This window comes from Paenibacillus sp. J31R98, from assembly GCF_056269245.1.
Genome location: NZ_JBWDNO010000002.1, coordinates 1 through 57,671 on the forward strand (window position 1 = coordinate 1; position 57,671 = coordinate 57,671).

Consider the following 57,671-nt stretch of genomic DNA (forward strand, 5'->3'; position numbering starts at 1 on the left):
TCCCGAAGGACAAGATCCGCTCGACTTGCATGTATTAGGCACGCCGCCAGCGTTCGTCCTGAGCCAGGATCAAACTCTCCATAAAAGTGATCCGAAGATCATTTATGAATTTGCTTGTTAGCTCATTCAAAAAACTAGCTTGTTTTAAGACCTTTAACAGGTCGCTCATTGTTCAGTTTTCAAGGAACAAATTTCGTCGTATTTCTTGTCCCAGTCTTGCGACCGGAATTAGAATATATCACACATCGAAACTCAATTGCAAGCTTTATTTTTCAACTTGTTTTGCGTTTCGTGCACCGCGCTTTTCCTTACGTCTCAGCGGCAGAACATTAGATTACTACAATAACCACATACAAGTCTAGTGTTAAAATATTCCTGAACTCTGACCGATCATAGTCCCCCGCAGTACTTGTCCTGCAAAAATAGAAAAGCTGCCCGAGTTTCCTCGGACAGCTTTCTGACGGTGATCGATCGATTAGAGTTGCTTCAAGTTCACAAAACACATCGGTTGGAACACTTGGGCACTGCGTTAACTCCCGTCTTTCAACGAAAAGCTAAGCAGCACATGTGACCTGCTCTGCGACACGTCGCCTCGCTTCCATGTAGTTAGGTGATTAACTAAAACCCTCTTGTAGCTCTTGCACCATTCGGTTCAATGGAACCACACCTCTCTTTGCACCGTCGAATATATCTTGTACAGAAAACGGACTTCTTATTCAAGTGTTTTGAGTTTTCGTAAAGAAGGGAACCAAACCATCCATAACCCTGCGACAATGATGGTGCCGATCCCGCCAATTAACGTTGCATTCACAGCTCCGACCAAACCCGCAAGCGTGCCCGACTCAAACTCGCCGAGCTGATTCGACGTACCGATGAACAACGAATTGACCGCATTGACGCGGCCGCGCATCTCATCCGGCGTTTGGAGCTGAACAAGTGAAGAACGAATGACGACGCTAATAACGTCCGAAGCACCGATCATGAGCAGCGCGAACAGCGATAAGACCAGATTCGTCGAGACGGCGAATAGCATCGTCGCCAAACCGAATATGGCAAGCGCGCCGAACAGAATCGGTCCGAGCGCTTTCTTGAGCGGATAATACACGAGGGCAATCGACATGATGAGCGCCCCCACCGCTGGTGCTGTACGCATGAGTCCCAGCCCGACAGCGCCGGTTCGTAAAATATCTTCAGCAAAGATCGGCAATAGCGCCGTAGCGCCGCCGAGCAGTACGGCGAACAGGTCAAGCGATATGGTGCCCAAAATAATCGGATGACGTCTCACAAAGACCAGCCCAGAGAAGAATGATTGAAGCGTAAGCGGAGCCGGCGTTCTAATACCGCGTTCCATACGAATAAGAACGGTCAGAATCGCGCCTGCGAGCAACGCCACCGACGCTGTCCCATACACATAAACAGGACCTACAGCGACGAGAATGCCGCCAAGCGTCGGTCCTAAGATTTGCGACGTTTGACCGGCTGAAGTCGTCCATGCGATTGCTTTCTGCATAAGCTCCTTTGGCACCAACATCGGCAATAAAGCGGATGACGATGGTCCTTCGAACGCTCGGCATGCGCCAAGTATCATCGCCGCTACGAGGATCTCCTCGCGTCCCAGCCAGCCCGCAAGATTGGCGATGAGCAGCAGTACTGCTATTCCGCTCTGGATGAGCTGAACAAGAAAAACGATGATGCGGCGGTCAAAGCGATCCGCGATTTGGCCGACGATCAGCGTAAGAAGCAGCATCGGAAGGAACTGAGCAAGGCCGACAAGGCCGAGACTGTATGCGTCATGTGTCAGGTCGTACATTTGCCATCCGATTGCGACGGACAGCATTTGGAATGAGGTGGATGAGAACGTGCGTCCGATCCAAAACTTATGGAACGATGATTGCTTTAATGATGGTTCCGATATTTGCTGCATGTTGCACGGGTCACTTCCTATCTCGTAATTGCTTTTCTACGGCATCGACTTGCGGTTCAATGCTATCCCACCGGTTCATGCAATGGTACAGAATCATCTCAAGATCATTGGCTCTCTGCTCCGGATTCATATTCCTCACAAGCAAATTAAGCAGCCAATTCGTCAAATTGCGAAGATGATGCTGATAGCAGTAGAACCGTAGCACGCCGGTGTTCACCTGAACCTCGCGGCCCATCTGCTTCTCGTATGAGGATATATAAATACCAAACTCATCCCCGATATATCCTCGGATATCAAATTCGATCGGCGCAATTATGACGGATTCCCAGTCGACTAGATAAAGGCTTCCGTTGTCGCCACGAATTAAGTTGCCGCCCCACATGTCCCCATGACAGAGCACCATCTCCCGGTCGTCCTCAAGGGACTTTGCCTGCAGGTCGATAAGCAACTTAACCATTCCGCTGATCCGCTCTCTCTGTGGCAGCAAATTTGCTTGTAGCTCAAGGACAATAGGATCTCCATCTCCAACTCCGTCGACTTCGCTTCGGTGTTCCAGCATTACCAGGCACTGCTCCAAATCAGGAACGAAGGATAAATCGAACGTTTCCGAAGGAAGCGCGAACAGCTCGTGATTCAAGGTTGGCATAATGCCATGGACCCGCGCAGCTAGCTGAGCAATCGTGCTGATCGTCTCCGGCGAGAATGGATAGGCATCTGCGAGCGTCTCTCCGGCGATGTAGTTAAACAACACAATGGTACATTCCTCTACCGTAATCCAGTAGTCGCCGCTGAGCGTGCGAATCGGCCATGTTAGCTGATCAAATTGACCCTCATGCTGCAATTGCCAAAGCAGAGGCAAGTAATAGCTGAGTTTGTCCGCTCCACTCTTCTGACGATCGTTATTATGGTCGAAAAGCTTGACGTAATACCGATGCCCGCCATTGCACTGTAGAAAATAAGAATAAGCAGCATCCCCCACCGGAATAAACGGCATGGCTTCTGCCTGGATGCCATACGCGTCGCTTAGCTTTGCGAGCACCAGCGCCTCGTCAATCTCGAATTTGACCTTCATTCTGTTTAGCCTCCTCCAAAGCAAAAAATCCGCGTTAGCCGCGGATTTCTGTAGCCAGTTTATAACTGTACCTGCATCGTCCCTAACCCGCGGAAAAGCATGTTCGGACGCCATTTGGGATATTCGTCCTTGAAGCGCATTTCTGGAAAACGCTGCATGAACACGGACAGCGCAATCTCGCCTTCCATGCGCGCCAGCGGCGCACCGAGGCAGAAATGAGCTCCCGTAGCAAAAGCGAGATGGCGGTTCGGAGACCGCTCAATGAGGAACCGATCCGGCTCCTGAAACTGTGCCGGGTCGCGATTCGCTGCGCCAAGCATAACAGTGACAAAATGCCCCTGCTTAATGGTTTGGCCACCGATCATATAATCAGCGGAAGCAAGACGAGAAGTCTGCTGCACAGGCCCTTCATAGCGAAGCCCTTCCTCAACAGCAGATGCGGTCAGAGCCGGCTGACTGCGTAGGAGCGCATGCTGCTCTGGATGGTCTAGCAATGCTAGCATCATATTGCTGATCAAGTTGACTGTCGTCTCATGCCCGGCTACAAGCAGCAGTACACATGTCGCGATAAGCTCCTGCTCCGTCAAGGCATCGGCTTGCTCCTTCGCATGAACTAAATCGCTGATCATATCTTCCTTCGGCGCCTTCTTACGCTCGGCGATCAGCTCACGGAAGTAAACGGAAATCTCCTCAGCTGCCCCAATCGCTTGCTGCGCGAAATCCGGCGGTTGTTCGCCGCCTTCCAATATGCGCGCGAAAGTATGCGACCAGCCTTGAAACAGCTCCCGATCTTCCGGCGGAACGCCAAGCATCTCCGCGATGACGATAACCGGCAGCGGGAATGCAAAGGCCGAGATGAGCTCCGCTTCGTTGCCTTCCGCCATCTGGTCGGCAAGGTGCTCGGCGATATTACGGATATTCTGCCTGAGCCTCTCCATCGCGCGAGGTGTGAAGGCTGGGCTGACGAGCCCCCTTAATCGGGTATGTACAGGTGCATCACGGAGCAGCATCCAGTTATCGAGCAGATCGTTGACCGGCTTCCATTCGTTCACCACTTGCTGCGGCGGCTCTTCATACAGGCCGGGCATCGCATTCTTATGCTCGCGGACAAATACCGGATCCTTCAATATTCGATTGACGTCTTCATATCTTGAAATTATCCAGAAGCCGCTCTCTTCAACGAAGTGAACTGGCTCATGCTCAAGCAAATAGGAATAGAACGGATACGGATTGCGGTGCGCCGACTCGGAATACCGCCGAAACCAGGAAGCGATATCAGGCTTCTCGGTGGATGACGATTGCGAATGTGAATGCGTAGACACAGTAACCACACCTTTTCGTTTGATCAGTCTGTCATTACTTCGTCATCAATGAGCCATTTCCTGCCATACCCGGTATCGGTATCCTAATGCTCGATGATCTCAATATCCATGCTATAGAGCAGAGAGATTGCCTCCGGCAGCGTAAACTTCGCTTTCATAATCCGATTAACGCTCGGATCTATCGCATAATTCGTTGCATGCGACAAGTCTGCGCCAGTCAGATTCGTCTCGCTAAACAAGCTTTCCGAGAAATTGGTATGGGTCAGCTTCGACTCCTGCAAATTCGTCTGACGGAAATCGACATTCCGAGCGGTACAGTCTTTCATCTCGCTCTTCGGCAGCGTTAGCCCAATGAACGTGGAATGATTCAGCACACATTCATCGAATCTCAGCGTTCCGGGCACGACGATCCGCGACCAAGAGGCTTCGGTCCAATCGACGCCAACCAGCTTGCATTGCTTGAATGACGCTTGCGAGATCGAGCTATCGAGCAGCTTGACCAAGCTGAGATCGCAGGAAGTAAACGCACAATCCGAGAACTTGCATTCATCAAACACCGTTTCGTTGAAATCGCATTTTGTAAACGTGCAATCATAAAATTTGACGCCGATTAGTTCTTCCTTAGAAAACGTCAATTCCGCAAAATGTTCGTTATAGTACTCTTTTTCATGGAACATCTGTATCCACCTACTTCAATTTGGTATAGATCAATTTGCGTAGAATCGCCGTCTCCTTCACAGGGATCGAGAATCCTCGCGAGCTGTCGGACACATTGACGAGCAGGCCAGTACTGCCTTCATCACGATCAATATTAAGCACATACCGATTCTTAACTCCGTCACTAAATTGTACATTCATGTAGAAATACACGTCATAATCAAGATCTCCCATGATTTCCTTCGCTTTGCCGGACGCATCGAGAAAGATCTCAATATCTTCGGGACGCGTGAATTTCATATCGGCTAACTGCCTCTTCTCGTGCTGAACGCATAAGTTGGCACACTCGAGCGTAATGCTCACGATATCGTGCTTACCATTGCCAATCAATGGATCTGAGGATTCGCTTCCCGATCCCGACTTACAACTAACAACCGTGCACAGCAAGACTAAGATTACTATAACATGGTAAAGACCCTTCTTCATCCAGATAATCTCCTCCCTGTGCCTCTGAAAATGGATACGCAGCATCTCCCCATTTGTTGCGAGCCAAATCCCGAAGCTCACCCAGGTGAAGGCTTTATGCAGCACTCTCGAATCGGGTATCACAGACCAAAAAAGAGCAAAGGCGTCTTCAGCCCCTGCTCTTCACAATCGTTCAACTATTCGGTTACTGGCTCCAAATCGCACTCTTGCAGCTTCAGCAGCTTCGACTTATGCTTCCACTTGTAGCCGAGCCAGATCACAAGGAACAGCGGAATCCCGATGTAGGATGCTAGCACGAACATCCAGTCGATCTTGCCGTCTGAATACGCGCTGATGCTCTGTCCGATGATGACGATCATACACATGATGCCTGCCAAAATCGGTCCGAACGGGAACCACAGCGAGCGATAAGGCAGATCTGCAATGCTGCGGCCTTGCGCGACATACGCCTTACGGAAACGGTAATGGCTGATTGCAATACCGAGCCAAGCGATGAAGCCCGACATACCGGATGCGTTCAGCAGCCAGATATACACCTGACCATCCCCGAAGAAGGACGCGAGGAACGCAAGCATGCCGATTGCTGCGGTTGCAAGCAGCGCATACACGGGAATGCCGTGTCTGTTAAGCTTGGCGAACAGCTTCGGCGCCTTGCCTTCTTTCGCTAGCACCCAAAGCATCCGTGTCGAAGCATACATGCCCGAGTTTCCTGCGGAGAGAACCGAACTCAGAATGACTGCATTCATCACGGAAGCGGCAACGCTAAGACCCGCTTTCTCGAAGATGATCGTGAACGGGCTTGCCGCAACGCTGCCGTCTGCAAGCGTATCAGTTGTGAACGGAATGAGCATTCCTACAACGAAGATGGCCAGGATGTAGAACAGCAGAATCCGCCAGAACACGCTGCGGATGGCGCGCGGAACACTCTCGCGGGGATTCTCGGATTCACCTGCCGCGATACCGACAAGCTCCGTTCCTTGGAACGAGAAGCCGGCCGCCATACAAACGCCGAGCACGGCCAGCCAGCCGCCTGAGATCGGAGCGTCGCCGGCTGTAAAGTTGCTGAAGCCTACTGCGTCTCCGCGCCAGATGCCTACGATCATAAGCAAGCCGATGCCGATGAACACGATAACAGTGACGATCTTGATCATTGCAAACCAATACTCGGATTCGCCATAGCTTTTGACCGACAATAGATTAAGTCCGACCATGAGCGCCAGGAACAGCGCACTCCATAAGAAGGATGGGCTGTCCGGCAGCCAGAACTTAATGATGAGCGTTGCGGCAGACAATTCTGCGGCGATCGTAATCGCCCAGTTATACCAATAGTTCCAGCCGAGGGCGAAACCGAAGGATGGATCTACGAATCTCGTTGCATACGTGCTGAATGTTCCCGATACCGGCATATAGGTAGCCATTTCGCCCAAGCTTGTAACGAGGAAATAGACCATGATTCCAATAACGAGATAAGCTAGCAGTGCTCCTCCGGGTCCGGCTGAGTGAATGGCTCCGCCGCTTGCCAGGAACAGTCCTGTTCCAATCGATCCGCCGAGGGAAATCATCGTCATATGGCGTGATTTCAAGCCTCTGCGCAGTTTGTTCTCTATCAATTTCGATACGCTCCCTTTACTGAATATCCCTGAAAATAAACACAAAAAAGCTGCCTTCTTCAAACACAAGAAAGGCAGCTTAAACGTACCTCTATGATCCTGTTCCAAGATAGCTCAACATGTTATCCCTGGTAAGGATAGCATGACAGTTCCGTTCCTTTCGGAAACGGCCCCAGCAGGCACGCCCAGTATGACGCGCAGCTTCGGCGATGTTGCCTTTTCACCCGGAATCAACAGTCTTTACTGGACTTCCCCCGAATGTACTCTTCAACATCGCGACCTCTACCTCATCACATGAATCATGAGGCATTTGTATTTAATTTTCACAACAGGTTTCAATATTAAAGAGCCTCGTCCTAAAAAGCAATGGTAAATTGTTCCGAACTAGCGCGAATAGGCTACTCTAAATCACCGCCGCGGTAGGCCTTCTCGTGGTATTTGGTAATGAATTTGAACAGCGATCGCCCATCATCATCCGGCTTGAAAGACGAATCTAACGGCAAATACATCGCATGAAACGTCTCTGGCACCCAGATATACGGATGTACATAGCTTGTCAGCTGAAAGCCCGTCTTTAGCCAGAATTGGATGCGCTCCGCATTCTCCTCCGTCTGCTCTGCTTCGACCTCGATGATGATCGCATGGCAGGACTCCGAGCCGGCTGCCCACTCGCTGATCGCTTCAACGCAATGTCGGCCAAGCCCGCTTCCTCTGCGACTTGCACGTACTGCAAGATAATCAAGCACAAGCACGTGCGCATGACGATCGATAGACGTCAACGCCATCGCAATGACTTCGCCCGCTTCGCTCCATGTATGCAGCTCACTTAGCTTACGCTCGAACATGCGGCGTATAACCCCTACACTCTTGCCTCTATGTTCAGGGAATGCTTCCCTGTAAACAGGCTCTACCTCTCGCCAGAAGCTCTCATCCCACTTCGATGTTACTTGATAGTCCATCGACATCTTACAGGTGGGCGATCAGTTTCTGCACGAATTGCTCCAAATACCGCTGGTCCAGCTCATCGAACCGGTTCAGTTCAGGACTGTCGATGTCCAGTACACCGAGCAGCTCACCGTCTTTGATGATCGGAATGACGATCTCGGATTGCGAAGCTGCGTCACACGCAATATGGCCCGGGAACTCATGAACGTTCTCGACGCGAACCGTTTCTCTTGTGCTTGCCGCCTTGCCGCAGACTCCGCGAGAGAACGGGATGCGTACGCATGCAGGCAGCCCTTGGAACGGTCCAAGGACTAGCTCCCCGCCGCGGTTGATATAGAAACCAACCCAGTTGATGCGATCTAGAAACTGATTCAGCAATGCGGATGCATTGGAGAGATTCGCGATTTGATCGGCTTCCCCTTCAAGCAGCGCTCCGAGCTGGCTGATGACTAATTCGTAATTTTGTTCACGTGATTCTGTATATGCCTCTGTATGAAACATGTTGGATGCTCCTTTACTTGCTTGATAGGAATGGATGAAGAAAGTCTCTATATTGTATATCAGCTGGATGAGCCATTCAAATTGATGCTGCTGGAAGATGAATAAATTCACCGTGCAATATCTAACTAAATTCCCATCCTAGTGCAAGTTCCTGCAGATCATCATTGCCGATACGAATCGTCTTCTGCTCGGTAATACGGCCACCCTGTGCCAGGTAGAACGTTAAGGACGGATTGTCAGCGAGCACCCATAACATCATCCCGGAACAACCGGTTTGCCGTAGAAATTCCATGACACTGTGAAATAGCTCTTTGCCTATGCCCTTACGTTGCTCCTGTTGAATCAAATAAATGGCATATAGCTCCCCGTCAGAGTCCTGTTGTTCTTCACGACATCGTCCACCGCTTGCAAACCCGACTATACGGCCGTCGTCCGCTTCTGCGACGAAGATACAACCCAGCTCGTTCATGTTGTTGAAATTCCACTGCCAGTTTCGAAGCCGCTGCTCCACAGACAAGCTGTCCAAATAATCATCGGCAACAATCCCCCGATATGTTGTCTGCCAGCTCTGCACGTGAACGGCCGCAATTTGCTCCGCATCAGCTATTGTCGCTGCTCTTACCAACATTTGCACCCCACCGCCTTCTACCCAACTATTCCACGGATATAACCAATTCCCTCTAACCTATTAGGTTCATTTTGACGGTATAAACAATAAAGGCCGCCAGTCTCTATGGACCAACAGCCAAACAATTCGTTTAGTTACTCTTCCCTGTCAAGCTAAGCTCGAACATATCAATGATCCCCAGGAAATGCTCCGCTTCCCGATAGACATGATCGGCAAGCAAAGGATGGATGATACTCTTGATTCGGCAAGCCTCAATGAGATCACGTGCCGTTTTCTTAAAGTCACGCAGGGCGACGACAGATACGCGGTTCTGATCAAGAAACTGATCCAGCAGAGGAACAGTCTGCGATTGCGGTCGCATCGAATCAAGATCGATCGCTTGATAGAGCAGTTTATCGAAGTCGTGACCGAACTCATTCGCCTGCTCGACTAGCTTGCGTTCCGAAGGATCAAGCAGATGGCTGATGAATTTCGCATGATCAGCCATGATGCGCAGGAAGAACACATTCTCGTTGATAATGGCATCAGGCAGCGATTCCAGCCTACCGGCATTCAGCTCTGCCAGCCGATTGCGGAAATAGTTCGCTTCTCTGCTCGTATGATCGACTAGCAGTGGAAAATTATTCGCTCCAGGCAGCTGACAGGTGAGAATAAGATGAAGGATTTTGCGTTTAAACAACCAGATGTGCGATACGGCATTGTGAACCTCTTCATTAAATCTCCTGATCACCGCCGGATCTGTGCCTGTCGTGAATTGATTCGCCCTGTTCTCAATATTCTCGAAGATAGAGTAGAATTGATTGGCCTCATTGATTAGCGTCGTATCCTCACAACGGAATCCAAGCTTCAGAAATAATGAATGCTCTTTCATAATCCGTGACCAGAACCGAACCTCCTCCAATGAGCGAGCTACGAATGCATCCGGCAACTCGAATCCCTCCCTATACTTCTACTCCAAGCTCTATAGCGTATGGAAGTAAGGCTTGTATATATGACATTCGAACGGGGCTAGATCGAAGAAGTAATTCCAATAAATTTCCATAATCACCGAAACTCTTGGTGTGTGTAGAGCGTAATAACAGCTATGCTACTGAACCCACTACCGATGAAACGGGGAATTACGATGCCGAATGAATTGAGCACGCAGCTGCTTGATGCGAAAGAACGGCTGTACCGGCTGAACAAAGCAGAGCGCAGACGCGAAGAACTTCTAAGACGGGTCCGTACTCTGGAACAAATCATAATCCAATATGAGGTCCAGCTAGAGAAGGAAGAGGCAGACGTCGAGAAGCTGACCAAGCTCAGCCTAACGAACTTATTCCATATCATTCTGCGCAGCAAGGAAGAACAGCTCGAGCTTGAACGCCAACAAGCGCTAGCTGTCGCACTGAAGCTACAGGAAGAGAAGCAGCGGCTATTGAGCACCCAAGAAGACTTACGGCTTCTCGGTGACGAGCTGTCACAATATCAAGGCGCTGATCGTGATTATAATCGCCTATTAACCACCAAGGAAGCTGCACTTCGCGTCGCCTCTGCGCATGCGAGTGAACTCATTGCTATGGATGATCAAATATCGGACCAAACCATCCAATTGAAGGAGCTTCAAGAAGCTTTGACAGCAGGCAATCGCGTGGTATCTGCTCTTGAGGATGCATCCGCGAGTCTGGAGAAAGCGGAGAATTGGGGAGCGTGGGATACTTGGGGCGGGGGCGGATTAATCAGCACATCCATTAAACATGAGCATGTGGATGATGCCAAGCGGCATATTCAGAACGCGAATCATCTGCTCCATAACTTCCGTGATGAGCTTGATGATCTCAATCAAGCCATCAATATTCAGATTGACATCAGCGGCACGCTCAAGATGGCTGACTACTGGTTCGATGGCCTTATCACCGACTGGATCGTCCAAGGACGTATTCAGAATTCACAGCAGCAGACACTGGATGCGCTAGGAGATATTTATCCCGTCATTCGAGAGCTGCAAAGCAAACAAACAAGCGGCCAAGCAGCACTTACGGCTCTGCAATCGAAACGCCAAGTTTGGATTGAGATGACGAATCTCGAGTAAATAGCTGAGGGCATATGCTCCTTAGGAGGCATATGCCCTTTGCTTTAGTCAAGACGGCGTTCCATCTGGATGCCCACCACATATTCACCTGTTGCTGTCTGATTACTAAATAGATCTACGGGTATGAATCCGTGCTTTCTATAGAAGATTAACCCTCGCGTGTTCGTGCTTTGGCAAATCAACTTCATCACGCTTACTCCGAACCGCTCCTTCGATATATTGATCATCGTTTCGAGCAAGAAAGAAGCAGCACCTCTACCTCGATATGCTGGCGCTACGATGACATTACCCAAGAAACAGCTCTCTTCTTCTACCCCATACAAATTCGCATATGCAACGACTTGATTCTCGCATAGAATGCATGTTGGTACCTGTCTCGTTTTGGTTCGTTCTTCAATTTGCTCCGGTGTAAGTGGGAACTGAGCTGATGGAAAGAAGTATTGAAGCTCTTCTGCATTGAGCGTGAATGTAGAGATAATCGCTAAGTCTGAAGCTTCGAGTGGACGGCTAGTGTACACGGCAAATTCCCCCTATTTGCAGAGCTGAATACTGATTACTGATTACTTATTTCTTGTTCCACGTATCCTTCAGCGGTACGATCCGATTGAACACGAGCCCCTCAGCGGAGCTAAGCTTCGAGTCTGTACAGAAATAGCCGTGACGGAAAAGTTGAAACTTCTTCTCTGGACCAATGTCACGAATGTACGGCTCAACCATCGCATTGCGCATAATGGTTAGCGATTCCGAATTCAATCGATCTGACCAGTCCTCATTCTCTTCTGGCAGAGCGTCCGAGTGCAGAAGCTTATTATACAGATGCACTTCAACTGGAACGGCTTCGTCCGCAGACACCCAGTGGATCGTTCCTTTCACTTTCCGCTCATTAAACCCCGAACCGCTCTTCGTTCTCGGGTCGTACGTGCAGCGAAGCTCTACGATCTCGCCTGTCGCAGAATCCTTAATCACTTCTTCGCAGCGGATGAAGTACGCCCCTTTCAGCCTGACTTCCATTCCTGGACTAAGCCTGTGGAATCCAGCAGGAGGCGACTCCTCGAAGTCTTCTTGCTCGATGTAGATCGTCCTCGTGAACGGCACTTCCCGTGATCCAAGCTCCGGACTCTCGCTATTGTTCTCAACAGTTAGCAATTCCGATTGACCCTCTGGGTAATTGGTAATGACCACCTTTAACGGGCGGAGCACTCCCATCACACTTACCGTAGTTCCCTTCAGCTCTTGACGGAGAACGTGATCGAGCAGCGAGATATCCACGGTGCTTTGCGTCCGAATGCTGCCAATCTCCGTTATGAACCGGCGAATACTCTCTGGCGTAAAGCCCCTTCGCCGAAGACCGCGCAGCGTAGGGAGTCTCGGGTCATCCCATCCATCTACGTGTCCACCTTCGACGAGCTGCCGCAGAAATCTTTTGCTCGTGACAACGCCTGTCAGACTGAGCCGCCCGAACTCCCTTTGACGCGGAGGTACTGGCAGTTCAAGCTCACGCAGCACCCAATCATACAACGGGCGATGATCCTTGAATTCAATGGAACAGAGCGAATATGTGATGCCTTCAATCGCGTCTTGAATCGGATGCGCGTAATCATACATCGGATAGATGCACCACGCATTCCCCGTCCGGTAATGCTCGGCATGAATGATCCGGTACAGCACAGGATCGCGCATGTTCATGTTGGGCGAGCTCATGTCAATCCGGGCACGGAGTACTTTCGCGGCTGATGGGTAAATGCCAGCCTTCATCTCCTCAAACAGCTTGAGGTTCTCCTCCACCGTCCGGTCTCGATAGGGACTGTTCATCCCCGGTTCAGTAAGTGTCCCACGATACACCGACATCTCAGTTGGCGACAGATCACATACATACGCTTTCCGATCCTCGATCAGCTTCACGGCACAGCGATAAATCTCCTCGGAATAGTCAGAGCCGTAATAGACATGCTCCTTCGGGTCGTACCCGAGCCACTTGATATCCTCGATGATGGCGTTCACATAAGCGATATCTTCTTTGAGCGGATTCGTATCGTCAAACCGCAAGTGGAACTTGCCGCCGAAGCTGGCCGCTATCATGTAATTCGTATGGATCGCATAGGCGCTGCCAATATGCAAATATCCGTTGGGCTCTGGTGGAAAGCGCGTGCACATGTCCCTGTTGAACGGCTCAACAGCGAGCTCTTCCTCAATTAACTTCAACATAAAATTATCATTGTTCATGGTCTTCGGCTCCTCCTAATGAGCAAATAGCGTGGCATTAACTTGCGAAAAATAAAAAAACTTCACCTCCAAGACTTGTTGGTCTTGGGGACGAAGTTATTCGCGGTGCCACCCCAGCTTCATTAATATGTCGCCATATTAATCTCTTCAAGTACGGCACTCCGTTGTATGGAATGGTTATACTCTAGCTCTGTAACGGGAGCTCCCGTCATGCCATCACGATAAACCCTAGATCCGGCATGCTGCTCAGAGGCTTGGTTCGCGGAATAGATCCCTTGCTCCTTCTCAGCACCCGGAGCTCTCTGTACAGGTTCCTTATTCCCTACTCTTCTCTTCATCGCACGGTGTAAAATATTTCAAACATCATAACAGATCACATACTGCGTTGTAAATGGGCTAAACACAATGGCGAGCTATGGCAGGCGATACCAGGCAAAAGGCTTGCCGTATCGGTATGTATCGCTGATTTCGTTCAACTGCTCCTTGAGTGGATCAGAGAGCTGTTCAGAAACGGAGACGCAGTTCAAATTATCTTCCAACTGGCTAGTGCTCGTCGCTCCGACGATAACCGTGGACACTGCTGGACGGTTCATAAGCCAAGCGAGCGACAACACGCTAGCTGACCATCCGTTCGACTCCGCGATGCTGCTGACTTGCTCACCGAGCGTAATTCTGCCTTCATCCAGAAACCGCGCGAAGTTTGGGTCGGTCACGACACGAGAATTCGACGGCGCTTCTTCATTAAGGCTATACTTGCCGCTCAAGATACCGCCAGCGAGCGGGAAGTATGGAATAATGCCTACGCCTTGGTCAAGACAGACCGGCGTTAGCTCCTGCTCAGGCGTCCGGTCCGCAAGCGAGTAGCTGACTTGCGTGGATACGAATCGCGGGAATCCTTTGGCCTCGCTAATCGCCAATGATTTCATTAGCTCCCATGCAAAATAATTGGATGCGCCAATATAGCGAATCTTGCCATTACGCACCATATCATCGAGGAAACGAAGCGTCTCCTCCAGCGGCGTGTACGGGTCGAAAGTATGGATTTGATAAAGGTCGACATAATCCGTTTGCAGCCTTCTGAGGCTATCCTCCAGCTCTTGCTGAAGATGATAGCGGGAGGAACCACTCTCATTCGGTCCGCTTCCCCGTGGAAGTCCGCCTTTTGTCGCGAGCACGACCTTGCGTCGTTTGCCTTGGAGCGCCTCTCCAATAATACGCTCCGACTCCGTGCCAGCGTAGATATTCGCCGTATCAATGAAGTTGATCCCTCTATCTATAGCGAGATCGATGATTCGTATGGAAGTTTCGCGATCGGCCCGCTTGCCGAATGCATTCGTGCCGAGTCCAAGCTCGGATACGCGAAGCCCGCTGTTACCTAGTCGTCGATAATTCATCGTTGATTATTCCCCTTTGCGCCGTTTACTTGATTCGATTCATAAAATCCTTCATTGCGTGAGACATCCATTTCTTAGGATGCTTAACGAGATATAACTTCAGTCGGATGTCAGGGTGCCCGAAAGGCAAAACCGCCAGCTCGCCTCTCCGGATCTCTTCTTCTGCCGCCATACGCGGCAATAGCGCGACGCCATCACTAGTCATTATGCAGCGCTTAATCGCTTCCGGATTGCCGAGTTCGAGCCCAATGCGGTACACATGTCCATTCGCACGCAGCACCTTTTCCAGCATGATGCGGTAATTACAGCTATCCTCGCTCATGAACCATTCCACACCTGTAAGATCGGATAGCTCCACGTTATCTTGCGAAGCAAGCCTGTGAGTCGGATTCACGATCAGCACGAGCGGCTCTTCCCGTATCATCTGCCATTCAAGTGCTGAATCAGACGGATTACTTGCCAGGATAAACCCGAGATCAATCTCGCCGTCCCTGAGTTTGTTTAAGATCGATTCTTCACGATCCGATTGCAGTCTGATGGCAAGATCAGGATAATCATGACGCAGCTGCTGTATGGGAGGCGGTAGATAATAGGATGCGATGGAATCAATCGTTCCGATCGAGAGCGTACCTCCACCCTGACGAGCAAGCTTTTCCTTGGATTCCTGAAATAAGTCCAGCATTTGCACGGCTACCCGGAGCAGTTCTTCACCGGCCGATGTTAAGCGCAGCCCTCGCCCGAATCTCTCGAACAGCTCCACGCCATACGCTTTCTCCAGCTTCTGAATTTGAGCCGTTACACTGGATTGTGCATAGCCTAACTCCTCGGCGGCACGGGTAAAGCTCTGGCGATGCGCAACCTCGCGAAAGGTTTGCAAGTAGATGAGGTCCATTTCGCTCTCACTCCATCATTATTTTCGATTTCCCTCATCACTTATTATAGATAACTCTGATCCATATTCCTATGCTACAGTTAGACTATAAACAACATTTCGGAGGTGCAGCCATGCTACATGAAGAGAATCTACGCGGAATATTCGTGCCAGTCGTGACTCCGTTCTCACGAGACGGATCACTAGATGTATCATCTTACGACCGTTACTTATCTGACCTGCTTACGCATGACATTCAAGGAATCGTCATCAATGGAACAACCGGAGAATCGCCAACCGTTACGTGGGAGGAAGTAAGCGAGCTTGTCCGAAGAACGAGAGCGATCATTAACAGCTGCGGCAAACAGATCCCGGTAGTTGTCGGCACTGGTACGAACGATACGCATTCCACCATTTACCGAACCAAATCTGCGGAGACGTTCGGTGCGGACGCCGCACTCGTCGTTGTGCCTTATTACAGCAGACCGTCGCAAGCTGGCATTCTCGAACACTTCCGACATGTTGCGCAAACGGGATTACCCATTATTGCGTATGAGGTTCCCTACCGCACTGGCGTTCGGCTGAGCCCAGACACGGCTGCTGAGATTCTGGCACTGGATGGGGTAATTGGAATGAAGGATAGTTCTGGAGGAATTGAACTGCTATCAGGATTGAAGCAGCTTGATGTCAAGAAGCCCATCCTTTGCGGAGAAGATGCGTATTTTCTCACCCATTTGAATCAAGGTGCCGCAGGAGGCATTCTGGCAGCTGCGAATATAAGGACGGAGATGTTCATCGAGACGTATCGGCAGCACCGAGACGGCCATTCAGCTCAAGCGGCGAATGCATTCGATTCTCTGATTCCTCTCATTGAGCTGCTATTTCGGGAGTCGAACCCCGCCCCTCTCAAATGGCTGCTTTCCAGACAGGGCATCCTTGCATCGGAAACCCTGCGACTTCCATTGATGCCTATATCTGAAGCATTACAGCTGCAGCTAGCGAAAGAGAGGGGATATTAGTCAGTAAATCGTAAAGGCACCCGATTAGTTGAGGCGGGTGCCTTGATCTGTAGAATAAGCATGAAGATGATTCTCGATAACAAAGAAATGATTAAACAAACCAACAACACGGATCTTATTGTCTTCATCGTTGAAAATATACGAGTCGGCTGTCATGAAGAAGACGAGATGTCTGATATGAGTCGCCAAAGGATCATACTCCGTGTGAAAGCATTTCGTGCTCGTTTTAGGTTCGCAACTAAGCCCTTGATTATTTTGCAGAAATGCGTGGTAATCCTTCGAGCTGGGATTTGTAGATGCCATCACAAACAAGATTAAGAGAGTCATCCACGTCAGAAGTTTCTTATACTTAACGACTAGTCTCCCCCTCTCTAGTAGATGCCTACCTATTCCTATTCTTGAACGAGCCTCTCGAAGATAATTTCAAAAGAACCTGGTTTCCCATGACCGTCGTAATTGGTCCCGAGAACCTGTACTAAACGCCAGCCTGCCTTTGCATATTCATCGATCGTATTGCGATGCGTAGGAGCTGAGAAGAAACCGCCTAACGAAGTTTCCACGTATTGGTATTCGTATACTGCCATGATTGATCAATCCTTTCGTCCCTCGTCGATTAATAATATTTCAGAAAACCCCATAAGAGTAAGATTGGAACAGCTGCAATAAGACAAGCCATTGCGGCATTCTCCCGTTGTCTCTTGTCGCTTGGATCTTCATTGGAGTAATTGGCTCGCTGACGATCTCCCGACACCATTGCCCCGCTTGTAATTATTGTGCAGATAACGAGGGCTACCCCAATCCAGCCGGATAGTCGTTGAATGGTGGCGCTATTCATCAATATCGTCAACGCCCACAGAACGAATGAAACAATCAGTCCAGAGAGAAATGAGTATTTTGCGGTTTTCAACATCTGTGTCCCTCCCTCCATCTGATTTCCATAATTACCATATCATGCATACGTGCCAATGCGGGGAAAGTTTCGGTTGGAAGCTCTACATCACCAAATGACGAGGAAAGAAAAGAAGCTGATCCAATTGACCAGCTTCCAATGATTAATTACATATGAAGTTGAAACCATGCTCAGGAGTATGCTGCAACGATTCCGAACCGCTCCGGCGAGAATGCCAGCCTGCGCTCTGCCGGCTGCTTCCCGTCCAGGCAATCTGCTACGAACTTGGCAGTTGCCGGGCTGAGGAGGATGCCGTTGCGATAATGGCCGGCAGCCATGATGACACGGTCTGATGCGCTGAGCGGTCCGAGCAGCGGGAATCCGTCCTGCGTGGATGGACGCAACCCCGCCCAGCGATGGAACGGAACGCGATGCTCCAAATCTGGAACAAGCTGCTTGTTCCACTTTCGCAGCCGTTCGATGCCCCTATCCGTTACTGTCGTATCGAATCCGGCCACATCCTCAGATGCGCCGCAGACGAGAGTCCCGTTCTCCTTGGCAACGAGATACCCTTGATTGCAGAAGACCATATGCTTAACCGGCAGCTCACCGCCCGCCTCGTAAGCGCATATTTGCCCGCGAATCGGGTACACGGGAATCCGAATGCCGAATGTCGCCTCCAGCTCCTGCGCCCACGCGCCAGAGCAAACAACCAGCCGATCGCCTCCGAACTCGCGACCGTCCGCCGCTTGAACGCGCACTTCGCGCTGCCACTCCGACACAGCCAGCTGCCCCAGCTGCTCATGAATCTGCACGCCTAGAGAACGGCATGCTTCCTCAAGCGCCTTCACATAATGCGGCGCATAGAGATGGCTCTCTTCCGGCGTATACAACGCCGCCCGCACATTGCCCGCCAGATGCGGCTCAAGCAACTGAAGCTCGTCGCCTTCTATGATGCGCCCCGAAGAGCCGTATTCGCGCTGCCAAAGCAGCCTGCCCTCAAGCGCCAGCAAGTCGGCATCATGATAGGCTGCATAGAGGCTGCCCGAGTTCGTATACTCGAACGATTGGCCCGATACTGCCTTCACGTCAGCCTGCCATGCTGGGTAGAGCTGTAAGCTCTCCAAACATAGCTGAAAAAAAGCATCAGGCCCTTCCACGTTCTCGGAATAAGGCGCAAGCATTCCGGCAGCTGCGCCAGACGCTTGCCCGCCGCAGTGGTTGATCTCCAGCACGGTCACTTCATAGCCCCGTCTTCGCAGCTCGAACGCGCAGGATAAGCCGATGACGCCACCGCCCATCACGATCACTTGCTCTTTCATCCGAAACCTTCTCTCCCTCGTGTACGACTTCTCGACATCCAAGCTACCTGGTTAGCTCAGCTTGAACGCCTCGTAACCGCTGCTTGCTGATGCGTACTTCTTCTTCTCAATCCGGCCTGACAAGTAGGAGAGCCTGCCCGCTTCGATGGCAAGCTTCATGGCCAGTGCCATTCGTACAGGATCCTTTGCTTTGGCTACAGGCGTGTTCATTAATACAGCAGACACGCCGAGCTCCATCGCCTGCGCGACATCGCTGACAGAGCCAAGACCTGCATCGACGATAACCGGAACTTTCGCATCCTCGACAATGAGACCCAGATGGTAAGGATTAAGAATGCCTAGCCCCGTCCCAATCGGAGCTGCTCCTGGCATAACCGCTGCCGCGCCGGCTTCCTCAAGACGTTTGCACATAATGGGGTCATCCGTGATATAAGGAAGCACTGTAAACCCTTCTTTTACCAGAATCTCCGTCGCTTTGAGCGTTTCAATCGGATCAGGCAGCAGTGTACGCTCGTTCGCGCTAATTTCCACCTTCACCCAGTCGCTAAGACCCGATGCGCGAGCAAGCCTCGCGATGCGAACTGCTTCATCGGCTGTCCGTGCGCCCGATGTATTCGGCAAATAGACATAAGATTCATCCTGAACATGCTGCAAGATCGAATCGTCTTCCGTAGATTCCAGATTAATCCGCCGTATAGCGAAGGTAAGCACCTGTGCGCCGGAGGCTTTGATCGCTTCCTTCTGCACATACGGATTCGGAAACAGCCCTGTCCCGATAAAGAAACGCGATGTTAGCTCAACGCCGCCAATTTGAAATCCATCCCTCATCATCCGTTAGCCCCCTCCGACAAAATGAACCAGCTCGATCTGCATATGAGGCTGCACCTCTGCCGATGCCCACTGCTCAGCAGTCAACACGGCGCCGCCTGCTTCCACGACTAACGGCTTCCCCGTCAATCCGTAATGCTCCACGACATCCGCAATCGTCAGAACGCCGTCAAGCTCGCGTTCCGTTCCGTTAATAACGAGCTTCATCGGCCACTCTCTCCCTTGCTATCCAGCTTGGCGAGGAACGCTCTGCAAATTCCGCTCACGTCACTGCTGCCAACAATTTCGCTCACCGCGCATACACGGGTTGCTCCTGCAGCGATGACTTCATCCACATTGCTCAGCTTAATGCCGCCAATGGCAACAAACGGAATACGGATCTCCGCAGCCACTTCGCTCACATAAGAGACGCTAACCGGATCGACGACATCCGCCTTCGTCGCTGTGCGAAATACAGGTCCGACTCCGATATAATCAGCGCCTTGCGCTTCTGCCAGCCGAGCTTCCTCAATGGCATGAGTAGAGATGCCGATGATTCGATCTCCGACGAGCTTGCGCGCTTCTTCCAGAGGGAGATCGTTCTGGCCCAAATGAATGCCGTCTGCATCCACTTCCAGCGCAATATCGATATGGTCATTGACGATGAAGGTTACGCCATGCTTGCGCGTCAGTTCCCGAAGCGCCTGCGCCTTGCGGAGCAGCTCTTCTCTATCGCTTGTTTTATCCCGCAGCTGGATGATATCCGCACCGCCGAGAATGGCTTCCTCCATCACCTCAATAAGATCGCGGTTCGGGTGAAACTGTTCCGCTGTAATGGCATATAGGCGAAAATCTTTCATTTTCAAAAGCCCCCTTTTTTTACGCTCCAATGTATCTCGCATACAACGTTTTTGCTCGGACAATGTCCTCGGTGCCTTGCACGAATACGCGACCGTCCGGGAACAACACCAGCCGCTCGCCCTCCGGCAGCTCGGCGCGAACCAGATACGCATTGCCGCTCACCTTGACGACAGCAGGCGCCAGCCGCTCGCTCCACTCAGCCAGATCAATAGGACCGCTTCCCGCGAGCTGCACTGTCTCCCGCCCGCATAACGACACCGCCGCTTCCGGCTGCGCCGGATCAAGCGCCGGGTACTGCTTTAACTGGCAGCAGGGACAATTGGCAGTCGGTTCCCCGAGCTTCATTTCATAATGCCTGTTATGCCACAGGTCGAATGTAACGAGACTACTTCTGCGCTTGTCGCCTGCGCCTACCAAATACTTCAGCGCTTCGACAGCTTGATAAGAGGCGACGATATCGATCACCGGCGCGATGACGCCAATCGTATCGCAAGTCTGTCCGCTCGCATCTGCGGATTGAATGAAGCAGCGAAGACATGGCGTCTGCCCTGGCACAAGCATCGCGCTCATTCCATGCGCACTAACAGCACCGCCGTACGTGAACGGAATTCCTCGGCTGAAACAAGCGTCATTCAGTAGAAAACGAGTTTGGAAATTATCTGTTCCATCGAGTACTAGATCAACTCCATGCAGCAGCTCGTCGATATTATGAACGGTGGCATCTGCGACAATCGCCTCAATTCGGACGGACGAATTAATGCGTGAGAGCTTCTTCTCCGCCGCAACCGCCTTCGGATAACCGTTTTGCACATCGTCCTCGTCGTACAGCATTTGCCGCTGGAGGTTGCTCAGCTCAACATAGTCGCGGTCTACGAGGCGTACGAAACCGACGCCTGCCCTAACCATATGGTTGGCGAGCACGGTGCCGAGCGCCCCCATGCCGACAATGCATACAGCGCTTTGTCCCAGCTTACGTTGACCCGCTTCGCCGATTGGCGCAAACAACATCTGTCTTGAATAGCGTGTGTCCATTGGATGAGTCTCCTCCTACAGATTGCGGAACGCCTCTTCAGCTTTGATTTCCTTCGATATTTGGTTATGTTCCTTCAGCCATGCGATAACGTCCGTCCACGATTGAGCGGATTGACTCATGAAAGGCTCTTTTCCAGCATCCATAAGCGGCAACAGAATAGCCAAGCTTTGCTTCTCTACATCAGCATCCAGCGGAAAATCTGCATTTTGTTTATCGAGCAGCAGCTTAAGTGCTTCATCCGGGTGGCTTGCCGTATACGCCTGCCCTTTGCCTGCTGCTTCGATGAACCGCTTGATCGCGTCAGCGTTCTTCTCTACGCCGGACTCGCTAGCCGTGAGAACCAGCTCGTAGTAATCGGGAACGCCGAACTTGGACGGGTCGAATACGGACAGCTTCTCGCCTTCTTTCTCGAGCAGCAGCTTCTCATGATTGATGTATCCCCCGATGATGCCGTCCACTTTCTTCGTGGTCATCGACGGGATAAGATCCCAACCAACATCCACATATTTCACCTTGGACGGATCGCCGCCATCTGATTTCACCATCGTATTAATCAGCTCCTGATCGAGCGGGAGGGATGGATAGCCTACTGTTTTACCCTCCAGATCCTTCGGGCTTTGCACCCCGTCTGAGCCGCGAACGAACAACTGATTCAGCGGATGGCGAACGATTGCGCCGACAGATACAATCGGAATATCTTCCGCTCTCGCAACCGCAACCTGCATCTGATAGCTGAACGCTAGATCTGCTTTGCCCGTCGACACCAGCTTGAGCGCATCATTCGTATCGGCAGGCGTCTCCAGCTTGACCTTGAGGCCAGCTTCCTTGAAGTAGCCTTGCGATTCTGCTGCATATAAGAACGTATGAACCGCATTCGGATACCAGTCCAGCAGAACCGTCAGTTCCGTTTCACCATCGCCAGAATCTTTCTTGGACGCACAGCCGGCTGCAGCACCAATCATAAGCGTAGCCGCGAGTACCAGCTTCGCACTTCTTCTCCAATTCCTTAACATCGTTGCTTGCCTCCCTTGAATCATCATGTAATTCCCTATAATCCACTGCTATCCCCTGCGATGGTTCAGTACCAGCTTCTCCAGCAATTGAACCGCAAGGAACAACAGAATACCCATTGCCGACAGCAACAGAACACCTGAGAACACCGCTTCACCGCGAAGCATGTTCGATGCCCGCTTCGTATACATGCCAAGCCCATTCTCCCCGCCGAGCCATTCGCCAAGCGTTGCGCCACCGACGCTAATTGCGGCCGCTAGCTTGAGACCTGTAAAAAAGCCCGGCATCGCCGATGGCAGCTTCCATTTCGTGAATAGCGCGCGCTTGCTCGCCCCCATCGTCCGCAGCAGCTCCCCGATACCGGAATCAGCAGTCCGGAAGCCGTCAGCGGTATTCACTGCAATCGGGAAGAACGTAAACAGCACGACAACAGCGACTTTACTCCATATTTCATAGCCGAACCACATCACCATAATCGGCGATAATGCGATAATCGGAATCGTCTGTGAAGCGACGATCAGCGGGTAAACCGTGCGCTTGGCAATTCGAGAGACGTCGATAAATATCGCTGCCGCTACACCGAATACGGTCGAAATGAACAGCCCCAGCAGCGACTCCCACAGCGTGACTCCCACATGCTTCACCAGTACACCACGGTTCTCCCACATAGAGACAAGCACATCGGACAATTTAGGAATAATGTAATGCGGAAAATGAAAAATTCGAGCACTTGCTTCCCACAGAAGTGCAATCAGCAGCACGAACGCCGCCTCAGGTAGATAAGCGGTTATTCTAGCTCTCATGCTCATCACCTTCCTTCCGCCCATTCGCGCCTTGCTCCAACAAGGAGATTAGCTGCCGCTTCAAGCGGATGAATGGTTCATCGAGCGCAAGCTTATGGCTTCGCGGACGAGGAAGGTTGACTTGCAGTTCGCTCAGAGCTGTTATCGGAGAACTCGCGGCTACGAGAACTCGGTCGGATAGGAAAAGCGCTTCATCAACGTCATGTGTAATGAAGAGCACAGTCTTGCGATGGCGTTCGCATACCTGCAGCAGCCACTCCTGCATGCTGAGGCGCGTTATCGCATCCAAGGCGCTGAATGGTTCATCAAGCAGGAGCAGCTCGCCGCCGCCAAGCAAAGCACGAAGGAAAGAGACGCGTTGGCGCATGCCGCCTGACAGCTCATGCGGATACTTCCGCTCCGTGCCCGCTAATCCGAACTCGGGCAGATGCTCCAGCACTTGGCGCTTCGCTTCGCCTTTGCCGACTCCGCGAAGCTCAAGGCCAAGCGAAGCGTTCTCCAGCACGGTTCGCCACGGCATCAAGCAATCCCGCTGCGGCATATAGCCGATTCGTCCTCGCTTCGCCGCTTCCTCAGCCGGCTCTTGGTTTGCTCCAATCGCGATCAATCCTGCATCTTGCTTGAGCAAGCCGGCCACCAGCCGGAACAGCGTAGTCTTGCCGATTCCGCTCGCGGCGAGCATGCTAACGAACTCGCCTTCCTTGATATCGAAATCAAGTCCGCTGAATAACGGAGGCTCATCTGCAAACGAGAAATGCAGATCTCTCACAGACAGCGCGATCGGTGGATTCTCTAGCTGCGAAATACTCACACCGGCCACTCCTCTAAGCGGTAAGCCATATCCCAGAACATATACTCCAGCTTCGAAGCTATGAGGAATCGCTCCTCCAGCATCGCGAGCTCACGCTCAGGCAGCCCCTCCGCCAATTCGTCCATCAGTCCGATACACCAATCCGTCAACTCACCGAATTCTTCGGAGCCGTACATCAGAATCCATTCGCGATAAAGCGGATGGTCCAGCGCGCCGGGAAGCTTCATGAATGCGACTCCGATTTCGCGGTAGCTCCACATACACGGCAGCAAAGCAGCTACCACTTCTGCTAGAGAGCCATTTGCCGCGACATCCATCAGATATTTGGTATAGGTAATTGTCGTCGGCGAAGGTACCGTCTGTTCCAGCTGTTCGCGGCTTACGCCGAACTTCTCCGTATATTGGCGGTGCAGCTCCATCTCCACATTAAGCGTGTTATGCAGCAGCTCTGCAAACTTGGCCATCGTCTGCACATCACGGGCTTTCACGCTGCCGATCGCAAACAATTTGGCATAATCAATTAAGTAGACATAATCTTGCTTGAGATAATAGATAAACCGATCGGGATCGAGCGTCCCCGAACGCAGCTCCGTTAGAAACGGATGCTCGTGGCACTTCGTCCACACCGGCTCTGCAGCTTGGTACAATCTTTGGCTAAAACAACTCTTACTCATCGGACAACAGCTCCTTTTTGTTACAGGCAACAACGGCATAGAACGCAAAAAAACCATTCGAGAATATACGAATGGTTGCGAATTCATGCAATTCGATACGTTCTCTACGCCAGCATTACCTGGTTCAGATTAACGGTCAGGGAAATACGTTCCCTATCTCAGCCAGACTTCATCCAGCACCCGCACATACTATTCAGTTGCTTTTACTATAAGCGATCATCCATCATTTCACAATAAGAGATTTCGAAGTCGACATATTGCTGGTTTAGAAAAAGTTACCGTACCGACTTTTTGATACGGCTCACTCCTTAGCAATAACGCTTTCCCGTGCATATCTACATCAGAAACCGCAGTACCATAATCGAAATAATACCAATCACGACCGTCCCTAGTAAGCTGCGCGTGAAGATTGCCGTTACAAAAGTAGGTAGTGCGGCGAATAATTCCACATTGTCTCGAAGCGGAGATAGCTCCCCGTTCTGAATGAACAGTTCCTGCCCTACCAAAGCAGCCATGACTGCAATGGGTACATAATTCAACCAGCGCATACCCCAATCCGGGATTTGAATACGACTAAGAAGGATGAGCGGCAGCACTCTTGGTATGAAGGTGACCATGGATGAACCGATAATAATGAGTAGAATATCCCATCTTATTTCCATTTTTCCACCGCCATTCCGACCGTTGCGGCAACAACTGTAGCCACGATGACGCCGATGCTTGCAGAGGATACCAACGTAACCCCTACAACAACGACTACCGCGATAATAGCGACAATAATATCTCTCGCAATCTTCGCCCTGCTCACCATCAGTAGAACCAGAAGTCCAATAAACATAGCTGGCAATGCAAAGTCTAAGCCAAACTTCTCAGGATTCGTGATCCATTGCCCGAAGAAGGCTCCAGCAATATTCGCTGCAATCCAATTTAGATATGCGGTTATGTTCAGTCCATGCATCCATTTCTCACTGATTCGCTGCTTATTCACCGTTTGATTGATGGCAACGCCGAATGTTTCGTCGGTAAGCAATGAACCTACCAGCATGTTCTTGAGAGGGGTAAGATGGCGAAAATAAGGCGACAACGCCGCGCTGAGCAAGAGATGGCGCAGATTCACAAAGAAGATCGTGACGATGATTGCCGCTACCGAGCCCTGTGCTGCAACCATCCCTGCTATAATGAACTGAGCTGATCCCGCATAGATGAGGACACTCATCAGAACAATCTCAATGATGCTAAGTCCCGACGTTTTCTCAACAACCCCAGCAGCAAATCCAATGCTTAAGTATCCCAGCAAGGTAGGAATGCAATCCTTAACACCTTGGATAAACTCCCCCGCAGTTACGGCTCTTTGTCCTTTTATGTTTGTGTTTTCTTGCATTGCTTAATCCTCTCCGTCAATCACACTCGTTCGTTATCGTATATTTTTTGTGTGACATATCATACGTTACTTAACGGAGAATGTCTATGCTAAAGGGGCATTTAAAATGTAGTCAACCAAGCACATTCCTTCTCTACGACCAAACGCGCCAGATGCTCATGCAGAATTTGCGGCAATACATGATGCTCCTGAAGACTCTCATTGGACAACTCCACCCAATAAAATTCCAAGTGACCTTCTTCGGAAGCAGGTAACTCATGTGATTGCAATTGCTCCGAACTCACTTCGAAGAGATGACTGACTTCATGATGTACAATCCCTTGCTCATCCGTCCTCTTCGTCTCCACTACACCTAGAAACCGTCCAATTGTACTGTCAATGCCTAACTCTTCGGCTAGCTCTCTCTCTAATGCGTGTTGAGCGCCTTCTCCTAGCTCGATGCTCCCGCCGGGGAGGAAGGAATGAGCTCCTTTTAAACGAGCGATTAGGATTTGATTGTTATGTACAATGACCGCTCGCGCGATATGCCGGAATTTAATGATTGCGCCTTCCGATGGAATCTCGCCACTCGAGTAGTATCGAACGACCTTCCCCTTCTCAGTCGCATACTCGATCTCTCTTCTCGTGCTCGTTCCAATATAGCCGCCAACGTCGATCACGTATATTTCATCGGAGAGATCAATCTTTCTAAAATGCAGCTCACCTAGCAATTCTGCTTGCTGTCCGGTAAGCTCACAACCCTCACTTTGCTCGAAGAAAGCAAGGCTAATGACAATGTGACCTTGCAGGGTCAGGAATGCGTTCACTTGATTGAACTGTTCCTTGAATTTAGTCGAGCCGCATAGCGTGATTACGCTCATAGAAGTCCCCCAGTTATACCGGCAACCGGTACAGAATCGCTGCTTGTTTTAATTTAATTATAGCAATCTCAACCGACGTTTCGATGTAGCCTATGATCTGGTCGAAAGTGAACACTCGTAGCTTATCAGTGAGAGAATCCGAAGAGTAATTCATATCTTCTAGAACATGTGGAATTAACGCTTCGACATCCGTGGACTTCACCTCTACGAGATCAATGACATCGCGAGGATTCAATAGCAAGCTTCTGAGACGCTCTCTCAAACCGTAATACGCCAACAATTGTCCGTTTAGCAAGCGAAAATCATTGTGATATTGGTTATATAGCTCCTTATCCGCTTCCATACGATTTCGCAGCCAAGATAAATTAAAGCCTTTCAACCAGATGTCATCGGCGACAAGGTGCGTGAAGTAGCCTAGAATATAAGCATTGGCGGCGTGTGCGTGATATTTATATAAGAACCCTTGATAATCGACGCTCCGCGAATAATCATGGACGTCACCTTGAAAGAAATGGGATTCATTCTTGGTAGAAACCGCATCAGGAGCGATGCTTCCAAGTAGAAATAACTCTCGATCTTCTAATGAGAGACTCTCTGCAATCCGATCCGCTATAATCGCATGCATAATTCTTGAGCCCACTGTAACCCCTCCACACTGAATGTCGTAATAATCCATTATTATCCTTTTTGCTGACGGATTGCTAGTCTCAAGTTTCGCTTATTTAATAAATGGAATTTTTAGAAAATTCTATTGAGGAAACCAACTTCTCCGTCTTATAATAAGTATTAAATAACGGGATGCGTAACTGGCGAGAACGTAGATCACTACGGGGGAGCGCATCTGTCCAACTAGCCGTTCGCCTGGGCAAAGCATTTGGTTGATTCTAACCAAGTGCTTTTCTATTTTCTAAGGAGAGTGCCGGGATGTTGACGAGCAAAAATGTAGCCGTAATCGTGTATGACCAAGTGGATGCGCTCGACGTGACAGGACCATTCGACACTTTCGCAGTAGCAAGCAATTGGGGGCAGGATTTCCGCGTTTATACGGTCGCCCTCGAGTCTACAGCACCTATTCGGACGATCAGCGGCTTAACGATCCAACCTGACTTCGCTTCATGGGACTGCCCTGCTCCGGATATTCTGATTGTCCCTGGAGGCTGGGGATCTCGGAAGGAGATGCATAATGAGAAGTTGACGGGCTGGATCTATGAAACCTCGCAACAAGCTTCCTTTACCCTGTCTGTATGTACAGGGGCACTATTGCTCGCCAAAGCTGGACTTCTTGAAGGATTGCGCGCGACTACCAATAGGCGGGCGATGGATTTGTTCATGGAGGCAGCACCAGCAAGCACAACGATAGTTGAGAACGTCCGATATGTGGACAATGGTCGCCTCATTACATCGGCAGGTGTTACGGCGGGCATAGATGCTGCGCTGCACCTTGTCGCTAAGATTCACGGAGAAGAGCGCGCGATCGAAACCGCATCAAGGCTGGAGCATGATTGGCGGCGTGAACCATCGGAAATGCTCGCGATTCGCCGAGCAACGGAAGAGGATGTCGACGGCATTCGTTCCCTATTCGTTGAAGCTTCGCAATGGATTCATCGGACGCATGGATTATGGCAGTGGAGAGCCGAACAATTTACTCTCGAGATGGTCGAAGCTTTTGTCCGGGAGCAGGAGGTGTTTGTTGCCAAGCTGGGGAACGAGCATGTCGGATGCTTCTCCATGCACTGGATTGACGAAGTAATATGGGGTGAGAAATTCCACGAGGATGCGGGCTATGTCCATCGATTATGCGTATCGCGTAAACGCAAGGGAGAAGGCATCGGCCGCGAGCTCATCCGGTATGCGGAAAGTTACATTAGCGCCAAAGGTAAAAGTTGGATCCGACTGGACTGCATGGCCGACAACCCGAGTCTGAATGCGTACTACGTCAATTCCGGTTTTAGCTTTCAGGGGCGTTATGAGCATAGCATCTGGAGTGCCAATCTATATGAGCGGGAAATAAAGAAGACACCGGCGCTTTAGCGCTGGTGTCTTCAGAGTGTAGAAAACCGCATTAGCCAATATTGGCAGCATAGCGAGGCTGAGAGTGCGGAATTCGATCTCTCAGCAAAGAAATCCGCCGATTACTACTCTGAGAGTGCAAAATTCGAACTCTCAGACTGTCGAGGCTTTCTCGACAGCCTGAAGACAGTTCAAAAACTACAATTTCTCTCGCGGGAACGATAGAACGATGAGCTGTGCGTTCTCATTGTAACCCTCACACTTCGACATTTGCACATCCGTAAAATCTCGATCTCGTTCATGAAGCTGAATGGATCTGCACACATATTGCATCTTCATCTTATCTTTTGGAAAATAAGCATCCCTAGAATGGTCAACGTTCCAAGTGATCTCTTTCCCATTCGAAATCACATCATGAATGACGGGTCCGCTATCCATGCCCGGCATAATAATCATTAAGTTGTCACCACGTCCTTCATGAAATCGACTCACCATTTCTTCGAGCCGATCCAGATCTGCTTTATCATAATTGATAATATACGAGGTATGGTTAGATGCGCTCTTCATATCCGGTTTTACGATCAGGATTGAAATGACACCGAGCAAAGCGACAATAATTAGGGTCTGCAAAATAACGATTGTTCGACTTATTCTAATACCCGCTCCTCCTAAATGGTAACAATTTACTAAAAATCATACCGCATCACGACTCGGCGCTTGGTCGGATGGGTCACTTCGCGGAACCCCGCAGCAGCAAAGGCATTGCGGCTTCCGACATGAAGCTCGCCCCAAGTGATCACCTTATCGGGAGTCGTGATCATGGGGTATCCCTCGATTGCGCTCGCCCCTCGCACTCTTGCGAATTCAAGAGCTGCTCGTGTGAGCTCATAGGTAATCCCACGCCGGCGATAGCCGTTGCGAATAATGAAACAAGTGATGGCCCACACACCTTCGTCGTCCTTATTCTCATTCCGATCTTGCCAGTAATACCGACTTTTGAGCAAGTACGCCATACGAGGCTCAACCGCACACCAACCTACAGGCTCGTTGCCAACGTAGGCGACGAGTCCGCTTGTCGAATCAGATTCTGGATTCTCGCACTCTGTCTGACTACGAAGCATGAAAGCTCGCTCGTCATCCTCTATTTCATTCCACCGGTCTCCTGGAATCTTGAACCGTTGGCAGTAGCAGGTTACTCCGTGGCACTTGGCTGGACCGAGCACAGTCTTCAAGTCTTCCCAGGACGCTTCGTTCGCAGGTACGATAGTGATCGCTTCGTTCGATGTCATTGCCCGTTATCCCTCCGAATATGGTGACTCCATAACCGGAGTATTCGCTAATAATTGGCAGTAATCCTGCCCGCAAGCTATTTTGTTCGATTAAAAAAAGCAACCAATCTGAAAGATTGGTTGCTTATCCTACCCCTTACCTCTCGATCAACTCCAGCGCATTCAACAGCCCCTGCATATACCCGACTGCGTGAGCTCGTGCGCGATGGCCCCATGCAGAATCATTGATAACGTTCGGAACATGATCGTCCATCAAGAAGCCTGTGAAACCGGAGCGCTTCAGCTCCAGCAGCACTTCCGCAGGATGATAGTTGCCTTCGCCGAGGAAGCACTCTTGGAACCTCGGCATCGTGCCTTGTACGTCACGGAAGTGGACATAACAGATTTTGTTCCGCGGGCTAAAATATCGGATCATCTCCATCACATTCGCAGCGCCGTAGACCATCTCCGAGCAGCAGCCGAGACACAGATTCAAGCCCCATGCGTCGCTATCCGCAATTGCCTCCGCCCTCTTGAAATTGTCTACTTTGTAGAAGATTCTTGCCGTTCCATCCAGCATCGCAACAGGCGGATCGTCAGGGTGCAGCGCAAGCCTCACGCCAGACTCTTCAGCTACCGGAAGCACAGCCTTCAGGAAGTATGCATAGTTGTCCCACATGATAGACTCATCCGGCACTCTCACTTCGCGATTCGCAGCATACTTCACTTGGTTGATGCCGCTTGCTGCCGCTTCCAGATCGAAGGCTGTACATAATGCGCCTCCCCGCCCCGGCTCTGAGGAGGTCCTCCAAACGAAGTTCGGCATGAAATGATGCCCAAGGACCGGAATCCCCGCTCGCCCCATATGCCGGATGATCGTACAATAATTCTCAATTTGCTCATCCCTGCCGGGCAAGCCAAGCATGATTTTATCGTAGAAACGAATCGGTACGTTCTCTATGGATTCCAAGAACAATCCATTGTCGTCGCAAGTCTTCTTGATCGCAGACAGATCCTCATATGTCCAACAATGTTCTCCGGGAAGCTTCGGGGTGTTAAGCTGGACGCTCGTTACGCCTAGCTGCTTGGCAAACGTCATCGTTTCTTGAGTCAGCTCTTGCATTTGTCCTAAGGCAATACGTATGTTCTGCTTCACTACTAATCACCGTCCAAGTCCGATTTTTGGAAATCCCATCATACCGTGTCTTGTCTGCAGATAAGCTTTAAGCCTTGTACAACATATTCCTCATCGTTCTATACATATAGCAAAATCGGACTCTTATGATTACATCTGAATCGCAATAAGATTCTTCTCTTGCACCCATTCCACCTTGGCGCCCAGCGACTCGCTAATGAATCGTAGTGGCAAATATACGGTACCATTCACGATAAAGGGTTCTTTCGCAAGCGTCACTTGTTTCCCGTTCAACTCGATAGAACCGTCACCACCATAATTAAAGCTTAACTTGATGTCAGTGCCAGCCTTATGGATGGCAGCAATCTTGCCATACATATCCCAACTAACTGATGCGCCTAATCGCTCAAAAATCGACCTTAATGGGATAAACGCTTGCCCGCCGCGAATAATCACGCCGTTGCTGAGCGCAACCGCCGCTCCGTTCAGCTTTATCGTGATCGGTTTCTGTACAGGTACTGGCGTATCATAGCTATACGTGTAGTCTCCATACCCGAGTGTCGCTTCTTTATTAATTCCCCATCCCCATAAGCTGCCATCTGTTGCCTGCATGATCATATGGCGAGCAGCCCCCTGAATTCGGCTCACGCCTGACTTCAGCTTCTGAAATTTCGGAGCTACTGGCATTGCACTCGTGTCAATCGATGTCTGGTACACGGTACCATCCTCAGTCAGCGCAACTAGTGATCGTTCCACCACTGCAGCATCCTTCACATGGCTTATGCTCGTTAACCGAATCGGTGAGGGATGCTCATATTGCACGGTACCATCTGTCCATCCGGTCAGGGTGATTCCCCAGAACCACAGCTGTCCGCTCCGATCAATGGCGATATTGGATTTGCCGTTTGATTTGATCATGCGAATATCATTAACAGATGCCAGCTTCGACGCCGTATTAGCTAATACGGTTATTGTCCCGGTCTTATCCGTATGGACTGGCAGCTCCCAGATCGCTCCATCCTCTGTTAATGCAAAGTTACTGTCGATCTGAACGACATGATCAACACCATTCACTTGCGTGAAGGAGAGCATATTATCATTGCTTCGCCATACTGATCCATCGCTCTTCAAGAACAGTAAATCCTGATGATAACTTGGCTGCTCATAGTAACTGCTGATCATCTGCACATGATCAAGACCCTTACTCTGAGTCAAGCTTCCCCAGTCCAATTGGCCCGAGTTCGCGCGCGAAACTGTAAATACATCGCCATCATGTTCGATAATGATCGACTTGTCCGACAATGAAGTAACAGAAGCAATGTCATGCAGCTGAGTCACTTCTTCTACCTTGTTAATCGCTAAATTCGATGTCGGCTCCCAGCGCCAGACCGATAAGTCCTTCTTCATAATCATTCGATCAGCGAAAGCAGCCTCGACATTGGCAAGCTCCCCAATTTGAGTTGGGACGGAATGATTCTGCCCCCATACCCAGTAGGTACCATCCTTCTTAATTAATGATCCAGGGTCAAAATTATAAATTTTCTCGCTTGAAATGACTGATGTTGTTGACGTTGTTGACGCCGTGCTGCTGTCAGCTGCTGCAGCCGTATGTACTTGCCATTGTATCGCTGAGCTAGTTGCCAAGCTAAGTGTTAGTACGGCTATTCCGATCGGTTTCTTCATCCTCATATACACTCCTGTTAGTCCGTTTAACGATTTGGACGCCAAGAATATCGTCAAGGTTGCAATATTTTACCAAAATAGATTATTTCACAATCCGCATCATCTCCACGACCGGCCGACTGTCTCCCGGAAGCACCCTCTCAGCGGCTTGCATCTGAGACGAGCCATCCCCATCTAGGAAGATGCCATCAACGAGCTTCGTATTGCCCAGCTGCTCGAGTATTGCCGATCGGAATTCTGCCAACGTGCCTTTCGTGCTGCTGACAATGAGATAGAGCTTACCTTGCCGGTCATAGACCGCAGCGCTGCGAAGATGACTGTTATTCATGAGCGGCGCATTTTCTAATACGGCTTGTCCCTGCCAGATTGCATCCTGTCCTAAGCTCATACTGATGCCGCCCTGCGCCCAGAAGTGAAGCGGATCGCTCACCTTCAGCTCTGCCAGCTTGCTTACGATCTGAACAGAGAGCGTATTACTCGCGCCATCCCAGACGAGCGTGCCGCGCGGGTACTTGGTATTCTCATCCCCTACGCCGTATTGCCCCTTTGCTCCTCCAACCGGCTGCCCGTTTACGACCGCCATGCTGAGCAAGCTCGTATCGTAGAAGAATCCGCCATTCACCCCGTAATAATCGGATAAAGCGAGATTTTGCCGAACGACCTCAAGCGCTATATTCGAAGGATCGGTCTGCAGCACATGCAGCTTGAAACCATTCGCAGCCTCTTTCTCCATATATTGATACTCATGCCCCGGGAAGCGAGCCACATGAGGGCTTGCATGGCTATTTAGCATCCTCAACATCACCACCATCAGAATCGCAAGCACGAGCAGAATCCCTCCCATTATAGCTGCAACTCTCACGATACGAATCCGTTCCGACACATGATTTCCCCTTTTCATCACGCAATTATTTCCTACTAGCGAATCTAGTATATCGAATTGAGCTGTAATCTACAAAATAATAGAAATGGAAACTTTTAGTGAAACAATTCCAGATCTGCCATCGTCTATATCGGCAGTTAGTCCGAACATTACGAAGAAGGCTAGGTGAATATACGTTGAAAATCTCGCTAAAACCGCGCCGTTCCTTACTGTGCGCGCTCGCCGCATTATCCATCCTACTGCCCGCTGCAGGAGCTGGTACAGGAGTCAAGGTTCACGCTGAAGGTGTCCAATTAAACGCGTATCCAAGCTATCTCGAGAAGACGCCGGTGACGAAGCCACTCTGGTCTGCCCAGATCGACCATGAGCTCTATATGCCGAGCGGATCTTCTTTTGCAGTAGAAGGCAACATCATCGTGTATTTGCAGAACAAGCATCTCGTCTCCGCGAATGTAGCCACTGGGGATCGGTATTGGTCGAGTAAAACGAATTACACAGGCAGCTTCTTCCTGCGTGGTGGCATTATCTATGCACTGGGTGAGGATCGCGTCCTCTATGCCTTCAATGCCCAGTACGGTACGAAGCTATGGATGTCCCCGCTCGGCAAGACCAATCTCGTTCAGATGAAATTCGATGACAAACGAATCTATGCAAGCTTCAATGAAGCGTTATTCGCAATCGATCCGGCGACCGGCAAGAAGCTCTGGATGGTTGACAAGACAGAAGCATCAGCGATTAATGATTTGACACTTGTAGGCGATACGATCGTTCAATCGTATTATGAGCAAGGGGCAATTTCCCATGCTAATCTATATGGCTATGACGCCGCCACCGGCAAAGAGAAGTTCGGGTTCTCTTGGGCATCGAATCCGCTTGCGGTAGAAGGCAATCAGCTATGGGTCAGCTCCCATAATTTCATGGCAGAGGAACCTCTCACAACGCATGTCCTTCAGATCAATACGGACACCGGGAAGCTGGTCAAGGACCAAATCTATGATGTGAGCAAAATCAATGCCGAAATCTCAACTTCTTCACCGAATGATCCCTATACGAGAATTACGAAGCTCGCAATGGACGGTCCGTGGCTCTATATTGGCGTTAATGACGTCGTATATCGCTATCATCGGGATGCCGATCCGACGAAAGGCGCGCCTTTTGTCTATAACCACATGTATCAAGGGACGCTGGGCAAGTGGATTCTCGGTCCAAGTGACGGTTACATGACGTTTGAAGGGGTTGTCGGACTGACCTCGATCTCGATGTTCGACCTGACCAAACCGAGTATTAACTACTGGGGTAATGGTAATATCTCGCGTGTCGACCGCATTGGCGGCGGCATGTTCATCGGACTTCAAAATGGTCACTTCCTCATCTCGAAGCTAAGCACAGGTAAGACATTATTGCATGGCCAAACATCCGCTTGGATGTTCGATCGATTTGTCGTCGCCAATGATGTCGTATTCGTTCAGGCAGAGCATCAATTGCTCGCTTACAGGCTTCCTGCTGCAGCCAAGTTCGCACCGACGCACAAGCTGATCATCAAGGACGAGAAAGCAGATGTAGTCGTGGATGGCGTTAAGCATACGATTACGCCTGATGCTGCCTTCGTGAACAATCAAGTGTTCGTCCCGTTCCGCGCCATGTTCGGGTTATTCAATGGTACGATCGGTTATGATGCCGCTACTAAATCAGTAACCGCAACAGCGCTTGGCAAGAAGGTTCAGCTAGCAGCCGGCAATCCGCTTGTGACGTTAGATGGCGCCAAGATCGGGCTGAGCGAAGCCCCGCTCATGTATAACAATACGGTATACGTCCCGCTTCGTGACATTAGCACGATGCTTGGCACGTCCGTCACGTGGAAGAACCATACGGTCTATATTTCAACCAAGCCGGAAGCGGTAGCAAAGTAGGATTCAAACAGAAGGGAAGCCAGGCATAATGCCCAGGCTTCCCTTCTTGACTTTATGGATGAAATGACTTCCAAAACTCCCCATTCGTATCAATGATGCTCCTAATCTCGGCAAAAGGAATCGTGAACGTCGGGAATCCCGCAGCATACGGCCCAATATCGTAGGGATTGAAGTAGAGATGCAGCGCATTCTCGGTTACGAAGAACGGCTGATCGGCACTAATGCCTTTGTAGGTGTCGGGGAATACGTACGAATATTGCGGGTCCTCCTTAATCTGCTTGCCGACGATATCGCTGAGCACCTTCACGTAGTTGCTGCCCGGCTTGAACAAATCCTTGAGCGCAAACATATGTCCAGACACCAAATTAAGAATCGCATAGATTTGAGTCGGCATTCCGTGCGCCGCGCCAAACGGGAAGTTGTAGCCGGTAAGCTCCAGCTGCAACAATTGATGCTTAAAGAACGAGACGTCGAAGTCGCCATTGTACGAATAATCCAGCCGCTCATTCGCAGGAATCGGCTTCACCTGTGACATTGATTTCAGCTTCTCATTGACGCTTCGCATTGCAGCTTGATTCGCCATCCCCTCGACCTGTGGGTAGTAGACAAGATAGTCAGGATTCGGATTGAACTTCACTTCTTTGACGGCATACGGAGGCGTAAGCGGAATGACTACATTTTGCTGCCAAATCATTCGTCCAGCGCGATTGCGATAAGAGAGTCGCTGATCGACATAAGCTTTAATGAGTCCGCCCTCTTCGACGGTCAGCGATCCTCGGCCTGGAATTCGCGGGTAGCCCTCGGCTGGCTTGCCCGTGCGGTCAATGAAATAGGTCTGTTTCGTATCCGACACCGACGCGAGAGAGTTCTGATAATCCGAGACATCATGATAAAGGAAATCGGAGAGACGTTTACCATTCCAATCCGCGATTGCATAGATCGAGCCGATGAACGGCTGCTCCTTGTCAATTGCGTTGCCAAGCGCGAACCGCTGCTCGCCTAAGCTTCGCACATCGTTATAGATCGGCTCTACGATATACTCGCCTTTCTTATTAATAACACCGTATTCGGACTGGAAGTCCGCGGACGTATTCACAACCGCTCTGCCCCGCTCGAATGGCATAGCCGCGTAATAGGTTGGCTGTATGATGATTTTGCCGCCTTCATCAATATATCCGTATTTACCGCTGAGCTCCCTCTGGAACGAGAGCATGCCATCCCCATACGGTCCTACATAGGCGAACGGGTAGGTTGCAAGCCGTTTGCCGCTCGGATTAATGAGCGCGTATTCATTCTCCTTAATCTTCACGACTGCGCGGCCGCTTGTGAAGTCCGTCGCATCCTCATACTGCGCGGGTATCACTTCATTGCCATTGGCGTCGAGATAACCATATAAGGATTGCCCCGAGCCACCCGGCGAATCTTGCGTAATATAGAAGAGCGACCGGCCGCCGCGCATATCGGCTATGTAAGGATACGGACGCTTCGTGAGCACTTGCCCGCTCTCGTTGATCATATGAAACCCTTGCTTATCGATGACCGCTGCACGCCTCTCCGAGAACGGATAGATCGAATCATAGATCGGCTGAACAACGTAATTCGCTGAGGCATTAATGAGCCCCGTTCTCCCCTTCTCCGTCACAACCGCAAGTCCATTCTTCTGAAAATCATTCGCATCGTCGAAACGAACCGGGATTTCCATTCTGCCGTTACTATTGATATAACCCCATTTGGTACCGCCAATTCGTTTCATCGAAGCCGGGTAGAGAGCAACCGCCCGCGACATACTCGCCCTAAATTGCGCGTCAGCAAGATATTCCCAGTAGATAGGAGCGCCAGGATACTGCCGAGTCAGCTGTTCATAATAACGGGAAATCGTCGGATAATAGTCGGCATACGCATCCGGTGCCTCTATGAATGTATGGCCGTCCCACTTCACGACATCAACACGATAAGCCTCGCCAGATACGTGGGACCACAGCGCAATACAGAGCGTATCATCCCTATCATCCGTCTCGCTCGTGCGTGCCAAGGAGACCGATTCCAAGTAGCTGTAATGCATATCCTCGGGCGCAATATCGACCAAGCCGTTCTCGGTCCACTCATAGACAGACAGCTTCGAATAGTCAGGACTAACCTGCCAGCCGATGACCAAGTTGTTCGAGTCCTCACGCGTAACCGGCATCGTAGTCATGAGCGTCACGCCGTATCCAGGCGCCTTCAAGCCAGATGCCCGTTCCCATACGCCATTGCGGTAGCGTAGTTCAAGCAGATGCAATTCACCGTACATTCGGTACACCAATACCGTCTCAGGAATGTAATCTTCATTCATATCAACTGCGCAAATCGCAGCTCGCGGTATCGTACTCTCAATAAACTCCAGCTCCGCGCCGTAAGGCAAATACGCGCTGGCAAACTGGATAAGCTGCTCGTTATACGGAGTCATTGTCGCAGCATCCTCCCTTTGTCTTACGCATGCTTCGCCTTAAACGTATGCGGGAACGAGGCAACTTAGTAACATTTTTGAGAATTGGTCTTGTGCAACATAGTTGGCTTGTCTAAACGATCTTGACCCCGTTTAACTGTCCTTACCCACGGCAACACTGTTTCTCTAGACCCACACGAAATTCGTTTTATATAATAAAGTCGCAGGTCACGTATGGGTCGGGGGAGAAGTAGTGGACACAGGATTACAGAACAAACAAGCCGAGTATGGAGCATGGATCAGCATTGGAGTTTATATCGTGCTCTCCTTGCTTAAGATCGGAGCTGGCTGGTGGGGAAATTCAGAAGCGCTGATGGCTGACGGCCTAAACAATACATCGGATATATTCGCATCGCTTGCGGTGCTGATCGGACTTCGAATCTCCAATAAGCCGGCCGATGCCGATCACCAATATGGTCACTCGCGCGCCGAGACGATTGCTTCAATGGTCGCTTCCTTCGTCATGTTCGGAGCTGGTATTGAGGTGCTTAGAAGCGCTATTATCAAAATCATTCAGAAGGACATCGCTTCGCCGAATATGTTTGCGGCTTGGGTCGCAGTCTTCTCCGCTGTCGCGATGTACGTTGTCTATCGGTATAATCATCGTCTGGCAAGGCGGACACAGAGCCATGCGCTGAAAGCAGCCGCGCTCGACAATCGCTCCGATGCGCTTGTTAGCTTGGGGACATTCATCGGGGTCATCGGCGCAATCAACGGACTTCCTTGGCTGGATGCTGCGACAGCCATTATTGTTGGCTTGCTGATCTGGAAGACGGCATGGGAGATATTCCGCGAAGCGAGTCATATGCTAACCGACGGATTCGATGAGAATGAGTTGGAGAAGTTCAAAGAAACGGTTCTTGCGCTCGACGGGGTTGAAGGAGTTCGGGATATCAAGGGGCGCGTTCACGGCAATCAAATCTTCGTGGATGTGATCATTGAAGTGGATCACGAGATGAATGTGCTGGAGAGCCATGAAATTACGGAGCATGTGGAAAGCGAGCTGCTCGAGAAGCATCAGGTGATGCAGGTGCATGTGCATATTGAACCTTATATACAGAGCGAGAGACTAGAGATAAAGTAGTTGATTGATAATCTCCTTATGAAAATTTGAGCGAGGGGCTGTCCCAAAGGTCATCATGACTTAGGGGAGCCCCTTGATCTTTTTCAATATTGAATGGACCGTTTCACAGATGATTTTTCGCCAATGTAGATACCTACGGTACTCTCTTTCGGCACTCCAGACGATTTCCCACCAATGTAGATACCTACGGTACTCTCCTTCGGCATCACAGATGATTTTTCCGCCAATGTAGATACCTACGGTACTCTCTTTCAGCACTCCAGACGATTTTCCGCCAATGTGGGTACCTTCAGTACTCTCCTTCAGCACTACAGATGATTTTTCGCCAATGTAGGTACCTACGGCACTCTCTTTCGGCACCACAGACGATTTTCAGCCAATGTAGGTATCTACCGTACTCTCTTTCGGCACTCCAGACGATTTTCCGCCAATGTGCTCCACCAGACCAGCTACTTTCAATCCATTTGGCGGATTTCCACCATGGATCAGACGAGCTCCAGCTTCATCGTCCATGAGGTACCTTCCTCGCCACAGCGGATAAAGTTTAGGCGTTCATATAATTGAACGGCTCGCGTATTCGTCGGGTCAACGCTTAGCGATAACGCTGGGTACCCTTCCGAACGAGCGTACACTATGACCGCCTGCATAAGCGCGAGACCAATCCCGTGACCGCGATGACCCGATTCAATCGCAATGCCTAGCTCAGGCGTCTTCGCGTCAACGAAGCCATACCCTCTATTGACTTCACTAAATAATCGGAACCAGACCGCTCCTACGAGCCTACCATCCAATTCCGCAAGTAGTGCCGCATCACCTGCTCTCCCCCAACCCTCGCTATACTTCCGAATTCTCGGCGCGTTCAGCAACTCTTCCTTCGGCGGCTTATTCTCAACAATATGAATGGATTCATAGTGCATATCCATGAGAAAATCAAGCTCCGCCTGTTGCATCGGCCTTATATGTAGCATCGAATATCACATCCTTCGTTCAGGCTTTAGACTATCTACATCTTACCAGAAGTCCTTGCCTTAACAAGGACTTGTGAGATGGCGAGGGATGTTCTCTCGACTTCGCTCTCAGCCCACTGTTAGCGAGTTGCGCTCGTGAGAGAACGTATATGTTCTCTCACGAGCGAAAGTCGTCTTCTTCTTGCTGAGAGCACGTATGTGTTCTCTCAGCTTCACTCGCGGTCGCTTTTGGCGAGTTGCACTCGCTAGAGAACGTATGTGTTCTCTCAGCCAGCTCTCAGCCTCACTCACTACCCTTTTTTAGCGATTCCCACGCCCGAGACAGTGACTAATCTGCACATAGGTGGTCTATTTCGGCAGACTACCTGCGATCTTCACAAACGGGCACCTTTATGTGCAATGCGCGCTAGTGGCGACATTTCGTTTGCTCTATAGTGAAAGTAAGCCACTCTAAGGAGGGAATCTATTATCATGCTAGCAGAAGCAGCCGGATTATTTCATTATCGCTTGGAATATAACGCCGAAGGTGCCAGCCCCTTTCACGCCGAGCTCACTGTGGAAACGTTGAGCGAGCCAGGCACCGAGCTTGTCCATATTCGAATCCATTCCGACATCGCGGCCGTTCCAGCGCCGTTTCGCCTCAAATGGCGGATGCCGATTGTTGATGTGCACGGGTTATGGCATCCAACTGCCATTTATAATAAAGGACTACGCGCCGATTGGTCGCAACCGTTCGAGTCGAAATCAACGTATTCGGCTCCGGTTTGCTGTCTCTTCGGTGGGGATGGCGGCAATCGGCTTACTTTTGCCTTCTCCGATGTACTTAATGTCATTAAATATGATGCAGGCGTCAATGAGGAATCTGCTTCCTTTCACTGCCACGTCACCATGTTCGATACGCCAACTACTCCAGTAACAAGCTATCAGGCTACGCTTAGAATCGACGCGCGCAGCCATATCCCCTACTACGAAGCACTGCACGAGGTAAGCGACTGGTGGAGCTCCTTCCCTGAGAACAAGCCCGCTCCGGTACCGCATGCGGCGACGCAGCCGATGTATTCGACATGGTACAGCTTCCATCAGAACCTCTCGCCGGATGCGATCGAGGAGCAATGTGCCGCTGCAAGCAAGCTGGGCTGTGAAACAGTCATTGTCGATGACGGCTGGCAGACGGCGGATAATGCGCGCGGCTATGCGTATTGCGGGGATTGGCAAGTATGTGCGGAGAAGATTCCGGATATGCGAGCACATGTCGAGAACGTTCATAAGTTCGGCATGAAGTACATCCTCTGGTATTCCGTGCCTTTCGTAGGAAAGCATAGCGAGGCGTGGGTCAGCTATCAGAATAAGCTGCTCTATACGATTGACTACCTTGATGCAGGAGTCCTTGACCCGAGATACCCGGAGGTTCGCAGCTACCTGCTCGAAATCTATGAGAGAGCATTAACCGATTGGGATCTGGACGGATTCAAGCTGGACTTTGTCGATGTGTTCCACCAGCCGGAGAAGGAGAATCCCGGCAACGATGAAGGCCGCGACGACATCTCGGTCGCGCAAGCTGTCGATCTGCTATTGAGCGAAGTCATTGAGCGGCTGAGCGCCATTAAGCCGGACATTATGCTCGAATTCCGGCAGAATTATATTAGCCCGCTCATGCGCAAATACGGCAATCTATTCCGAGCAGCGGACTGCCCGAACGATGCGGTTCAGAATCGGTTGCGCACGCTCGATATTCGGCTCCTCTGCGGTAATACAGCCGCGCATGCCGACATGATTATGTGGCATGCCGACGAACCGGTCGAGAGCGCTGCGCTGCAGCTCATCAACGTTCTGTTCGCTGTGCCGCAAATCTCCGTGCGCCTCACAACTCTCCCAGAACAGCACGCCGAGATGGTCGCTTTCTGGCTCGCATTCTGGAAAGAGCATCGCAGCACGCTGCTGGAAGGCAAGCTCGCGCCGCATCACCCGGAGCTGCTCTACCCGCTCGTAACGGCAACAGGCAGCAATACGTATATTGCTGCCGCTTATCAAGAGAATCTTATTATTAAGCTGCCAGAGAACCTGCCGCAGACGCAGCAGACAATTCTAATTAACGGCACGCGCGCAAGCAGGCTCGTTATCGAACTCCCACAACAGCTGCATAATGCCACAGCAACGGTTACCATTAAGAACTGCCTCGGTCACATCGTCACGGAGAACACTCTAAGCAATTCATCTGGCATTCACACGATCCCGGTGCCAGCAGCTGGACTCGCAATTATCACAGCCATCTAACGCCGACTTATTCCGTGATGCTCTTCAGCCCTTCCCGCTTCCGGAAGTCGCTCGGCGTGAAGCCTGTGTAATCTTTGAAGATCCGATAGAACGCTCTCGGAGTGGTATAACCAAGCCGCTCCGAGATATCGCCGACTTTATCGTCGCTGTGGACGAGCAGGCTCTTCGCCTTGTTAATCTTGGCGTGCACAATTTGCTCCCCTAAGCTTTGCCCCGTCACCGTCTTGCAGATTCTGCTGAGATAGGCAGGGTGCATATACACTTTCTCCGCAACCGACTCCAACGTAATATTATCCTCAATATGCTCCTCAATGTAGCGCAGCAGCTGCTCGATCATCTCCGTATGAATATGGGTCTTCTTCTCTCCCAGCTTCTCGTAGAGCCGCTTCGCCATCGTCGTCATCTGCAGCTTCAGCTCTTCCATCGTGGATAGCGTCGCCGCACTTTCATTGATATAGAAGTGTTTGCCGAATACGTCCGACAGCTGCAGCGAGAACTCTACGCATAGGTCCGATAGACAAGCCACATACTGCAAGAAAATATACTGCACATCCGACTTCGTTATGCCGATGTACGATACTTTATGGATCATTTCGCTCAGTGACGCTTCAATCCGATCCCATTCATTCATGCGGAAGTGAATCTTGATCTGCTCCTTGACCTCGTTCCATTGAATCGAATTCGAATCGAACATAAGATGGTTATCCATCTGCGCGACGCTCGGATAATGGATGATGCTGCTCTTGCCAAAATAAACATTATACGAAATCGCCCGAATCGCTTGATCGTAGCACGATTTGATCTCATGCACATCGCTGGCCGGTTCGCTTATGCCGATGCTGGCGGACAAATGCAGGTAGCCGACAATCTGATTCTTCAGCTGCTTGCACAATTCAATATGCTGCTCGTGCTCGGTACGCTCCGAGCTGTAATTGAAGACGACAGCCAGACGGTATGGCTCAAGATGACCGGCTACCGCTGATCCATGCTCCCCAAGCACTTCCTCCGTAATATTCTCCACGGCGTAATAAAGCAGCTGCTGCTCCAGTTGCGTATACTTCGCCTTGAACGCACTCACATCTTCGATCTCGACGGTCATCACAAGGAAACGGTCATGCGGGAATTGCAATCGCAGCTTGCTCGGAACTTCGAGCGACTGGTAGCCCGCTATATCGCCAGTCAGCAGGAGTGCCAGCTGACGCTGCTTGAACACGTTCTGATTGCTGCGAATCATGTTGAGGTACGTCTTATTCTCCTGGTCCATGCGCGTAAACGCCTGCTCCAAGTAATTGATCTCGTTCATATTCGGCGCCGTTTGCAAAGAATCGCCGGTCAAACCTTTAATATAGCCAAGCAAGTTCCTCAGCGGCGTATAGATGTTCTTCGAGCTCAGCCATGCAGCCAGCGCGCCTAACACAACTAGCCCCAAGCTAATGAACAGAATACTGTTCAGTACGCGATCGCTGCTCTTCGTGAGTTCATGCTTCGGAATAACATAATCATATTGCAGACCGGATGAAGCGGATTTCTGTGAAATAACGACGTAATCGCTCTTCGTGCTTGGATCTTGGCTCGCCTGGAACAAGCTCAAGTTCTGATCGGACAGCATGAGACCTTTGGAATTTCGGACGAACAAGCTGCCATAAGCGCCTGCCTGCACCGGATACGTTATGCTACTCGCATCGACGTCGACGGCAATGAACCCTTTTACCGCCGCGGTAGGACCATATTTGAAAATATACGTCAGCACCTTCTGGTTGTCGCCCGTCGGACGCAAGACCAGCTCGTTTGACTGCAAGCTGTCGTCCTTCTTGGTCACCATCTCCATCAGGTTCTTATCGACTTGATCTCGATATTCCCCCATCCCGTAGATCGAGATTCCGCCAACCGAAGTGATGACCTTCTTCGAAGCGAGATCGATAATGGCGAAGTTCTTAATATGCTTCTGATACGCCTGCTGCTTCCGATCAAGCGCGATGCGAACGTCAAGGAAGCTTGCAGAGTATGGCGTCTTCGCCATCACATCGCTGTAATAGCTGAAATTGATCATGATTTCATATATAAAGGAGCGCATTTGCTCATACGTGATGTCGTTGGCACTGGCAATTTGCTTCAGCAGCTGCTCGCTATAATTCTCGCTCTGATGTTTCGCATTCGTAATGGATATTTGGTAGGAGAACACACTGGAAATAAGAGAAGGGATAATCGCGATGCAAAGAAGGATGAGCAGCAGCTTGGCATATATATTGTGGAACCAACGGGACTTAAGCTTCATGATTAGACCCCTTCCATCTCTATACTCTGTCATAAAATAGCTATAGGAAGACCGACTAGAGCGTCGATCTCCCTTTACTTCCATGCGATAAACTAACCCTTAAGCGATCCTAACGTAACCCCTTTGACAAAATATTTTTGGATAAACGGATAGATGAGCAGCGTTGGCAGAATACCAACCAGAATGACCGTGGAGCGTACTTGCCCCGGCAGCACTTGATTGTTCGTAGCCTTCACGAATCCGGATAAGCCGTCCATCTCGCTGTTCACGACGTATTTCTTCAAAATGAGCGGCAGCGTGTACTTATCCGTGTCATTTAAATATAAGTAAGGCGTGAACCAATCATTCCAGAACATGACGGCGAGGAAGAGAGCGACCGTTGCAAGCACAGGCTTCGAGAGCGGAAGCACGATTCTTGTGAAGATCGCAAAGTCCGAAGCGCCGTCGATAACCGCAGCCTCCCTGACTTCGCTTGGAATCTGTTTGAAGAAATTGATGAGCAATATAATATTGAAGGCGGCGGTGACCCCTGGAATCCAGAGCGGAATCCATGTGTCCATCAAGCCCAGACCTTTGGTCAACAGGTAGCTTGGAATGATACCGCCTGAGAAGAACATCGTGAACACGATAAACATGGTGAAGAAGCGGCGGAACGGGTAGTGCGGAAGCGACAAGACATACGATGCACACGAGGTCAGGAATAAGCAAGCCGCTGTCCCGACTGCCGTTACGATTACGATATTCAAGTAACTGCGCCAAAACTGCGTATCCTTGAGCAGTCCATTATACGTATCAAGCTGGAAGCCTCGCGGCCAGAACATGAACCCGCCCTTGCTCGCCTCAATCGGATCGCTGAAGGATAGCGAAAACGAATGCAGAAACGGGTAAATCATCGTCAAGCAGAGGAGCGTCATGAACAAGTAGTTCAAATAATCGAAGACATTCATTTTTTTATTTAGCATCGCCTCAACCCTCCTCCTACCAAAGCGAGTTCTCCGAATCGCTGGTCTTCCGAATAATATAGTTGCTGATGATGATTAGAATGAAGCCGACGATGCCTTTGAACAGCCCCATCGCGGTTGTGATGCTGTACTGCATCTGCGTAACGCCCATCCGGACGACGAACGTATCGATGACATCCGCCACTTTGTACACTTGCGCGTTGTATATGTTGTAGATCTGGTCAAAGTTCGAGGACATCAGCCCGCCTACCTGCAGTATAAATGTGATGCCGATCACCGGTGCGATCGAAGGAATCGTAATGGAGACGATGCGCTGCCAGCGGGTGGCGCCGTCGATGTGTGCCGCTTCGTACAGCTGCGGGTTCACCCCTGCAATGGCCGCGAGATAAATAATCGAGTTCCAGCCCATGCCTTTCCAAATCGCGGAGCCAATCAACAGCTGTAAGAACGTCGCATTATCAGTCAGGAAGTTCTTCGGATCCATGCCGAAATAATCGGTCAACACATTATTGATAAGGCCGTCGACCGAGAACATCAGCAGAATAAAACCGGCCATAATTGTCCATGGGATAAAATACGGCAAATACGTAAGTGTCTGTACGACCCGTTTGAACGGTGAATGCTTGATTTCATTGAGCATGAGCGCAAACAGAATGGCTGCCGGGAAGCCGAAGCCGAGATTGAGCAAGCTAATGAAGACCGTATTGCGAATGAGATGCAGCATATCCGGATAGGTGAAGATCATATGGAAGTGTTTCCAGCCAACCCATGGACTGCCCCATAATCCTTTGCCGATGTTGTAGTCTTTGAAGGCGATAATGAGCCAAAGTAGCGGAAAATAACTGAAGATAAGAAAAGCGACAACGACCGGAAGCAACATCAATGTGAGCTGCCAATGCTTCACAAGTCCTTTCAATGATTGCAGGAACGTCGGCTTGGAGCGAATCGCCTTCACGCTTATTTCGGCGCGGTATTCTTTTGCAATTTCCATGTCCTGCTCCTTCCTTGTTCACGTATGATGGCGAAAGGAAGACAGGAAGACTTCGCCTTGAAGCGCCGGGAAGTCTTCCTGCATGCTCCTTATTTCTTGAAGCTTGCCGTATACAGATCGTTCGCTTCTTGGGTCAGCTGCTTGCCGCCGTTAGCGTCGAACCACTTCAGGAAGTCGTCATAAGCGGAGATTGGCGCTTCACCGATTACGATCTTAATGAACGTTTCATTCCATTTGTCTTGAATCCGTTGATCCGTGCTTGCCGTCGATGGCAGCGGCAGCATGAACAGAACGTCCGGTTTGCCGGCATAGTACGTTTGCCATGCGTCAACCATCTGAGGATTTGTAAATTTCTTCACGATACTGATGGAGCCGAATGGTCCGAACAGACCGCCGTTCGGGCCGCCGGTTCCGATCGCGTTCGTCTCCGGCGACTTGTCGTTGTCATACGGAGGAATAGCGATTGGAACGCCGTTATCCAGCTTATAGGATTTGCCTTCTTCGCCGTAGTGCGTTGTCAGGAAGAGGCTTTCATCCGTTGCGACTGCGTTCATAATTTCAAGGATTTTGTTTACTTTCTCAGGCTGATCCTTCAGCTTCGCTGAGAAGGCAATGAAGTTCTGACGCTTGCCCCATGACCAGACACCTTGCTCGCCGTTTGCACCAGTCGGCGCTTTCGTGTAGTCATACTGTACATTCGGATTTATCTTCTGCAGCGAGTCCGGATTCGGACTTGTGATACCGTCGATCCCTTTAGTCGTCATCGCATATTCGCCTTGTGCATATTTCGCATCCATTTGGTCGCCTTTATCCGTTACGAACGCAGGGTCGATGTAGCCAGCTTTATACCACTCGCTGAGCTTAACCAGCGCATCTCTTGTACCAGGCAGCGTCTCCGCTCTTGCAATATTGCCGCTCGCATCCAGCTGCCAAGTGCCAGGCATCGAGCCGTAAGCACCGAACAACCATGTGTAGGCATTCCATGGATATTGAATATCAGCTCCGCTGAACATATAGAGCTTCTTAGATGTTGCATTCGTTGCTTTCAGAATATCCTTTTCTTTGCCCTTAATGGTCTTGAATGCGCTGTCATAATCAGCAATGGATTGCGGAACCGCCGTGATACCAGCGGCAGCAAGCACATCCTTACGCCATGCCATGCCGGTGTCCCAAGGGACAACTGCGAGGTATTGTGGAATCGCGTAGTTCGTGCCGTTTACGTTCGTCAAACCCCAGAGGCCTGGATCGACTTGATCAATCGAGCTCGTTACATCTGGCATCTCTGCAGTGAGCAGATCCTTCGGAAGTTCAAGCAATACGCCAGAGTTGCCAAGCGCTGCAACGTCCTTCGGATCGGCAATACGCATAACATCCGGAAGGTCGCCGGAAGCTGCAAGCAGGTTCAGTTTGTCCATCTTCGCAGAAACGAAGTTAATCTTCACATTGAATTTCTCTTCAATAATCTTCTGTACATAGCTGTCTGGGAGAAGAGAATCTAATTGGAAGTTGCCGTGCCAGTTAATTTCCATTGGAGGCTCAGTCGTCGTTGTCGAGGCGTTGTCTGTTGTTGCAGCATTGTTCGTCGTTGTTGAATCATTGGTAGTGGCTGCTGTGTCATTGGTTGTGTTGTTACTTGAGGCGGTGTTATTCGTACCCGCATTGTTCGAATTGCTTGAGCAGCCAACAAGAGCAAGTATCAGCACAATCATAACCATCATGGATACTTTCTTGTTCACTCTCGATCTCTTCACATGATTGTCATTACGCAACATGTGAACCCCCCTTAAGCAATGTTCAGGTGATCCTGACATCTGCAATGTAGCATGCGTCTTCTTCTTCTCGATATAGACTTTTCATGCAGGTTCGTGCGTAAATGCTGAATGGATATGTATTTATTGTTAAAAGTGACATTTGTGTGGCTTTGAGCACCTGTTTCAGGCGGTAGATTGGTGAAATTCGGATGAGCGGTTTGTTTGACGGAGAAGTCTTGCTGACTAATTCGATAATCTTTGCCCTCAATCCTGCTGCATTTACTTCATTCGAGCATTCAAGCTATACTACGTGAAGATGTAAATGATGGAAAGGACATGATCGTTTGCTGCTCGCAATCGCTTTATTCCTCATGGCGGGTCTGGCCGAGATCGGCGGCGGCTACTTGGTATGGCTATGGCTGAGGGAGTCTCGCTCGTGGTCGTTTGGCTTGGCTGGGAGTTTGATTTTGATTCTCTATGGCATCATCCCAACGTGGCAGAGCTTCCCAACGTTTGGGCGAATCTATGCAGCCTATGGTGATGGTCATGCTCTGGGCGCCTAGAGCATAAGAAGACCCGGCAGCTTAATCGCATGCCGGGTTCGTTTGCTAATTGGGAAGTATGAAGTAAAATAAAACGCCCATAACCTTGAGCATGCTCAGGTTATGGACGCGAATTGCCGTTATTATTAACGAGGCCATCTCTTGTTCGTTGGCAAGAGCTGCGGGAATGGCGTGTGCGGCTCCATCTGGTACCAGTACGCGACGGACGAAATATCGTCAGCACGCTCGAAGAGCTTCGTGTGGTCATGTCCGATTTGTTGAATCGTTACGCGAAGATCGCTCTCGAACCGGATCGGATCCAGCATATGCCAGCGATACATGCCGTGCATCGGCACATTGTGGCCGTACCAAGCATCAACCTCCGTCGTTTCTTTATAGAATTTGTAGCCGAGATACGGAGTCGAGTACGATTCTGGCTCATTCGTCTTCATATTATTGAAGCACCACGCACCGCCGACATAATCTTCCGTACCTGTTCCACAGATGGTTGGCCACTCTTCATCGCCATCCATGAAGAACTTGATTTCGCCTTCACCCCACCAATTGCGCTCCAGTGCAGCCCAAGCAAGGTAGGTTCCGATATACTGACCAGCACCTTTTACTCCGTCAAGGATGGTGTAATCTTGAGCGATCTCAGTCACGTGCTCACGGCGCCATTGTGCGTGGAAGTATGCCGCATTATCCGGCAGCTCGTCCACTAAGGAGTAGTTGAATGTATAGAAGAAACCATCGATATCGACAGCATGCTGGTTCTCAATTGTAATTTTGGCTGAGTTGCGGAACGGCATCGGGATATAGCAGTTCATGCCGCCTGTCGGCACGACCGAAATCGGCAGCGAGTTCACATTCGTGCGCACGCCGAAACCATTACAGAAGAAGTCGCCAAGCGGAACTTCAACGGACGGCGTTGCTTCGTCGTCCCAGTACATGCGAAGCACAAGATCACGGAGCACGAATTGCTGCGCGTGGCCCTTGCCTGTTTTATCTGTAACCGTAATCCAGAAGTGCTGGATAATGCCTGCACCTTGAATATCGACTAGTGTCGCTACTTCGCCCTGTTTGAGCGTAATGCAAGGTCTGCCTTTGCGAGCAGTACCGAGATTGCTTGCGTCTTTGCCGCCTTGTCCCTTCTCGCCTTTCGGATTCTCAGCCGAAATCGAGCGGGTCCGTGCATTCGTAATGAGTGGTGCGGAGGAAAGTCCGAGTCCAAGTCCGTTATTTTGCAACATACCCATTCACCTCATGTATCATATATTGTGTTAAGATGAACTCATTATATACTGATTTATATGGAATTCCGTTAGCAGAGATTGTTCATTTATTTATCAAATATTGCTGAGGTGTTGCTAGTGGCGCTGCAGATGGATAAGCTCTCCCCTTATATTCGGGTGGCTCTTGATAGTGTGCTTGAAGAGACATGGATGGTTGAGGAGCGGATCATTTGGGACTATGAACTGCTCTATCTGATGGAAGGACAACTGCTTGTGACAGTTGAGAATCAGGTGTACCACGGGACTGCCGGAGACTTCTTCTTCTTCAAGCCGGGGCAGCGGCATTCGATTCGGAATGTCGGGGGAACTCGCGTGCGCCAGCCGCATGTGCATTTCGATCTGTACACGGATGGGCTGAGCGCTGAGATCGGCGTTTCCTTCAAGCCTCTGGATGCCATGACGCCGAAGGAGCGAAGCTGGTTGAGATTGAATGAGCTCGATTCGCCGCCATATGATGTCCCGAGTTATTTTCGTCCAAGTGATGCACAGCCGATCGCACAGGCTCTGTTCGAGCTCATTCGTGAATTTGAGACGAAACCGCCGTTCTATGAGCTTCGGATGAAGGGCGCGCTATTGACTATCCTGGCACAAATAATGCGGGAACAATATTGGGGCAGCAGGACGTCGGGTGACGGACATATGGAGCTGCTGGCTGATGTGCGGAGCTACATCGACCAGAATGCGCATCGCATTGTTAAGCTGGACGAGCTGTCCGAGCGGTTCCACCTGAGCAAGTTCTATCTCATCAATCTGTTCAAAACGATGTTCCAAATGACGCCTATCCAATACCACCAGCACATCCGCATCGAGAAAGCGAAAAATATGATCCAGTACACGCATCTGACCATGCAGGACATCGCCGACCAACTCGGCTACGCGAACATTCATGCATTCAGCCGCGCTTTCAAATCCAGCACGGGCTGCTGCCCGTCCGATTATAGACGGGGGCGGTAGAGGAGTCGGGCATTGGCGGCGATGCCGCGTCGCGGGGAGGCTGAGAGATCGAATTTGTACTCCCCCCCTCATGCCACCAACTTCACACACTCCCTGGAAGCATGCAATTTTGCTTCATCTCCCGAATCATCAATTATTCTCTCATGATCCGTATACCTCTCCCCTAACCATTTGCCCTTCACTCTCCCTAACTCCCTACTCAAGCTGCCCCAGCCACTTCCTCCTCCATAAATTTCACCATACATTGCAACCATCACATTATTCCATTATTCCATCTACCTCCTGCTCTGTTCATATTCCCGCTCACCTCTAACTCTCCTCGCTTGTCCCCGCATATATCCAATCACAATGGCTTTGTCTGTAATATTATGGAAACGAATAGATTGATATTTTCATAGCCTCAAGGGGGAATGCATATGGCAGAATGTAACGCCCAGGCGACCGGCAGCTGCTCGGAAGCCGAGGGCACAGATACGACCGCTAGCGGAGCGGCCTCGCATGCGGAGGGTTATCAAACGGTGGCGAGCTCATTCGCCGCTCATGCCGAAGGCTACGCCACGCAAGCGATCGGCCCTGCTTCGCATGCGGAAGGCGGTGCAGCGCTGGCGCATGGGCTTTATAGCCATGCCGAAGGACGCGACACCAATGCGACGGGCGAAGCTGCACACGCCGAAGGTTACCTCACGAAAGCAATGGGTGACGGCTCCCATGCCGAAGGTTACGCAACGCAGGCGATCTTCCCGCATTCTCACGCAGAAGGACGCGGCAGCGTCGCGGCGGACGAAGTCGCCCATGCCGAAGGTTATGTCACGGCAGCGTCGGGTTTCGCCGCGCATGCCGAAGGTTACGCTGCGCAAGCACACGGCCCAGCTTCGCACGCCGAGGGCGGCGCCACACTGGCTGATGCCCTCTATGCGCACGCTGAAGGCGAACTCACTAGAGCACTTGACATGCGAACTCACGCCGAAGGTCAACAGACGACAGCGAGTGCCCCTAACGCGCATGCAGAAGGCAGCCACACAACGGCGAGCGGCCAGAATTCGCATGCAGAAGGCGACACAACTACGGCGAGCGCATGGGCTTCGCATGCAGAAGGCATCAACACGATCGCGAATAAAAACGCCTCACATGCAGAAGGCGATACCACAATCGCAAGCGGAGGTGCCTCCCATGCGGAAGGCACTGATACCATCGCGAGCGGCAATTCCGCGCATGCGGAAGGGGCGAGATCACAGGCAACTGGTGCTTTTGCCCATGCCGAAGGATATTTAACAAACGCGAGCGGCTCTTACTCGCACGCCGAAGGCTCTACTACGACAGCCAGCGGGAATTATGCTCATTCGCAAGGTCTTGATACCGTTGCGAATGGCCACTTCTCACACGCGGAAGGACATATAACTTCAACGAACATGCTGGACGGGGCACACATTATGGGGAGGTGCGGCACCGCAAATCTATTGCCATACTCCTGGTACCTTGCCAACGGTATTACTCCCGATATGCCTGGCCTAGCAGCCGCAATATTATCAACGGGCGATGTCAAAATCGACGGCGCGGTCAGCAGCCCTGCTGCCGATTATGCGGAGATGTTCGAGACTGTTGATGGCAATCCGATTGAGCCTGGCTACTTTATTGCATTAGCAGGCAGAAAAGTTCGCATTGCGATGGCAGCCGATCCTTTTATTGTGGGCATCTCCAGCGCCAAGCCCGCGTTTCTATCTGGCAATGCCGAACTGAGCTGGCCGAAGAAATACCTCAACGACGAATGGGGAAGGACGCTTTACCATGATGTTACCGTTCCTGCCCATCGCGGCCAGGACGAACGAATTCTTATTCCCGAGCACATCGAGCGCCAACCCCAGATGAATCCGGATTGGGATCCAAACCAGAAATACATGCCTAGATTGGGCCGGGCGGAATGGGTCGCAGTCGGCATGATTGGCAAGCTGCTCGTTCGAGACGATGGGTCATGCCAGCCTGGCACCCTCTGCAAGCCAGGTGACAACGGTTACGCCACCGCCGCCGCAGCGCCAGGCAGCGGTTACTATGTCTTGGAACGGACCGCACCGAACCAGGTGCTCGTCCTGTTCGGATCACGTTTTAGCTTATGAATAGATCTAAACAGCATCGATTTTTATAGATTCTAGGGGGAATGCATATGGCTGAATGTAACGCCCAGGCGACCGGCAGCTGTTCGGAAGCCGAGGGTACAGATACGACCGCTAGCGGAGCGGCCTCTCATGCGGAGGGATATCAAACTACAGCGAGCGAGTTCGCCGCTCATTCAGAAGGCTACGCCACGCAAGCACTTGGCGCAGCTTCACACGCGGAAGGCGGTGCCTCGGTAGCGCATGGGCTGTACGGTCATGCGGAAGGACGCAACACCAACGCGGCGGAAGAAGCCGCCCACGCCGAGGGCTACCTCTCGATAGCAAGCGCGTTCGCCGCCCATGCCGAAGGATATGCCTCGCAGGCGCTCGGCTCAGCAGCGCATGCGGAAGGCGGAGCTACGCAGGCAAGCGGCCTCTACTCACACGCTGAAGGCGAACTCACCATGGCACTTGGCGACCGAGCTCACGCCGAAGGGCAACTGACTTCCGCTATTGCCGCTAACGCACATAGCGAAGGGCAACAGACAACAGCTATTGCAACTAATGCGCATGCTGAAGGGCTCAATACGATTGCCAGCGGCCTAAATTCCCATGCGGAAGGGCAATTGACTTCGGCCACCGCCGCTAACGCCCATGCCGAAGGGCAGCACGCCGAGGCAGCGGCAGTTGCTGCACATGCCGAGGGAAAGGATACGCTCGCAAGCGGCCAAGCCTCGCATGCCGAAGGATCCTCCGTTCTATCAACGGCGTTAGCCTCACACGCAGAAGGCAGATCCACTTATGCGCAAGGCGAAGCCTCACACGCGGAAGGATTCTCCACGCGGGCGTTTGGCGCCTACTCGCATTCCGAAGGCAACCAAACGATCGCGTTCGGCCAAGCTTCCCACGCGGAAGGTATAGATACTGCTGCGTACGGCTTGTATTCCCACGCTCAAGGCGCCAGTACCAAAGCGGATGGACTCGCCTCGCACGCCGAAGGGGTCGGCACATCCACGAATTTTCTCGAAGGCGTCCATATCATGGGCCGCTACGGCAAAGCAACCACAGAGCCGTACTCCTGGTATCTAGCCAATGGAACAAGTGCCGGATCACTTGGACTGGCTGCAGTGATTCAAAATAACGGCGACGTCAAAATCGACGGCGCGGTCAGCAGCCCTGCTGCCGATTATGCCGAGATGTTCGAGACCGTTGACGGCAATCCGATCGAGCCTGGTTACTTCATTACTACTGTCGGCGATAAAGTCCGGATCGCAACATCATCTGATCCCTTCGTCGTCGGTATTTCAAGCGGAAGACCTGCTTTTCTCTCTGGCAACGCCGAGCTGAATTGGTCGCAGAAATACCTTACCGATGAATGGGGTCGTACGCTTTACCGCGAGGTTACCTTGCCTGCCGTATTCGGCCAGAACGAAGAAGTACTCATGCCCGAACGTACAGAGCGCCAGGCGCAGCTTAATCCGGATTGGGATCCGAACCAGCAATATGTTCCTCGTCTCAATCGGCCAGAATGGGTAGCCGTAGGCATGGTCGGCAAGCTGCTCGTCCGCGACGACGGTTCTTGTCAGCCAGGAGCCTTCTGCAAACCGAACGACAGCGGTATTGCCACCGCGGCAACAACACCCGGCAACGGTTGTTATGTTCTGAAACGGACTAATCCTAGTCAAGTGCTCGTACTGCTCGGCACTCATTTCATCTAGTAGGGATGAAATAGGTTCGGGCCATTCTGACAACCGATAGCGTTCAAATCGGCCACCAGAGGCTAGATAGCCTTCGTGACAACCAATGGCGTAGCCGAGGAGTTAACACTCGACTCCATTTTCATAGATTCATAGCCTCAAGGAGGAATGAATATGGCAGAATGCAACGCCCAAGCAACCGGCAGCTGCTCGGAAGCCGAGGGCTCTGACACCCTCGCAAGTGGCACTGCCGCCCATGCGGAGGGATTCCAAACGACGGCGAGCGCCTTCGCCTCGCACACCGAAGGTTACGCCACGCTGGCCATCGGCCCCGCTTCCCACGCGGAAGGCGGCGCTTCGGTGGCGCATGGGCTGTACGGCCACGCCGAAGGCCGCAACACCTCCGCGGCGAACGAGGCCGCCCACGCCGAGGGCTACCTCTCGGCGGCGGGCGGGTTCGCCGCTCATGCCGAAGGCTACGCTACGCAAGCGAATGGCCCCGCTTCGCATACGGAAGGCGGCGCTACGATTGCATTAGGCCTCTACGCACACGCCGAAGGCGAAATCACGCTCGCGCTCGGCGACCGCTCCCACGCGGAAGGTCAACTCACTACGGCAAGCGCGCTCAATGCGCATGCCGAAGGCGAACTGACCCAGGCGACGGGGCTCGATTCCCACGCCGAAGGACTGCAGACCGTCGCTAGCGGGCAGGCTTCCCACGCCGAAGGCGAAGCCAACACCGCGAGCGGACGAGCTTCGCATGCCGAAGGCAATCTCACCGGCGCAACCGGCATCGCCGCCCACGCGGAGGGGCAGCAGACGCAGGCGACGGGCGATCTCTCGCATGCCGAAGGCAACCAATCCATCGCCAGCGGCCAATCCTCTCACGCCGAAGGCGCGGTTACGACGGCGAGCGGCTTCACCTCGCACGCTCAAGGTGTCAACACGGTCGCGGACAGCGCCTTCTCGCATGCGGAAGGACTCGGTACATCGACGAACCTGCTCGATGGGGTGCACATCATGGGCCAATTCGGCGCTGCGAACGCTCAATCCTACTCTTGGTATCTAGCCAACGGCACCAGTAGCGAGGCGCCTGGTCTTGCTGCCGCAATATTGAGTACCGGCGACGTCAAGATCGACGGCGCAGTCAGCAGCCCCGCCGCCGATTATGCCGAAATGTTCGAGACAATAGACGGCAACCATATTGAACCCGGCTACTTTCTCTCCTTAGCCGGCGACAAGGTCCGTATCGCGACGGCAGGCGATCCCTTCATCGTAGGCGTATCGAGCCGTAAGCCTGCTTTTCTCTCTGGCAATGCGGAGCTAAGCTGGCCGAGTAAATTCCTCACTGACGAATGGGGAGGAACTCTCTACCATGATGTAATCCTCCCTGCCCTTCTCGATCGGAACGGACAAGTACTACTACCCGAGCGTACTGAGCGCCAACCCCAGTTGAACCCCGATTGGGACGCTAGCCAACCCTACATTCCGCGCCTGAGTCGACCGGAATGGGTCGCAGTCGGAATGCTCGGCAAGCTGCTCGTCCGAGACGACGGGTCTTGCCAACCTGGCTCTCTATGCAAACCAACCGACAACGGCCAAGCAACCGCTGCAACGGTACCAGGCAGCGGATATTATGTGCTCAAGCGAACAGCTCCAAACCAAGTGCTCATCCTATTCGGCACCCTCTTCACCATATAATCAACAAAAAGCCGCGAGCATAACTTAACGCTCGCGGCTTTCTTTTCGCTATTATACATCCACACTCGCTGCCGACGTTGAAGCCGCCCGCCTCTTCATATTACTAAGCGCAACGCCGGCGAGAATCAACAGCCCTCCGGCGATCTGTGCAGGCTTGATCGGATCGCCAAGCACCAAATAACTGACGAGAATCGCAATAAATGGCGGAATGTTCATGAACATAGCACTCACAGATGCCCCGACAACGGCAATACCTCGGTTCCACCAGAAGCCGGTCACCCCTTGACCGATAACCGCTACTGAAATCAAGAGCAGCCACGTCAGCGCATAATGGCTGCCATGCAGCTGACCGCTAATTCCCTCATACGCAACCGCTGGCGTCATCAGAATCGTGCCAATTACGGTGGAATAGATCGTCACTTCATAAGACGACATCGCGATGGTCAGCTTGCGGATAAACAATAGACTGATGGACATCCCGAGCATTGCAAACAGCAAGTAGATGTCCCCCACTGATATGCCGAGCTCCTTGCCGCCAAAC

General features: G+C 51.2%; 53 protein-coding genes, 1 rRNA gene, 1 pseudogene, 3 riboswitches and 1 other annotated feature (1 of these 59 running past the window's edge). Of the genes and pseudogenes, 11 read left to right on the forward strand and 44 right to left on the reverse strand.

What is annotated here, in order from left to right:
• The 11 genes from AC0YNX_RS08250 to AC0YNX_RS08300 all read right to left on the reverse strand — a co-directional run.
• A 16S ribosomal RNA gene (locus tag AC0YNX_RS08250) occupies positions 1 to 85 on the reverse strand; the annotation flags it as partial.
• Between the two features lie 627 nt (positions 86 to 712).
• Positions 713 to 1,924 carry an MFS transporter gene (locus AC0YNX_RS08255; RefSeq protein WP_475815212.1) on the reverse strand — a complete coding sequence of 404 codons (1,212 nt, stop codon included), beginning with the start codon at positions 1,922 to 1,924 and terminating at the stop codon, positions 713 to 715.
• A 10-nt stretch (positions 1,925 to 1,934) separates the two neighbouring features.
• Positions 1,935 to 2,996, reverse strand: a complete 1,062-nt coding sequence (locus AC0YNX_RS08260) for a phosphotransferase (protein ID WP_475815213.1) — start codon at positions 2,994 to 2,996, stop codon at positions 1,935 to 1,937.
• 59 nt (positions 2,997 to 3,055) lie between these two features.
• Complete coding sequence (locus AC0YNX_RS08265; protein ID WP_475815214.1) at positions 3,056 to 4,318, reverse strand: cytochrome P450; 1,263 nt, start codon at positions 4,316 to 4,318, stop codon at positions 3,056 to 3,058.
• Between the two features lie 83 nt (positions 4,319 to 4,401).
• Positions 4,402 to 4,995 carry a pentapeptide repeat-containing protein gene (locus AC0YNX_RS08270; RefSeq protein ID WP_475815215.1) on the reverse strand — a complete coding sequence of 198 codons (594 nt, stop codon included), beginning with the start codon at positions 4,993 to 4,995 and terminating at the stop codon, positions 4,402 to 4,404.
• Positions 4,996 to 5,005: 10 nt separating this feature from the next.
• Positions 5,006 to 5,365 (reverse strand): YhfM domain-containing protein, encoded by a 360-nt coding sequence (locus tag AC0YNX_RS08275; RefSeq protein ID WP_475815216.1) that lies wholly within the window; start codon positions 5,363 to 5,365, stop codon positions 5,006 to 5,008.
• 272 nt (positions 5,366 to 5,637) lie between these two features.
• A complete protein-coding gene (locus AC0YNX_RS08280) occupies positions 5,638 to 7,029 on the reverse strand; it encodes an amino acid permease (protein ID WP_475816206.1) in 1,392 nt (463 codons plus the stop codon).
• 144 nt (positions 7,030 to 7,173) lie between these two features.
• Positions 7,174 to 7,364, reverse strand: a riboswitch (Lysine riboswitch).
• A 105-nt stretch (positions 7,365 to 7,469) separates the two neighbouring features.
• Positions 7,470 to 8,030 (reverse strand): GNAT family N-acetyltransferase, encoded by a 561-nt coding sequence (locus tag AC0YNX_RS08285; protein ID WP_475815217.1) that lies wholly within the window; start codon positions 8,028 to 8,030, stop codon positions 7,470 to 7,472.
• Positions 8,031 to 8,037: 7 nt separating this feature from the next.
• Positions 8,038 to 8,517: a GAF domain-containing protein gene (locus AC0YNX_RS08290; RefSeq protein ID WP_475815218.1), complete on the reverse strand. Its 480-nt coding sequence runs from the start codon at positions 8,515 to 8,517 to the stop codon at positions 8,038 to 8,040.
• Positions 8,518 to 8,638: 121 nt separating this feature from the next.
• Entirely contained in the window at positions 8,639 to 9,145 is a 507-nt protein-coding gene (locus tag AC0YNX_RS08295) for an N-acetyltransferase family protein (RefSeq protein WP_475815219.1), read from the reverse strand.
• A gap of 130 nt (positions 9,146 to 9,275) precedes the next feature.
• Positions 9,276 to 10,073, reverse strand: a complete 798-nt coding sequence (locus tag AC0YNX_RS08300; protein WP_475815220.1) for a DUF2935 domain-containing protein — start codon at positions 10,071 to 10,073, stop codon at positions 9,276 to 9,278.
• Between the two features lie 177 nt (positions 10,074 to 10,250).
• Between AC0YNX_RS08300 and AC0YNX_RS08305 the strand changes: the two genes are divergently transcribed.
• Positions 10,251 to 11,216: a hypothetical protein gene (locus AC0YNX_RS08305; RefSeq protein WP_475815221.1), complete on the forward strand. Its 966-nt coding sequence runs from the start codon at positions 10,251 to 10,253 to the stop codon at positions 11,214 to 11,216.
• 44 nt (positions 11,217 to 11,260) lie between these two features.
• Here AC0YNX_RS08305 and AC0YNX_RS08310 read toward each other — a convergent pair whose 3' ends face one another.
• The 4 genes from AC0YNX_RS08310 to AC0YNX_RS08325 form a co-directional block, all read right to left on the reverse strand.
• Positions 11,261 to 11,734 carry an N-acetyltransferase family protein gene (locus tag AC0YNX_RS08310; protein ID WP_475815222.1) on the reverse strand — a complete coding sequence of 158 codons (474 nt, stop codon included), beginning with the start codon at positions 11,732 to 11,734 and terminating at the stop codon, positions 11,261 to 11,263.
• Between the two features lie 46 nt (positions 11,735 to 11,780).
• Entirely contained in the window at positions 11,781 to 13,421 is a 1,641-nt protein-coding gene (locus AC0YNX_RS08315; protein WP_475815223.1) for a glutamine--tRNA ligase/YqeY domain fusion protein, read from the reverse strand.
• Positions 13,422 to 13,522: 101 nt separating this feature from the next.
• Positions 13,523 to 13,786 (reverse strand) — a binding site (T-box leader).
• Between the two features lie 66 nt (positions 13,787 to 13,852).
• Positions 13,853 to 14,833 (reverse strand): aldo/keto reductase, encoded by a 981-nt coding sequence (locus AC0YNX_RS08320; RefSeq protein WP_475815224.1) that lies wholly within the window; start codon positions 14,831 to 14,833, stop codon positions 13,853 to 13,855.
• Between the two features lie 25 nt (positions 14,834 to 14,858).
• A complete protein-coding gene (locus AC0YNX_RS08325; protein WP_475815225.1) occupies positions 14,859 to 15,725 on the reverse strand; it encodes a LysR family transcriptional regulator in 867 nt (288 codons plus the stop codon).
• Positions 15,726 to 15,838: 113 nt separating this feature from the next.
• Here AC0YNX_RS08325 and dapA point away from each other — a divergent pair, with 113 nt between their 5' ends.
• Positions 15,839 to 16,723, forward strand: a complete 885-nt coding sequence (gene dapA / locus AC0YNX_RS08330; protein WP_475815226.1) for a 4-hydroxy-tetrahydrodipicolinate synthase — start codon at positions 15,839 to 15,841, stop codon at positions 16,721 to 16,723.
• Between the two features lie 24 nt (positions 16,724 to 16,747).
• Here dapA and AC0YNX_RS08335 read toward each other — a convergent pair whose 3' ends face one another.
• The 16 genes from AC0YNX_RS08335 to AC0YNX_RS08410 form a co-directional block, all read right to left on the reverse strand.
• Positions 16,748 to 16,912: a hypothetical protein gene (locus AC0YNX_RS08335; RefSeq protein WP_475815227.1), complete on the reverse strand. Its 165-nt coding sequence runs from the start codon at positions 16,910 to 16,912 to the stop codon at positions 16,748 to 16,750.
• A gap of 203 nt (positions 16,913 to 17,115) precedes the next feature.
• The gene (locus AC0YNX_RS08340) at positions 17,116 to 17,307 is read right to left on the reverse strand and encodes a DUF4177 domain-containing protein (RefSeq protein ID WP_475815228.1); all 192 of its coding nucleotides are present in this window, start codon (positions 17,305 to 17,307) and stop codon (positions 17,116 to 17,118) included.
• Positions 17,308 to 17,336: 29 nt separating this feature from the next.
• Positions 17,337 to 17,633, reverse strand: coding sequence for a DUF5316 family protein (locus tag AC0YNX_RS08345; protein ID WP_475815229.1), 297 nt, complete (start codon positions 17,631 to 17,633; stop codon positions 17,337 to 17,339).
• Between the two features lie 170 nt (positions 17,634 to 17,803).
• Positions 17,804 to 18,934 carry a glycine oxidase ThiO gene (thiO, locus tag AC0YNX_RS08350; protein ID WP_475815230.1) on the reverse strand — a complete coding sequence of 377 codons (1,131 nt, stop codon included), beginning with the start codon at positions 18,932 to 18,934 and terminating at the stop codon, positions 17,804 to 17,806.
• Positions 18,935 to 18,985: 51 nt separating this feature from the next.
• Positions 18,986 to 19,765 carry a thiazole synthase gene (locus AC0YNX_RS08355; protein ID WP_475815231.1) on the reverse strand — a complete coding sequence of 260 codons (780 nt, stop codon included), beginning with the start codon at positions 19,763 to 19,765 and terminating at the stop codon, positions 18,986 to 18,988.
• 3 nt (positions 19,766 to 19,768) lie between these two features.
• The gene (thiS, locus tag AC0YNX_RS08360; RefSeq protein ID WP_475815232.1) at positions 19,769 to 19,969 is read right to left on the reverse strand and encodes a sulfur carrier protein ThiS; all 201 of its coding nucleotides are present in this window, start codon (positions 19,967 to 19,969) and stop codon (positions 19,769 to 19,771) included.
• Entirely contained in the window at positions 19,966 to 20,601 is a 636-nt protein-coding gene (gene thiE / locus AC0YNX_RS08365; RefSeq protein ID WP_475815233.1) for a thiamine phosphate synthase, read from the reverse strand. Before thiE ends, thiS begins: the two co-directional genes overlap by 4 nt.
• Before the next feature lie 19 nt (positions 20,602 to 20,620).
• Positions 20,621 to 21,634 (reverse strand): ThiF family adenylyltransferase, encoded by a 1,014-nt coding sequence (locus AC0YNX_RS08370; protein ID WP_475815234.1) that lies wholly within the window; start codon positions 21,632 to 21,634, stop codon positions 20,621 to 20,623.
• Between the two features lie 15 nt (positions 21,635 to 21,649).
• Complete coding sequence (locus AC0YNX_RS08375; protein ID WP_475815235.1) at positions 21,650 to 22,648, reverse strand: ABC transporter substrate-binding protein; 999 nt, start codon at positions 22,646 to 22,648, stop codon at positions 21,650 to 21,652.
• A 48-nt stretch (positions 22,649 to 22,696) separates the two neighbouring features.
• Positions 22,697 to 23,449: an ABC transporter permease gene (locus AC0YNX_RS08380; protein WP_475815236.1), complete on the reverse strand. Its 753-nt coding sequence runs from the start codon at positions 23,447 to 23,449 to the stop codon at positions 22,697 to 22,699.
• The gene (locus AC0YNX_RS08385) at positions 23,439 to 24,260 is read right to left on the reverse strand and encodes an ABC transporter ATP-binding protein (protein ID WP_475815237.1); all 822 of its coding nucleotides are present in this window, start codon (positions 24,258 to 24,260) and stop codon (positions 23,439 to 23,441) included. The genes AC0YNX_RS08380 and AC0YNX_RS08385 overlap by 11 nt, the downstream gene beginning before the upstream one ends.
• A complete protein-coding gene (gene tenA, locus AC0YNX_RS08390; RefSeq protein ID WP_475815238.1) occupies positions 24,257 to 24,934 on the reverse strand; it encodes a thiaminase II in 678 nt (225 codons plus the stop codon). The genes AC0YNX_RS08385 and tenA overlap by 4 nt, the downstream gene beginning before the upstream one ends.
• An 84-nt stretch (positions 24,935 to 25,018) precedes the next feature.
• Positions 25,019 to 25,128: riboswitch (TPP riboswitch) on the reverse strand.
• A 141-nt stretch (positions 25,129 to 25,269) separates the two neighbouring features.
• Positions 25,270 to 25,596: an AzlD domain-containing protein gene (locus AC0YNX_RS08395; protein ID WP_475815239.1), complete on the reverse strand. Its 327-nt coding sequence runs from the start codon at positions 25,594 to 25,596 to the stop codon at positions 25,270 to 25,272.
• Positions 25,587 to 26,315 (reverse strand): AzlC family ABC transporter permease, encoded by a 729-nt coding sequence (locus AC0YNX_RS08400; RefSeq protein ID WP_475815240.1) that lies wholly within the window; start codon positions 26,313 to 26,315, stop codon positions 25,587 to 25,589. The genes AC0YNX_RS08395 and AC0YNX_RS08400 overlap by 10 nt, the downstream gene beginning before the upstream one ends.
• Before the next feature lie 101 nt (positions 26,316 to 26,416).
• Positions 26,417 to 27,175, reverse strand: coding sequence for an NUDIX domain-containing protein (locus tag AC0YNX_RS08405; RefSeq protein ID WP_475815241.1), 759 nt, complete (start codon positions 27,173 to 27,175; stop codon positions 26,417 to 26,419).
• A gap of 13 nt (positions 27,176 to 27,188) precedes the next feature.
• Positions 27,189 to 27,815, reverse strand: a complete 627-nt coding sequence (locus AC0YNX_RS08410; protein WP_475815242.1) for a zinc dependent phospholipase C family protein — start codon at positions 27,813 to 27,815, stop codon at positions 27,189 to 27,191.
• Between the two features lie 152 nt (positions 27,816 to 27,967).
• A riboswitch (ZMP/ZTP riboswitch) is annotated at positions 27,968 to 28,049 on the forward strand.
• A gap of 50 nt (positions 28,050 to 28,099) precedes the next feature.
• On the opposite strand from AC0YNX_RS08410, the gene AC0YNX_RS08415 reads away from it, so the two are divergent.
• Positions 28,100 to 29,206 carry a GNAT family N-acetyltransferase gene (locus AC0YNX_RS08415; RefSeq protein ID WP_475815243.1) on the forward strand — a complete coding sequence of 369 codons (1,107 nt, stop codon included), beginning with the start codon at positions 28,100 to 28,102 and terminating at the stop codon, positions 29,204 to 29,206.
• 177 nt (positions 29,207 to 29,383) lie between these two features.
• Here AC0YNX_RS08415 and AC0YNX_RS08420 read toward each other — a convergent pair whose 3' ends face one another.
• From AC0YNX_RS08420 to AC0YNX_RS08440, 5 genes are all read right to left on the reverse strand, one after another.
• Positions 29,384 to 29,815, reverse strand: a complete 432-nt coding sequence (locus tag AC0YNX_RS08420) for a DUF4362 domain-containing protein (protein WP_475815244.1) — start codon at positions 29,813 to 29,815, stop codon at positions 29,384 to 29,386.
• Positions 29,816 to 29,871: 56 nt separating this feature from the next.
• Positions 29,872 to 30,474 carry a GNAT family N-acetyltransferase gene (locus AC0YNX_RS08425; RefSeq protein WP_475815245.1) on the reverse strand — a complete coding sequence of 201 codons (603 nt, stop codon included), beginning with the start codon at positions 30,472 to 30,474 and terminating at the stop codon, positions 29,872 to 29,874.
• Between the two features lie 136 nt (positions 30,475 to 30,610).
• Positions 30,611 to 31,576 carry a mannonate dehydratase gene (locus AC0YNX_RS08430; protein ID WP_475815246.1) on the reverse strand — a complete coding sequence of 322 codons (966 nt, stop codon included), beginning with the start codon at positions 31,574 to 31,576 and terminating at the stop codon, positions 30,611 to 30,613.
• A gap of 162 nt (positions 31,577 to 31,738) precedes the next feature.
• Entirely contained in the window at positions 31,739 to 33,271 is a 1,533-nt protein-coding gene (locus AC0YNX_RS08435; RefSeq protein WP_475815247.1) for a stalk domain-containing protein, read from the reverse strand.
• An 82-nt stretch (positions 33,272 to 33,353) separates the two neighbouring features.
• Positions 33,354 to 34,154: a phosphodiester glycosidase family protein gene (locus AC0YNX_RS08440; protein ID WP_475815248.1), complete on the reverse strand. Its 801-nt coding sequence runs from the start codon at positions 34,152 to 34,154 to the stop codon at positions 33,354 to 33,356.
• Positions 34,155 to 34,330: 176 nt separating this feature from the next.
• Here AC0YNX_RS08440 and AC0YNX_RS08445 point away from each other — a divergent pair, with 176 nt between their 5' ends.
• Positions 34,331 to 36,064 (forward strand): stalk domain-containing protein, encoded by a 1,734-nt coding sequence (locus AC0YNX_RS08445; protein WP_475815249.1) that lies wholly within the window; start codon positions 34,331 to 34,333, stop codon positions 36,062 to 36,064.
• 52 nt (positions 36,065 to 36,116) lie between these two features.
• Here AC0YNX_RS08445 and AC0YNX_RS08450 read toward each other — a convergent pair whose 3' ends face one another.
• Entirely contained in the window at positions 36,117 to 38,510 is a 2,394-nt protein-coding gene (locus AC0YNX_RS08450) for a WG repeat-containing protein (RefSeq protein WP_475815250.1), read from the reverse strand.
• 232 nt (positions 38,511 to 38,742) lie between these two features.
• On the opposite strand from AC0YNX_RS08450, the gene AC0YNX_RS08455 reads away from it, so the two are divergent.
• Positions 38,743 to 39,633, forward strand: coding sequence for a cation diffusion facilitator family transporter (locus tag AC0YNX_RS08455; RefSeq protein WP_475815251.1), 891 nt, complete (start codon positions 38,743 to 38,745; stop codon positions 39,631 to 39,633).
• Positions 39,634 to 40,118: 485 nt separating this feature from the next.
• On the opposite strand, the gene AC0YNX_RS08460 is transcribed toward AC0YNX_RS08455, so the two are convergent.
• Positions 40,119 to 40,601 (reverse strand): N-acetyltransferase family protein, encoded by a 483-nt coding sequence (locus AC0YNX_RS08460; RefSeq protein ID WP_475815252.1) that lies wholly within the window; start codon positions 40,599 to 40,601, stop codon positions 40,119 to 40,121.
• 471 nt (positions 40,602 to 41,072) lie between these two features.
• Between AC0YNX_RS08460 and AC0YNX_RS08465 the strand changes: the two genes are divergently transcribed.
• Positions 41,073 to 42,875 (forward strand): glycoside hydrolase family 36 protein, encoded by a 1,803-nt coding sequence (locus tag AC0YNX_RS08465; protein WP_475815253.1) that lies wholly within the window; start codon positions 41,073 to 41,075, stop codon positions 42,873 to 42,875.
• A 7-nt stretch (positions 42,876 to 42,882) separates the two neighbouring features.
• Here AC0YNX_RS08465 and AC0YNX_RS08470 read toward each other — a convergent pair whose 3' ends face one another.
• The 4 genes from AC0YNX_RS08470 to AC0YNX_RS08485 all read right to left on the reverse strand — a co-directional run bounded on the left by AC0YNX_RS08470 (position 42,883) and on the right by AC0YNX_RS08485 (position 48,875).
• On the reverse strand, positions 42,883 to 45,150 hold the full coding sequence (locus tag AC0YNX_RS08470) for a helix-turn-helix domain-containing protein (RefSeq protein ID WP_475815254.1): 2,268 nt from the start codon (positions 45,148 to 45,150) through the stop codon (positions 42,883 to 42,885).
• A 92-nt stretch (positions 45,151 to 45,242) separates the two neighbouring features.
• On the reverse strand, positions 45,243 to 46,112 hold the full coding sequence (locus AC0YNX_RS08475; protein ID WP_475815255.1) for a carbohydrate ABC transporter permease: 870 nt from the start codon (positions 46,110 to 46,112) through the stop codon (positions 45,243 to 45,245).
• Positions 46,113 to 46,128: 16 nt separating this feature from the next.
• Positions 46,129 to 47,103 (reverse strand): ABC transporter permease, encoded by a 975-nt coding sequence (locus AC0YNX_RS08480; RefSeq protein WP_475815256.1) that lies wholly within the window; start codon positions 47,101 to 47,103, stop codon positions 46,129 to 46,131.
• An 89-nt stretch (positions 47,104 to 47,192) separates the two neighbouring features.
• Positions 47,193 to 48,875, reverse strand: coding sequence for a type 2 periplasmic-binding domain-containing protein (locus tag AC0YNX_RS08485; protein WP_475815257.1), 1,683 nt, complete (start codon positions 48,873 to 48,875; stop codon positions 47,193 to 47,195).
• Positions 48,876 to 49,198: 323 nt separating this feature from the next.
• On the opposite strand from AC0YNX_RS08485, the pseudogene AC0YNX_RS08490 reads away from it, so the two are divergent.
• Positions 49,199 to 49,393 (forward strand): annotated as a pseudogene (locus AC0YNX_RS08490) (YnfA family protein); the annotation flags it as partial.
• Positions 49,394 to 49,542: 149 nt separating this feature from the next.
• Here AC0YNX_RS08490 and AC0YNX_RS08495 read toward each other — a convergent pair.
• Complete coding sequence (locus AC0YNX_RS08495) at positions 49,543 to 50,646, reverse strand: glycoside hydrolase family 172 protein (RefSeq protein ID WP_475815258.1); 1,104 nt, start codon at positions 50,644 to 50,646, stop codon at positions 49,543 to 49,545.
• Positions 50,647 to 50,766: 120 nt separating this feature from the next.
• Here AC0YNX_RS08495 and AC0YNX_RS08500 point away from each other — a divergent pair, with 120 nt between their 5' ends.
• The 4 genes from AC0YNX_RS08500 (at position 50,767) to AC0YNX_RS08515 (ending at position 57,130) form a co-directional block, all read left to right on the forward strand.
• Positions 50,767 to 51,642, forward strand: a complete 876-nt coding sequence (locus AC0YNX_RS08500) for an AraC family transcriptional regulator (RefSeq protein ID WP_475815259.1) — start codon at positions 50,767 to 50,769, stop codon at positions 51,640 to 51,642.
• Between the two features lie 416 nt (positions 51,643 to 52,058).
• A complete protein-coding gene (locus AC0YNX_RS08505) occupies positions 52,059 to 53,753 on the forward strand; it encodes a peptidase G2 autoproteolytic cleavage domain-containing protein (RefSeq protein ID WP_475815260.1) in 1,695 nt (564 codons plus the stop codon).
• A gap of 47 nt (positions 53,754 to 53,800) precedes the next feature.
• On the forward strand, positions 53,801 to 55,450 hold the full coding sequence (locus AC0YNX_RS08510; RefSeq protein WP_475815261.1) for a peptidase G2 autoproteolytic cleavage domain-containing protein: 1,650 nt from the start codon (positions 53,801 to 53,803) through the stop codon (positions 55,448 to 55,450).
• A gap of 147 nt (positions 55,451 to 55,597) precedes the next feature.
• Positions 55,598 to 57,130: a peptidase G2 autoproteolytic cleavage domain-containing protein gene (locus AC0YNX_RS08515; protein WP_475815262.1), complete on the forward strand. Its 1,533-nt coding sequence runs from the start codon at positions 55,598 to 55,600 to the stop codon at positions 57,128 to 57,130.
• 51 nt (positions 57,131 to 57,181) lie between these two features.
• On the opposite strand, the gene AC0YNX_RS08520 is transcribed toward AC0YNX_RS08515, so the two are convergent.
• Positions 57,182 to 57,671: the 3' portion of a DMT family transporter gene (locus AC0YNX_RS08520; protein ID WP_475815263.1), read on the reverse strand. It continues 395 nt past the right edge of the window; only the last 490 of its 885 coding nucleotides appear in the window; the start codon falls outside the window, past its right edge; it ends in the stop codon at positions 57,182 to 57,184.

Excerpts from the sequence above, each read along its gene's own strand:
- AC0YNX_RS08270 (WP_475815215.1), bottom strand. The coding sequence starts at position 4,995 with ATGTTCCATGAAAAAGAGTACTATAACGAACATTTTGCGGAATTGACG.
- AC0YNX_RS08460 (WP_475815252.1), bottom strand. The coding sequence starts at position 40,601 with ATGCTACATATAAGGCCGATGCAACAGGCGGAGCTTGATTTTCTCATG.
- AC0YNX_RS08400 (WP_475815240.1), bottom strand. The coding sequence starts at position 26,315 with ATGCAAGAAAACACAAACATAAAAGGACAAAGAGCCGTAACTGCGGGG.
- thiS (WP_475815232.1), bottom strand. The coding sequence starts at position 19,969 with ATGAAGCTCGTTATTAACGGAACGGAACGCGAGCTTGACGGCGTTCTG.
- AC0YNX_RS08485 (WP_475815257.1), bottom strand. The coding sequence starts at position 48,875 with ATGTTGCGTAATGACAATCATGTGAAGAGATCGAGAGTGAACAAGAAA.
- AC0YNX_RS08475 (WP_475815255.1), bottom strand. The coding sequence starts at position 46,112 with ATGCTAAATAAAAAAATGAATGTCTTCGATTATTTGAACTACTTGTTC.
- AC0YNX_RS08325 (WP_475815225.1), bottom strand. The coding sequence starts at position 15,725 with ATGGACCTCATCTACTTGCAAACCTTTCGCGAGGTTGCGCATCGCCAG.
- AC0YNX_RS08395 (WP_475815239.1), bottom strand. The coding sequence starts at position 25,596 with ATGGAAATAAGATGGGATATTCTACTCATTATTATCGGTTCATCCATG.
- tenA (WP_475815238.1), bottom strand. The coding sequence starts at position 24,934 with ATGAGTAAGAGTTGTTTTAGCCAAAGATTGTACCAAGCTGCAGAGCCG.
- AC0YNX_RS08495 (WP_475815258.1), bottom strand. The coding sequence starts at position 50,646 with ATGTTGCAAAATAACGGACTTGGACTCGGACTTTCCTCCGCACCACTC.
- AC0YNX_RS08280 (WP_475816206.1), bottom strand. The coding sequence starts at position 7,029 with ATGACGATGATTTCCCTCGGCGGATCGATTGGAACAGGACTGTTCCTG.
- AC0YNX_RS08340 (WP_475815228.1), bottom strand. The coding sequence starts at position 17,307 with ATGGCAGTATACGAATACCAATACGTGGAAACTTCGTTAGGCGGTTTC.
- thiE (WP_475815233.1), bottom strand. The coding sequence starts at position 20,601 with ATGAAAGATTTTCGCCTATATGCCATTACAGCGGAACAGTTTCACCCG.
- AC0YNX_RS08515 (WP_475815262.1), top strand. The coding sequence starts at position 55,598 with ATGAATATGGCAGAATGCAACGCCCAAGCAACCGGCAGCTGCTCGGAA.
- AC0YNX_RS08285 (WP_475815217.1), bottom strand. The coding sequence starts at position 8,030 with ATGGACTATCAAGTAACATCGAAGTGGGATGAGAGCTTCTGGCGAGAG.
- dapA (WP_475815226.1), top strand. The coding sequence starts at position 15,839 with ATGCTACATGAAGAGAATCTACGCGGAATATTCGTGCCAGTCGTGACT.
- AC0YNX_RS08450 (WP_475815250.1), bottom strand. The coding sequence starts at position 38,510 with ATGACTCCGTATAACGAGCAGCTTATCCAGTTTGCCAGCGCGTATTTG.
- AC0YNX_RS08345 (WP_475815229.1), bottom strand. The coding sequence starts at position 17,633 with ATGTTGAAAACCGCAAAATACTCATTTCTCTCTGGACTGATTGTTTCA.
- AC0YNX_RS08505 (WP_475815260.1), top strand. The coding sequence starts at position 52,059 with ATGGCAGAATGTAACGCCCAGGCGACCGGCAGCTGCTCGGAAGCCGAG.
- AC0YNX_RS08430 (WP_475815246.1), bottom strand. The coding sequence starts at position 31,576 with ATGCAAGAGCTGACTCAAGAAACGATGACGTTTGCCAAGCAGCTAGGC.
- AC0YNX_RS08405 (WP_475815241.1), bottom strand. The coding sequence starts at position 27,175 with ATGAGCGTAATCACGCTATGCGGCTCGACTAAATTCAAGGAACAGTTC.
- AC0YNX_RS08320 (WP_475815224.1), bottom strand. The coding sequence starts at position 14,833 with ATGAATTATCGACGACTAGGTAACAGCGGGCTTCGCGTATCCGAGCTT.
- thiO (WP_475815230.1), bottom strand. The coding sequence starts at position 18,934 with ATGAAAGAGCAAGTGATCGTGATGGGCGGTGGCGTCATCGGCTTATCC.
- AC0YNX_RS08465 (WP_475815253.1), top strand. The coding sequence starts at position 41,073 with ATGCTAGCAGAAGCAGCCGGATTATTTCATTATCGCTTGGAATATAAC.
- AC0YNX_RS08355 (WP_475815231.1), bottom strand. The coding sequence starts at position 19,765 with ATGATGAGGGATGGATTTCAAATTGGCGGCGTTGAGCTAACATCGCGT.
- AC0YNX_RS08510 (WP_475815261.1), top strand. The coding sequence starts at position 53,801 with ATGGCTGAATGTAACGCCCAGGCGACCGGCAGCTGTTCGGAAGCCGAG.
- AC0YNX_RS08260 (WP_475815213.1), bottom strand. The coding sequence starts at position 2,996 with ATGAAGGTCAAATTCGAGATTGACGAGGCGCTGGTGCTCGCAAAGCTA.
- AC0YNX_RS08305 (WP_475815221.1), top strand. The coding sequence starts at position 10,251 with ATGAAACGGGGAATTACGATGCCGAATGAATTGAGCACGCAGCTGCTT.
- AC0YNX_RS08435 (WP_475815247.1), bottom strand. The coding sequence starts at position 33,271 with ATGAAGAAACCGATCGGAATAGCCGTACTAACACTTAGCTTGGCAACT.
- AC0YNX_RS08470 (WP_475815254.1), bottom strand. The coding sequence starts at position 45,150 with ATGAAGCTTAAGTCCCGTTGGTTCCACAATATATATGCCAAGCTGCTG.
- AC0YNX_RS08480 (WP_475815256.1), bottom strand. The coding sequence starts at position 47,103 with ATGGAAATTGCAAAAGAATACCGCGCCGAAATAAGCGTGAAGGCGATT.
- AC0YNX_RS08295 (WP_475815219.1), bottom strand. The coding sequence starts at position 9,145 with ATGTTGGTAAGAGCAGCGACAATAGCTGATGCGGAGCAAATTGCGGCC.
- AC0YNX_RS08255 (WP_475815212.1), bottom strand. The coding sequence starts at position 1,924 with ATGCAGCAAATATCGGAACCATCATTAAAGCAATCATCGTTCCATAAG.
- AC0YNX_RS08375 (WP_475815235.1), bottom strand. The coding sequence starts at position 22,648 with ATGTTAAGGAATTGGAGAAGAAGTGCGAAGCTGGTACTCGCGGCTACG.
- AC0YNX_RS08380 (WP_475815236.1), bottom strand. The coding sequence starts at position 23,449 with ATGAGAGCTAGAATAACCGCTTATCTACCTGAGGCGGCGTTCGTGCTG.
- AC0YNX_RS08370 (WP_475815234.1), bottom strand. The coding sequence starts at position 21,634 with ATGGACACACGCTATTCAAGACAGATGTTGTTTGCGCCAATCGGCGAA.
- AC0YNX_RS08415 (WP_475815243.1), top strand. The coding sequence starts at position 28,100 with ATGTTGACGAGCAAAAATGTAGCCGTAATCGTGTATGACCAAGTGGAT.
- AC0YNX_RS08290 (WP_475815218.1), bottom strand. The coding sequence starts at position 8,517 with ATGTTTCATACAGAGGCATATACAGAATCACGTGAACAAAATTACGAA.
- AC0YNX_RS08315 (WP_475815223.1), bottom strand. The coding sequence starts at position 13,421 with ATGTTGAAGTTAATTGAGGAAGAGCTCGCTGTTGAGCCGTTCAACAGG.
- AC0YNX_RS08425 (WP_475815245.1), bottom strand. The coding sequence starts at position 30,474 with ATGACATCGAACGAAGCGATCACTATCGTACCTGCGAACGAAGCGTCC.